Source organism: Mucilaginibacter sp. P4_D1, from assembly GCF_056401935.1.
The window spans coordinates 1-57671 of record NZ_JBFUIJ010000019.1 but is presented as its reverse complement, the minus strand read 5'-3'; the positions used below and the strand labels follow the sequence as shown (position 1 = coordinate 57671).

Annotated in this window: 56 protein-coding genes (1 of these 56 running past the window's edge); 20 read left to right on the top strand and 36 right to left on the bottom strand. The window is 43.3% G+C overall.

What is annotated here, in order from left to right:
* A protein-coding gene (locus tag AC1DV1_RS17390; protein WP_477361447.1) for a M56 family metallopeptidase crosses the window boundary here: on the top strand, positions 1–843 show its 3' portion. 1047 nt of this gene lie to the left of the window's left edge; only the last 843 of its 1890 coding nucleotides appear in the window; its start codon lies off the left edge, out of view; its stop codon occupies positions 841–843.
* 10 nt (positions 844–853) lie between these two features.
* Positions 854–2545, top strand: a complete 1692-nt coding sequence (locus AC1DV1_RS17385; RefSeq protein WP_477361445.1) for a S41 family peptidase — start codon at positions 854–856, stop codon at positions 2543–2545.
* 266 nt (positions 2546–2811) lie between these two features.
* On the opposite strand, the gene AC1DV1_RS17380 is transcribed toward AC1DV1_RS17385, so the two are convergent.
* The 3 genes from AC1DV1_RS17380 to AC1DV1_RS17370 all read right to left on the bottom strand — a co-directional run bounded on the left by AC1DV1_RS17380 (position 2812) and on the right by AC1DV1_RS17370 (position 6272).
* Positions 2812–3708, bottom strand: a complete 897-nt coding sequence (locus AC1DV1_RS17380; RefSeq protein ID WP_477361443.1) for an RpnC/YadD family protein — start codon at positions 3706–3708, stop codon at positions 2812–2814.
* Positions 3709–3785: 77 nt separating this feature from the next.
* Positions 3786–4862 (bottom strand): acyltransferase family protein, encoded by a 1077-nt coding sequence (locus AC1DV1_RS17375; RefSeq protein ID WP_477361441.1) that lies wholly within the window; start codon positions 4860–4862, stop codon positions 3786–3788.
* A 174-nt stretch (positions 4863–5036) separates the two neighbouring features.
* Positions 5037–6272: a PQQ-dependent sugar dehydrogenase gene (locus AC1DV1_RS17370; protein ID WP_477361439.1), complete on the bottom strand. Its 1236-nt coding sequence runs from the start codon at positions 6270–6272 to the stop codon at positions 5037–5039.
* A 164-nt stretch (positions 6273–6436) separates the two neighbouring features.
* Between AC1DV1_RS17370 and AC1DV1_RS17365 the strand changes: the two genes are divergently transcribed.
* Positions 6437–7522: a DNA topoisomerase IB gene (locus tag AC1DV1_RS17365; protein ID WP_477361436.1), complete on the top strand. Its 1086-nt coding sequence runs from the start codon at positions 6437–6439 to the stop codon at positions 7520–7522.
* 143 nt (positions 7523–7665) lie between these two features.
* Here AC1DV1_RS17365 and AC1DV1_RS17360 read toward each other — a convergent pair whose 3' ends face one another.
* From AC1DV1_RS17360 to pdxH, 4 genes are all read right to left on the bottom strand, one after another.
* Positions 7666–10017, bottom strand: a complete 2352-nt coding sequence (locus AC1DV1_RS17360; RefSeq protein ID WP_477361434.1) for a M56 family metallopeptidase — start codon at positions 10015–10017, stop codon at positions 7666–7668.
* An 11-nt stretch (positions 10018–10028) separates the two neighbouring features.
* Complete coding sequence (locus AC1DV1_RS17355; protein WP_477361432.1) at positions 10029–10385, bottom strand: BlaI/MecI/CopY family transcriptional regulator; 357 nt, start codon at positions 10383–10385, stop codon at positions 10029–10031.
* Positions 10386–10595: 210 nt separating this feature from the next.
* Complete coding sequence (locus tag AC1DV1_RS17350; RefSeq protein ID WP_477361430.1) at positions 10596–11093, bottom strand: NADH-quinone oxidoreductase subunit C; 498 nt, start codon at positions 11091–11093, stop codon at positions 10596–10598.
* Positions 11090–11737, bottom strand: coding sequence for a pyridoxamine 5'-phosphate oxidase (gene pdxH / locus AC1DV1_RS17345; protein WP_147058531.1), 648 nt, complete (start codon positions 11735–11737; stop codon positions 11090–11092). The genes AC1DV1_RS17350 and pdxH overlap by 4 nt, the downstream gene beginning before the upstream one ends.
* Before the next feature lie 107 nt (positions 11738–11844).
* Here pdxH and AC1DV1_RS17340 point away from each other — a divergent pair, with 107 nt between their 5' ends.
* Complete coding sequence (locus tag AC1DV1_RS17340) at positions 11845–12408, top strand: YqgE/AlgH family protein (RefSeq protein ID WP_477361428.1); 564 nt, start codon at positions 11845–11847, stop codon at positions 12406–12408.
* Between the two features lie 461 nt (positions 12409–12869).
* Here AC1DV1_RS17340 and purE read toward each other — a convergent pair whose 3' ends face one another.
* The 6 genes from purE to AC1DV1_RS17310 form a co-directional block, all read right to left on the bottom strand.
* On the bottom strand, positions 12870–13361 hold the full coding sequence (purE, locus tag AC1DV1_RS17335) for a 5-(carboxyamino)imidazole ribonucleotide mutase (RefSeq protein ID WP_147058527.1): 492 nt from the start codon (positions 13359–13361) through the stop codon (positions 12870–12872).
* 87 nt (positions 13362–13448) lie between these two features.
* Positions 13449–14108 carry a hypothetical protein gene (locus tag AC1DV1_RS17330; RefSeq protein WP_477361426.1) on the bottom strand — a complete coding sequence of 220 codons (660 nt, stop codon included), beginning with the start codon at positions 14106–14108 and terminating at the stop codon, positions 13449–13451.
* 101 nt (positions 14109–14209) lie between these two features.
* Positions 14210–14872, bottom strand: coding sequence for a hypothetical protein (locus AC1DV1_RS17325; protein WP_477361424.1), 663 nt, complete (start codon positions 14870–14872; stop codon positions 14210–14212).
* 296 nt (positions 14873–15168) lie between these two features.
* A complete protein-coding gene (locus AC1DV1_RS17320; protein WP_477361422.1) occupies positions 15169–16308 on the bottom strand; it encodes a 5-(carboxyamino)imidazole ribonucleotide synthase in 1140 nt (379 codons plus the stop codon).
* Positions 16309–16371: 63 nt separating this feature from the next.
* Entirely contained in the window at positions 16372–16752 is a 381-nt protein-coding gene (locus tag AC1DV1_RS17315; RefSeq protein WP_477361419.1) for a hypothetical protein, read from the bottom strand.
* A 116-nt stretch (positions 16753–16868) separates the two neighbouring features.
* Positions 16869–17264, bottom strand: coding sequence for a hypothetical protein (locus AC1DV1_RS17310; protein ID WP_477361417.1), 396 nt, complete (start codon positions 17262–17264; stop codon positions 16869–16871).
* Positions 17265–17694: 430 nt separating this feature from the next.
* On the opposite strand from AC1DV1_RS17310, the gene AC1DV1_RS17305 reads away from it, so the two are divergent.
* Complete coding sequence (locus AC1DV1_RS17305; RefSeq protein WP_477361415.1) at positions 17695–18273, top strand: fasciclin domain-containing protein; 579 nt, start codon at positions 17695–17697, stop codon at positions 18271–18273.
* Positions 18274–18387: 114 nt separating this feature from the next.
* Here the strand turns inward: AC1DV1_RS17305 and AC1DV1_RS17300 are convergent, their stop codons facing one another.
* Positions 18388–18921 (bottom strand): GNAT family N-acetyltransferase, encoded by a 534-nt coding sequence (locus AC1DV1_RS17300; protein WP_477361413.1) that lies wholly within the window; start codon positions 18919–18921, stop codon positions 18388–18390.
* On the bottom strand, positions 18921–19427 hold the full coding sequence (locus AC1DV1_RS17295) for a hypothetical protein (protein WP_477361411.1): 507 nt from the start codon (positions 19425–19427) through the stop codon (positions 18921–18923). The genes AC1DV1_RS17300 and AC1DV1_RS17295 overlap by 1 nt, the downstream gene beginning before the upstream one ends.
* A 93-nt stretch (positions 19428–19520) precedes the next feature.
* Here AC1DV1_RS17295 and AC1DV1_RS17290 point away from each other — a divergent pair, with 93 nt between their 5' ends.
* The gene (locus tag AC1DV1_RS17290; RefSeq protein ID WP_477361409.1) at positions 19521–20150 is read left to right on the top strand and encodes a hypothetical protein; all 630 of its coding nucleotides are present in this window, start codon (positions 19521–19523) and stop codon (positions 20148–20150) included.
* Positions 20151–20269: 119 nt separating this feature from the next.
* Here the strand turns inward: AC1DV1_RS17290 and AC1DV1_RS17285 are convergent, their stop codons facing one another.
* Positions 20270–21163 carry an alpha/beta hydrolase fold domain-containing protein gene (locus tag AC1DV1_RS17285; protein WP_477361407.1) on the bottom strand — a complete coding sequence of 298 codons (894 nt, stop codon included), beginning with the start codon at positions 21161–21163 and terminating at the stop codon, positions 20270–20272.
* Positions 21164–21416: 253 nt separating this feature from the next.
* Here AC1DV1_RS17285 and AC1DV1_RS17280 point away from each other — a divergent pair, with 253 nt between their 5' ends.
* Entirely contained in the window at positions 21417–22145 is a 729-nt protein-coding gene (locus AC1DV1_RS17280; RefSeq protein WP_477361405.1) for an SDR family oxidoreductase, read from the top strand.
* 468 nt (positions 22146–22613) lie between these two features.
* Here AC1DV1_RS17280 and AC1DV1_RS17275 read toward each other — a convergent pair whose 3' ends face one another.
* The 3 genes from AC1DV1_RS17275 to AC1DV1_RS17265 form a co-directional block, all read right to left on the bottom strand.
* Positions 22614–23276 (bottom strand): ankyrin repeat domain-containing protein, encoded by a 663-nt coding sequence (locus AC1DV1_RS17275; RefSeq protein WP_477361403.1) that lies wholly within the window; start codon positions 23274–23276, stop codon positions 22614–22616.
* Between the two features lie 556 nt (positions 23277–23832).
* Entirely contained in the window at positions 23833–24315 is a 483-nt protein-coding gene (locus tag AC1DV1_RS17270) for an NADH-quinone oxidoreductase subunit B (RefSeq protein WP_477361401.1), read from the bottom strand.
* A complete protein-coding gene (locus tag AC1DV1_RS17265; RefSeq protein ID WP_477361399.1) occupies positions 24308–24919 on the bottom strand; it encodes an NADH-quinone oxidoreductase subunit A in 612 nt (203 codons plus the stop codon). The genes AC1DV1_RS17270 and AC1DV1_RS17265 overlap by 8 nt, the downstream gene beginning before the upstream one ends.
* Between AC1DV1_RS17265 and AC1DV1_RS17260 the strand changes: the two genes are divergently transcribed.
* Positions 24918–26132 carry a BaiN/RdsA family NAD(P)/FAD-dependent oxidoreductase gene (locus AC1DV1_RS17260; protein WP_477361397.1) on the top strand — a complete coding sequence of 405 codons (1215 nt, stop codon included), beginning with the start codon at positions 24918–24920 and terminating at the stop codon, positions 26130–26132. The genes AC1DV1_RS17265 and AC1DV1_RS17260 overlap by 2 nt on opposite strands.
* 397 nt (positions 26133–26529) lie before the next feature.
* Here the strand turns inward: AC1DV1_RS17260 and AC1DV1_RS17255 are convergent, their stop codons facing one another.
* Positions 26530–27411 carry a glycosyltransferase family protein gene (locus AC1DV1_RS17255; protein WP_477361395.1) on the bottom strand — a complete coding sequence of 294 codons (882 nt, stop codon included), beginning with the start codon at positions 27409–27411 and terminating at the stop codon, positions 26530–26532.
* Between the two features lie 332 nt (positions 27412–27743).
* Between AC1DV1_RS17255 and AC1DV1_RS17250 the strand changes: the two genes are divergently transcribed.
* From AC1DV1_RS17250 to AC1DV1_RS17240, 3 genes are read left to right on the top strand one after another with little or no spacing between them, the layout of a single operon-like run.
* A complete protein-coding gene (locus tag AC1DV1_RS17250; protein ID WP_477361393.1) occupies positions 27744–28502 on the top strand; it encodes an ABC transporter ATP-binding protein in 759 nt (252 codons plus the stop codon).
* A 3-nt stretch (positions 28503–28505) separates the two neighbouring features.
* Positions 28506–31064, top strand: a complete 2559-nt coding sequence (locus AC1DV1_RS17245; protein WP_477361391.1) for an ABC transporter permease — start codon at positions 28506–28508, stop codon at positions 31062–31064.
* Between the two features lie 18 nt (positions 31065–31082).
* Complete coding sequence (locus AC1DV1_RS17240) at positions 31083–31775, top strand: arylesterase (RefSeq protein WP_477361389.1); 693 nt, start codon at positions 31083–31085, stop codon at positions 31773–31775.
* 214 nt (positions 31776–31989) lie between these two features.
* Here AC1DV1_RS17240 and AC1DV1_RS17235 read toward each other — a convergent pair whose 3' ends face one another.
* Positions 31990–33270: a serine hydrolase domain-containing protein gene (locus AC1DV1_RS17235; protein ID WP_477361387.1), complete on the bottom strand. Its 1281-nt coding sequence runs from the start codon at positions 33268–33270 to the stop codon at positions 31990–31992.
* 206 nt (positions 33271–33476) lie between these two features.
* A complete protein-coding gene (locus AC1DV1_RS17230; protein WP_477361385.1) occupies positions 33477–34334 on the bottom strand; it encodes a hypothetical protein in 858 nt (285 codons plus the stop codon).
* A 787-nt stretch (positions 34335–35121) separates the two neighbouring features.
* Between AC1DV1_RS17230 and AC1DV1_RS17225 the strand changes: the two genes are divergently transcribed.
* Positions 35122–36429 (top strand): PQQ-dependent sugar dehydrogenase, encoded by a 1308-nt coding sequence (locus AC1DV1_RS17225; RefSeq protein ID WP_477361383.1) that lies wholly within the window; start codon positions 35122–35124, stop codon positions 36427–36429.
* A 2-nt stretch (positions 36430–36431) separates the two neighbouring features.
* Positions 36432–36884 carry a c-type cytochrome gene (locus tag AC1DV1_RS17220; protein ID WP_477361381.1) on the top strand — a complete coding sequence of 151 codons (453 nt, stop codon included), beginning with the start codon at positions 36432–36434 and terminating at the stop codon, positions 36882–36884.
* 145 nt (positions 36885–37029) lie between these two features.
* Here the strand turns inward: AC1DV1_RS17220 and AC1DV1_RS17215 are convergent, their stop codons facing one another.
* The 6 genes from AC1DV1_RS17215 to AC1DV1_RS17190 form a co-directional block, all read right to left on the bottom strand.
* A complete protein-coding gene (locus AC1DV1_RS17215; RefSeq protein WP_090653004.1) occupies positions 37030–37551 on the bottom strand; it encodes a tetratricopeptide repeat protein in 522 nt (173 codons plus the stop codon).
* Positions 37552–38169: 618 nt separating this feature from the next.
* Positions 38170–38418 carry a hypothetical protein gene (locus AC1DV1_RS17210; protein ID WP_477361379.1) on the bottom strand — a complete coding sequence of 83 codons (249 nt, stop codon included), beginning with the start codon at positions 38416–38418 and terminating at the stop codon, positions 38170–38172.
* Positions 38419–38452: 34 nt separating this feature from the next.
* A complete protein-coding gene (locus AC1DV1_RS17205) occupies positions 38453–39202 on the bottom strand; it encodes an ABC transporter ATP-binding protein (protein ID WP_477361377.1) in 750 nt (249 codons plus the stop codon).
* Positions 39199–40068, bottom strand: a complete 870-nt coding sequence (locus AC1DV1_RS17200; protein ID WP_477361375.1) for an ABC transporter permease — start codon at positions 40066–40068, stop codon at positions 39199–39201. The genes AC1DV1_RS17205 and AC1DV1_RS17200 overlap by 4 nt, the downstream gene beginning before the upstream one ends.
* Before the next feature lie 56 nt (positions 40069–40124).
* On the bottom strand, positions 40125–41099 hold the full coding sequence (locus tag AC1DV1_RS17195) for an ABC transporter substrate-binding protein (RefSeq protein WP_477361373.1): 975 nt from the start codon (positions 41097–41099) through the stop codon (positions 40125–40127).
* Between the two features lie 394 nt (positions 41100–41493).
* Positions 41494–41955: an NUDIX hydrolase gene (locus AC1DV1_RS17190; protein WP_477361370.1), complete on the bottom strand. Its 462-nt coding sequence runs from the start codon at positions 41953–41955 to the stop codon at positions 41494–41496.
* 118 nt (positions 41956–42073) lie between these two features.
* Between AC1DV1_RS17190 and AC1DV1_RS17185 the strand changes: the two genes are divergently transcribed.
* Positions 42074–42571 (top strand): SRPBCC family protein, encoded by a 498-nt coding sequence (locus AC1DV1_RS17185; protein WP_477361368.1) that lies wholly within the window; start codon positions 42074–42076, stop codon positions 42569–42571.
* 535 nt (positions 42572–43106) lie between these two features.
* A complete protein-coding gene (locus tag AC1DV1_RS17180; RefSeq protein WP_477361366.1) occupies positions 43107–43691 on the top strand; it encodes a riboflavin synthase in 585 nt (194 codons plus the stop codon).
* 173 nt (positions 43692–43864) lie between these two features.
* On the opposite strand, the gene AC1DV1_RS17175 is transcribed toward AC1DV1_RS17180, so the two are convergent.
* A complete protein-coding gene (locus AC1DV1_RS17175; RefSeq protein WP_477361364.1) occupies positions 43865–45010 on the bottom strand; it encodes a tetratricopeptide repeat protein in 1146 nt (381 codons plus the stop codon).
* 118 nt (positions 45011–45128) lie between these two features.
* On the opposite strand from AC1DV1_RS17175, the gene AC1DV1_RS17170 reads away from it, so the two are divergent.
* Positions 45129–45419 (top strand): hypothetical protein, encoded by a 291-nt coding sequence (locus tag AC1DV1_RS17170; RefSeq protein ID WP_477361362.1) that lies wholly within the window; start codon positions 45129–45131, stop codon positions 45417–45419.
* Positions 45420–45507: 88 nt separating this feature from the next.
* Here AC1DV1_RS17170 and AC1DV1_RS17165 read toward each other — a convergent pair whose 3' ends face one another.
* From AC1DV1_RS17165 to AC1DV1_RS17145, 5 genes are all read right to left on the bottom strand, one after another.
* A complete protein-coding gene (locus AC1DV1_RS17165) occupies positions 45508–46218 on the bottom strand; it encodes a hypothetical protein (RefSeq protein ID WP_477361360.1) in 711 nt (236 codons plus the stop codon).
* A 443-nt stretch (positions 46219–46661) separates the two neighbouring features.
* On the bottom strand, positions 46662–47675 hold the full coding sequence (locus AC1DV1_RS17160) for a hypothetical protein (protein ID WP_477361358.1): 1014 nt from the start codon (positions 47673–47675) through the stop codon (positions 46662–46664).
* A 22-nt stretch (positions 47676–47697) separates the two neighbouring features.
* Entirely contained in the window at positions 47698–49554 is a 1857-nt protein-coding gene (gene hscA / locus AC1DV1_RS17155; protein WP_477361356.1) for a Fe-S protein assembly chaperone HscA, read from the bottom strand.
* A gap of 490 nt (positions 49555–50044) precedes the next feature.
* Positions 50045–51358, bottom strand: coding sequence for an MFS transporter (locus AC1DV1_RS17150; protein WP_477361354.1), 1314 nt, complete (start codon positions 51356–51358; stop codon positions 50045–50047).
* Positions 51359–51502: 144 nt separating this feature from the next.
* Positions 51503–52312 (bottom strand): SDR family oxidoreductase, encoded by an 810-nt coding sequence (locus tag AC1DV1_RS17145; RefSeq protein WP_477361352.1) that lies wholly within the window; start codon positions 52310–52312, stop codon positions 51503–51505.
* Positions 52313–52636: 324 nt separating this feature from the next.
* Here AC1DV1_RS17145 and AC1DV1_RS17140 point away from each other — a divergent pair, with 324 nt between their 5' ends.
* Entirely contained in the window at positions 52637–53083 is a 447-nt protein-coding gene (locus AC1DV1_RS17140) for a DUF1572 family protein (RefSeq protein ID WP_477361350.1), read from the top strand.
* Positions 53084–53315: 232 nt separating this feature from the next.
* Positions 53316–54512, top strand: coding sequence for an NADH-quinone oxidoreductase subunit D (locus AC1DV1_RS17135; protein WP_477361534.1), 1197 nt, complete (start codon positions 53316–53318; stop codon positions 54510–54512).
* A gap of 427 nt (positions 54513–54939) precedes the next feature.
* Here the strand turns inward: AC1DV1_RS17135 and AC1DV1_RS17130 are convergent, their stop codons facing one another.
* Positions 54940–56040 carry a S1C family serine protease gene (locus AC1DV1_RS17130; RefSeq protein ID WP_477361348.1) on the bottom strand — a complete coding sequence of 367 codons (1101 nt, stop codon included), beginning with the start codon at positions 56038–56040 and terminating at the stop codon, positions 54940–54942.
* A gap of 15 nt (positions 56041–56055) precedes the next feature.
* Complete coding sequence (locus AC1DV1_RS17125; RefSeq protein ID WP_477361346.1) at positions 56056–56625, bottom strand: RNA polymerase sigma factor; 570 nt, start codon at positions 56623–56625, stop codon at positions 56056–56058.
* Between the two features lie 401 nt (positions 56626–57026).
* Here AC1DV1_RS17125 and AC1DV1_RS17120 point away from each other — a divergent pair, with 401 nt between their 5' ends.
* Positions 57027–57218, top strand: coding sequence for a hypothetical protein (locus AC1DV1_RS17120; RefSeq protein ID WP_477361344.1), 192 nt, complete (start codon positions 57027–57029; stop codon positions 57216–57218).
* 182 nt (positions 57219–57400) lie between these two features.
* Entirely contained in the window at positions 57401–57619 is a 219-nt protein-coding gene (locus AC1DV1_RS17115; RefSeq protein ID WP_477361342.1) for a hypothetical protein, read from the top strand.
* Positions 57620–57671 lie beyond the last annotated feature (52 nt).

Below are 57671 nucleotides of genomic sequence, written 5' to 3'. Positions count from 1 at the left end.
CAACTATCTATGTTGGCCTTATTTAAAGTAACGCCTTCAGAAATAAAATTCTGGGGGCATTCGGGCTTCAAAAATCTAACTGCTCATGATTTGCAGCGGGCAAAATTAGCCAATATGGATAGCAGTTACGTTAGCCAAATAAAGAAAGCCGGCTATCCCGACATTACTTTTAATGAACTATGCCTGCTTAAATCGGACAGCATAACAGCCGACTACATTAAGGGCCTTACCAGGGCAAAATTAGCCGCCAGGGTACCAGGCGATACTACCGGAACGGTAATACCCGTAAGTATAATTTCAACAGCCAAATACATGCATGTTGATAGCGCCTACCTGCGGGCACTGGCCGGCTTTGGATATGATTTAACAGCATCGCAACTTCACTCATTCAAAAACTTCAACATAACGCCCGAATATATTACCGGACTGCAAAATTCAGGCTATAGCAATATACCGGCAAGCACACTGCTAAGCTTAAAAATTTCAAAAATAACACCCGAATATATCAAAGGCTTTCATGATGTGGGGTACAACAACATCCCGTTAAATGCCTTAACGCTTTTTAAATCACAGGGTATCACACCCGATTTGGTTATGGGTTATAAAACAATGGGTTACATCAATATTGAGCCCACCACATTGGTGCAGCTTAAGGTAAAAGAAATAACTCCCGGATTTATTAAAGGCTTTAGCGATCTCGGGTTTAAAAACATACCCTTAACCCAGCTTTTTGTACTTAAAAACGCTGGCGTAACCCCCGCCTATGTAACATCAATGAAGCAAAAAGGATTAAACTCAAAAGACATTCAAAAGTATATAACCTTAAAAAACTCATTCAATTAATAATAAACCTATGAAACACAACCTTATAACCTTATTTTTTTTAGCTTTTATCTGCTTTGAAGTAAAGTCGCAAACGGCTTTAACAGGTAGCCAGGCCTATAACAATGCGCAAAACCTGCGTGCAAAAGCCCGTAAATTTTACGAAAAGGATAATCCTACCAAAGCTGAGTGCGATAGCGGCCTGGCTATTTTAAATACAGCGGTAAATTTCCTGGACAAGCCCGAGGTGATAGAACTTGCCCAGGATAATTTATACTTAAAAGGTCGTAAAAGTGATGTTTATTACGATATGATATTGTGCTATACCCTAAGTAAACAGTATGAAAAGGCTTTGGACATATTTGACAAAATGGGAAACGAAGGCGATTACTACCGTATCGATTTTTATGAAACCGACTCGCTGTTCATACCCATGCGATCGAACCCCAGGTTTCAATCGGCACTAAGCAGGCTTAAACTTAGGCAGGCGCTTTGGAAAGACGAATCTTTAAAAACGCCCTACAAGGAAAACATATCGGATGCTGAAAAAACAGCGGGATTATCGCTGCTATGGTCGCAGGCAAAATACAATTTCGTCAATTTTGACCACGCTGCGATAGATTGGGACAAAACTTATCTTGATTACCTTCCGCTGGTAAAAAACACTACATCAACCGCGCAATATTATAAAGTACTGCAACAGTTTTATGCACAACTTAAAGACGGGCATACCAATGTATATGTACCAAAAGAATTATCGGCCGAATTTTACACCCGCCCGCCATTCAGAACCGAACTGATTGAAGGCAGGGTATTTGTAAGCCAGGTTTTTAGCGACAGCTTAAAAACCCTGGGCATTACCCCCGGCACCGAAGTATTGAGTATAGATGGCATCCCGGTTACAACCTACGGCAAAACGCAGGTTGCGCCTTACCAAAGCAGCTCGACCCCGCAGGACCTGGATGTACGCACCTATACCTACGCCTTATTGGCGGGCCCGGCCACTAAAGCCCTGCATTTACAACTACGCAACAGCGCCGGAAAAACCTGGCAACAGGATATTGCCCGCACCGGGTACCACGATGTAAAAAATGCTTTGCCATCGCTGGAGTATAGGCGCATAGGGCAAATTGGCTATTTAACGGTAAACAATTTTGAAGATGAAAAGATAATGAAGCAGTTTGATTCATTATTTACCCAGATAGCTGCCACAAAGGGGCTTATCATCGATATCAGGAATAATGGTGGCGGCAGTAGTGGCATTGGTTACCATATTATTTCGTCGTTAACCAACAAGCCATTTCAAAGTTCATACTCAAAAGTATTAAGGTATATGCCTACTATTAACGGCATCCAATGGCACGAAAACATGTCCGGCGAGTGGGATGCCAATGGCAAACAATATTATGATAAGCCGGTGGTAGTATTGATAAGCGCCCGCACGTTTTCGGCAGCCGAAGATTTTACCGTGGCTTTTGATTACATGAAACGCGGCCGGCTTATTGGGCAAACTACCGGTGGCAGCACAGGCCAGCCTTTTGGCTTTAGCCTGCCAGGCGGCGGATCGGCACGCGTATGCGGCAAACACGATGCCTACCCCGATGGGAAAGAGTTTGTGGGCGTAGGCATTGCACCTAATGTGGCCATAACCAAAACCATTAAAGACCTATGGAAAGGTACCGACGCCGCATTGGAAAAGGCTTTGCAATTGCTGAATAAGTAAAGACATGTTAATATATAACGGCCTCTTGCTACGGTAAACGATAGCAAGAGGCCGTTAATACAATAGTACAAAAACTATAGACTGGATATTATAATAGACGTAGTCAAGGCTCGGTTGCCCTCAACTTTAAATAACTTATAATGAGAATGATATATTATAGAGAACTAAAGTTTTTGTAAATCTTTAATAGAAAGCCCGGTGGCAAGCTAATTACGATTAACCGGCGTACAATAGGGAGTGGTATTTTTAAATGTTTATAGCGGTTTCTAAAGCTTTTCAATTTCCCCAGCCGAAAGCCCGGTGAACTTTTCGATCTGGGCAACAGCCATGCCTTCTTTTTTCATTTCACGGGCAATAGTTTGCTTTCCTTTTTTTTCGCCTTTTTTTTCGCCTTTTTTCTCAGCTCTATCCAATAAAAGTTCTTCAATGCCCATGGTGTTGCTCCTTTCTGTTAAAATTTCTACCTCTTGCTCAAATTTAGCATTTATATCCTGATTTTCAAAGCGTATGTAATACCTTAAAAAATTCATCAGTACCCTTATCTTTCCTTTCGCTATCTGCTTAGCCAGCAATAGCCTGGTGAGGTTAAGCTTTAAGTTCAGCAGCAATTCGTCACGTTCCCGGCTGCTTTTCAGGTCTTTGCCAACAAGTGCTGCCTTTGCTGTGAGCACAACCAGGGCAAAAGGGTTATCACTGGCTTTCAGCACCTTATCGCTTTGGCTGGCTATTTTGTAGGTGTTAAACGTGTAACGTAAGCTGGTGCCCATAAAGTCTATGGCAAAATGGCTTGGTCTTTCTTTTGTATTGGCTTCGGTAAATATGGCGTAGGCAACTATTGGTTTTTGATACTTATCCAGTATCCTGTAAAAATAAGTGTACATGCGGCTGGCAAAATCTTTTTGATACTGGCCCTGCACTTCCACATGCACCAAAATCCATTCTTCTTTGCCTGCTTTAGTAAATACTTTAACCAGCTTATCTATCACCTTTGGCGAGTACTCGTCGTTTTCGGGCGGAAAAACCTGTTCCAGCTCTTTATCCAGAAACTCAAATCCTTTATCAAAGTCGAAAATCTCCGTGGCTTCAGGACTAAGAAAGCATAGGAAATCGTCAAAAACATCTTCCAAAATCCCTTTCCAAAGGATGTCGTCTTTTCTTCTCATCAAACAATAATAAAGAAATATTTACCAGTAAAAAAAGAGTTGACGGCAATAAAATCGAACATTTGTTGTGATCTACCTCAACCCTGTTTCCGCTTACTACTCAAATATTTCCTTATCGGGATGTCGTAAGCCACCATGGCCAGGTAGCCCATGCCAACCAGTAATATTACACCTGCAATAACTATATAAACAATTTGGCTGGTTGGCGGCTTGTGGCTTATTACATAATTACCAAAAAACCAGATACCCACATAATGGGTCATATACAATGGGTAAGAAATATTACCCGAAAAGTTGCAGAGTTTTTTAAGGCCTCCCGAAAGCGTGGCACCTGCCCCTAAAGCAATAAGCAGCGGAAAATAAAAAAGTACCACAAGCAATTGGGCAAGCCAGTTCCATTTACTATGTGGCATCATTAATGCCGCTAACAGTAACAAGGCAAGCCCAATAAAGCCAAGCTTGTTTTTGATAATGAAGTTAAACCGGTATACAAGCAGCCCGGCTGTAAACGAATAAAAAATGCGGGCACCCCCTTCCCAAAAGTTTTCGCCGGCCCAGCCGCCCGATAATATCTTGGCATGGAACGCAACAAAACTCAGCGCTGCCGCGGCTATAACCAGCAATACAACCAAATACTTACGTGCAAGCCTGTAAAGCACAAACGCATAAACAATATTGGCTATATACTCCCAAAATAACGACCATGCCGGTGCGTTAAAACTAAACAGGTTAAAATACCGCTCCTGCATGGCCGGGAACGGGATAAGCAGCATCGAGCTTACAAATATCAACGCCAGCCGGCCAACACTGTAAGCCTCCGGGTGACCGCCAAACGGATCAACAAGAAAACCAATAAGGCCCAACACCGAACCTAAAATAACCAACGGGTGCAGCCTGATAATCCTCGATTTAAAAAACTCCAGCACGCCCATTTTACCAATCCGGTCATCATAAGCATAACCTATGACGAAGCCTGACAGGCAGAAAAAAAAGTCGACAGCGAGGAAGCCGTGGCCGATAAAGTTTACATCGTAACTTGGAAAAAGGAACTCGGTAAAATGAAATACCACTACCGCCAAAGCGGCAACGCCACGTAGGCCGTCCAGAATTTCGAAGTGTTGTTTGGTTTTTAAATTTACAGGAATAGTGCTCATGAATAATTATTGCGACGGCCATTGGTTACAGCGCTTTTTAAAAATTATATGTGATGTTCAAGAATACCGATTAATATCAAACCCGGCAAATATTCGGCGGCGTTTTTAACCATCTTATAAAAAGCAAAATCCCGGATGGTAGCCCGTCCGGGATTTTGCGATGCTTTGTATTTACTATTGTTTAGCTATCCTGTACATTTTGCCATTATCAGTTACGCCGTACAACGCGCCGTCTTTACCGGTGGCAAGCGACCGCCAGCGTTCGCGTTTATCTTTAAACAGGCGCTCCTCGCCTACTACTTTATTATCTTTAATAACCAGGCGTGCAATGTGCGATCCGCTGAGGGCGGCTACAAAAAGGTTACCCTTCCATTCCGGTATCATATCGCCGGTGTAAAAAGTTATACCGCAGGGCGATATAACAGGGTCCCAGTAATAAATGGGCTGGGTTATCCCCTCTTTTTGCTGGATGCCATCACCAACTTTTTCGCCGCTGTATTCAATACCATAGGTAACCACAGGCCAGCCGTAGTTATTGCCCGGACGGATAATATTGATCTCGTCGCCGCCGCGCGGACCAAACTCATCTTCCCATAGTTCGCCGGTTGCCGGATTCCAGGCCATCCCTTCGGGGTTACGGAAACCGTAGGCATAAATTTCGGGCAGGGCATTTGGGGTATTGGCGAAGGGGCCACCCGGCACCGCCTTACCATCTTTGGTTAAGTGCAGTACTTTACCAATAGCAGCGCTCAAGTCCTGCGCTTTCATGCGTATATCGCCACCCGAGCGTTCACCGGTGCTTACAAACAAGTTGCCTTGCTTATCAAACAAAATGCGGCTGCCGTACTGTAAAGCACCCCTGTAAGCGGGCTTTGCACGGTATATCACTTCAATATGCTCTACCTGTGTTTCATCTGCCGATAATTTACCTTTAGCTACCGCCAGTACGTTGCCTTCTGGGGTTACTTCGGCATAATCCCAAAATATCATCCGGTTAGTTTTAAAATCAGGATCGATGTTAACATCCAGCAAACCGCCCTGCCCTTGTGCCAATACAGCAGGTAAATTACTTATCGTTTTATCAGCCTGCCCATCAGCTTTTAAAATACGCATAGTACCACCCTTTTGGGTTATCAAAAAGCGACCGTCGGGCAATACACAAAGCGCCCAGGGCTGCTTTAATTCGCTATTAATAACCGTTGCGGTTACCGCCATTTTGGTTTTAACGCCTGTGATGCGCGTTTGGCCGGGGAAGGCTGATTTATAATCGCTGTTGGGCTTAATGGTTTCAACAGGTGCACCTTTGCCCGTATCGGCAACCGCCGTTTGTTGCGGGGCCGCATGGCAGGCAGCTATCCCAGCTGTTAACGACAGGCTTAAAATGAATGTTTTACAGTTTTTAGGCAGCATGAATTTGGTTAATAAATGTTTATAATACATTAATAGCTAAAACTACAAATTGGTTTTGAGGATAGCCTGCATACGCTGTAAAAATATTATGACACGCCACTGTGGCCTATTGTTTCTTAACCCTTCACCTAAAACTTAATCCCTTACCCCTTGTTGTACTTTGCATGAATCGGCTGCTACAAAAACTCGAAAAAATTGGTCGCGACCCAAAAGTTACTGCAAAGGCAGTTGGCTTACGCTATGTCTCAGATTCAACCCCGGGCTATACCCGTAAAAAAGCGGGCAAAGGCTGGAGTTATTATGATGCCGGTGGCGCGCTGGTAAAGGACAAGGAATTGATTACCCGTTTTGCCAAACTGGTTATCCCACCTGCTTACACCAAAGTATGGATCTCGCCTTATGAAAACGGGCACCTGCAGTTTACCGGCACCGATGCAGCCGGGCGTAAACAATACCGCTACCACGCCGGCTGGAACCAAATCCGCAATCAGAGTAAATACCACCGCCTGCAAACCTTTGCCGAACACCTGCCTGCCATACGTGCCCAGGTAGATAAAGACCTGGCCCGCCACAACCTGGATCATGAAAAAGTTGTGGCACTGGTGGTACGCCTGATGGAGCTGACCAGCATTCGCGTAGGAAATGAATCGTACAAAAAGCTTTACGGTTCGTTTGGGCTAACCACACTGCTTAACAAGCATGTGGCCATTGAGGGATCAAAAATTAAGTTTGAATTTAAGGGCAAAAAAGGTGTTTTCCATAAAATAGCCTTGCAAAGCAGGCGCCTGGCCAACCTGGTAAAGCAATGCCGGGATATACCGGGCAAAGAACTTTTTCAGTATTACAAACCCGATGGTGAACGGTGCAGTATCGGCTCGGGCGATATTAACGATTACCTGAAAGGCATTACCGGCGAAGATTTTACCGCCAAAGATTTTCGCACCTGGAGCGGCAGCGTAAGCGCCCTTTACGCCTTTAAAGAGGCCGGCGAGTTTCAAAACATTACCGAATGCAAAAAGAAAATTGTAAGCGTATTGGATGAGGTAGCTATTAACCTTGGCAATACCCGCACGGTTTGTAAAAAATACTACGTGCACCCAACGGTAATAAAAAGCTACGAGGAAGGCACCATATTTAAATATATTGATAAAATTGACGGGCACGAAGACGTAAAAGCGGCGGAGTTAAATATTGCAGAGCAGGCATTGCTAAAGTTATTAGAAACAGAAAAACTCGCTATCGCGAGTTGATTTGGGGTTGATTGGGTTAGATTGAGTTGATCAGGTGAATGGTTGATTGAGTTTAATTAACCATTCACCTCGTGATAAATAAAGAACTACTACTATTAACTGATCTTATAACTTAATCAACGTAATTCAACCCAATCAACCACTCACTTTTTCTTAAGCTCAATAACAATCACACCTTGTTTAGCTTTTTCGCCATATTTTTTATCGGTGGCGGCATCGTTTTTAAGCACGCTTATATTTTTGATATTACTTTGGTCTACCTTTTTAAACTCGGCCTGGGTAACCTCTTTGCCGTCTACCAAAATCAGCGGGCTTGCTTTATCGTCATTCCGGGGACGGATCCGCAAAATTTTAGTAGCGGTGGCACTTATTCCATTTCTGCTATCAACCATAGTTATCGGGTCACCGTTGGCTGTCATCATCACAATGGTATCCATTGGTGTGGTACCATTTAAGGTAATTGCATTACCTTTTACAACTATATTTTTGCGAAGTGACTTACTGCTCCAGCCGGTAACCGTTGTAGCGCCCGAAGCCGCACTGCCCGATATCCTTTTGGTGGCTCTTACACTACTTACCCCTGTGCCGGTTACCGTGATGGGTTCCGCATCGTCGATTTCATCTGCTGTGCCTACAACAACTTCATCTATCTTCAGATTAGATTTAATTGCCTTTGTGGATTTAGCAGACACGGTTACTTTGCTGAGGCCTTTTACCTTACCTACTACTATAGGATCGGCAGAGTTAACGGAGTAAGTGTAATAAACATGCTTTGTTTTGCCGTTTGCATCTTTTAAAGTATCACCGGCAATTTTCATATCCCTTATAAAAACTTTACCAACGCGGCCTTTTGTATGAGCGGGGCTAAAATCCATTACTGTAGCAAACCCGGCATCTGTCGTGCTTTTAAATTTATCCAGTTTTTCTTTAAATTTTAAGCCCTCGGCCGAGTTTTTTGTGGTAATAAATACCAGCCCTACGTTATCAGCTACTTTATCATCAACAAGCTGTACAGCATCGCTGTTTTTAAATACGTTAACGCTAAGTATATCGTCGGGGTTTACATTTTTGATGTCGCCCTTTTTACCGTTAATATAATATACAACCGAGTCGTTCCCATTGATGTGGATAGCAAAAGCCCGTTTGGTGGTATCGGCGTTTACCATATCTTTTAAAATAAAATTCACTTTGGTATTTACATGCTCAATAGCGCCCTTATTAACGCTGTTTACCTTTATTTTACCTGCGCCTGCCAATTGTGCTATTTTTTCTCTCAGGGCTTTACCGGCAACCGAATTTTTCCTTGTTGCAAAGGCCACTGCATGGTTGCCATCGCCGGCATTAAAATACTTTTTGGCATCAGTTGCTGTAAGGTAATCTATACTTTCGGTATCATCGGCAAAGCTATTGGCATTTGATACCTGTACCCCATCCAGGTAAAATACAGGGCTGGCGTTGCCATCATCAGCTTTACCCTTAGCTGTGTTTGCAGGGGTTTTATTCTCATCCTTACCTGGCAAAATCAGTTTTATGGTAGCAGCCAGCTTATTGATGCCTACAGCATTACCTACATTATTTGATAATATGGTTATAGATTTAAAGGCGGCGCTTTTTTTAACAAAATCGGCTTTTGAAATACTAAAAACCAATAACAGGCCAACAACAACCGGCACCATGAACACGTACCGGGTTAGGGTTATTTTTGAAGATCGTTTGGCGTTCATCATGATGATACGTTTTTTAATGGTTGATAAATTGAAATGGTTTACAATGCCAGGTTGGGTGTTATTAAAACTTACCGATACCAGGCTATACTGGTAAGTTTTGCTATCGATGCCTTTTTTAAGGATCTTTTGATCGGTTATAAACTCTATATTTTCGCGGATGGCTTTTTTCATCAGCCAAATGCCCGGGTTAAACCAGTAAAAAATGCTGCTTAGTTCGGCCAGCAGAATATCGGCCGTGTGCCATTGGTTTACGTGCACCTGCTCGTGCAATAAAATTGCCTTTAAATCGGCGGGCTCATGGTTGGCCGGGTTCACAAATATGCTTTGCCAGAATGAGAATGGCGCGGCATCCTTATCTATCAGCCTTACCTGGTGGTTACCAATGGTAGCGGGCTTTGAGTTTTTATACAGTCGGTACAACGAAAACAACTGCACAAACAAGCGAATACTCAACAGTGCCGCCCCTAACCAGAATACCGATTCGATGTAAAACCAGTAATGGGGCTTATCGACTGTTTTTGCCAGGGCTTGCGCGGGCGCCTGCCAGTTTATTGCAACCTGCTGAACCGGCCGCGCTAATTGCTGGTGCCGCTGTATAAAATCCGACAGATTTATTTGCGGGTATATGCTGGCAAACAATATAGCTGCAAGCAGGTAAACGCGGTTAAGGGTATAAAAAGTAAGGTGCCTTAATACCAGGTAATAACCGGCGCAAAACAATAACAGGGCAATATTTACTTTAAGCAAAAAAACAAACAGTGCTGGCATGGCTTTAGGGTTTATTGTTTTTCAATCAGTTTAATGATCTCTTGCAGGTCTTTAGCGCTTAGCTTTTTATCCTTAGCGAAAAAGGTTACCAGGTCTTTGTAGGAGTTCTGGAAGTAATCGTTCACAAAACCACTCATAAAACGCTTTTTGTATTCCTCCTCTTTTATGGCTGCGCTATAGCGCAGGGAATTGCCCATTTTTTCACTGTGTAAAAAGCCTTTTCGCTCCAGGTTTTTTATGGTTGATGCCAGCGTGGTATACGGTGGCTTGGGTTCCTCCATCTGGTCAAGAAAATCTTTTATAAAACCCACCTCGCATTGCCATACCGCCTGCATGGCTTCTTCCTCTTGTTTTGATAATTTCTCCATTGTTAATTACGATTATTTCGTAAAACTACGAATAGTTCGTAAATAACAAAATTATTTAACAAAAATTAACAGAAACTTCAAGCCTCACCCTGCCCTCTCCAAAGGAGAGGGTTCTGAAAAAGGAAAGCCCCGTGATGTTTTTAACACTACGAGGCTAACAAATGTGCAAATCAAAAGTCCTCTCCTTTGGAGAGGATTTAGGTGAGGCTCTTAATCTATCTTAATCCCCTTATAATATTCCGCCGCCTTATAATCMTTACGTAATGGGAAACCATCCCAGTCATCAGGTAATAAAATGCGGCGCAGGTCGGGATGGTTGGTAAAAAAGATGCCCAACAGGTCATAAGCTTCGCGTTCGTGCCAGTCGGCAGTGCGGTATATGGCGGTGATGCTTTTAAATTCGGGGAGTAGGTCGCTTTCCCTGTCGTGGGGCTTGCTTATCTTTAGTGTAAGCTGCGTTTTATACGGAATAGATGCGAGGTGATAAACCACACCGTAACGGTTGGCCTCATCGTTATAGTGCAGTCCGCTGATGCTCGATAAAAAATCGAAGTATGTTTTGGGGTTATTACGTAGCTCCAGGCACACCCGGTCAATATCGTCGGGGTTAATTATCAAGGCAGGCTGCAGGCCGCCGGTTTCTTCGCCGGCAATAACAGCCTCGCCAAATTTTTGGATAAGTAATAATTTAATGTCGTTAAACATCATGGGGCCAAACGTACTTTTTTCCAGGTTTTTTTATCAGTTTTCTTGTAAAGGATACGGTCATGCAGCCTGCTTGGCCTGCCCTGCCAAAACTCTACCAGTTGCGGCTTTAAAATGTATCCACCCCAATATGATGGCTTCGGAATTTCCTTACCTTCATATTCGGCTGTAAGCTGGGCTTGTTTTTCTTCCAGTACTTTCCGGTCTTCAATTTCCTGGCTTTGCGGCGATACCAATGCACCAATCTGGCTGTCTACAGGGCGCGAGTGAAAATACCGTTCAGATTCCTCTTTGCTCAGTTTCTCCAATGTACCCTCAATGCGCACCTGGCGTTCCAGCTCGCCCCAAAAAAAGGTAATGGCGCCATGCGGGTTTTTAGTTATCTCTTTACCCTTGCGGCTCAGGTAATTGGTATAAAACATAAAACCCTCTTTATTAATACCTTTCAGCAAAACAATACGGGCCGATGGCTTTCCGTTTGTGGTTGCCGTAGCCAGGGTCATGGCGTTAGGCTCGGGCAATTTTGCGGCCAGTGCTTCGTTAAACCATTGTTCAAACTGGTTCATCGGGTCGGCCTTGGTGCTGTTTTCCAATAAAGTAGCGGCAGAATATTCCTGCCTTAAATTTTGTAGTTGCTGCTCGTCCATTTGTGCAAACTTACTAATTAATTAATCCGTATATATTGATATATTTTCATTTTCATATTTGAACATATTTTTACTATGCTTGTTGTGTCATTTAAATTTAAACCTGTATGTTAAGTACCATATCGGCAGCAGCCGGACGCCTGCTTATTTCTGAACCCTTTATGATGGACCCGAACTTTAAAAGATCGGTCATTATCCTCACAGAATTTTCTGCCGATGGTGCCATGGGCTTTATTTTAAACCACCAGGGCGAATATATGCTTGGCGATGTGCTGCCCGATGTATCGTACTCCGAAATGCCAGTGTATGAAGGCGGACCGGTAGGCAAAAACACCCTGCACTTTATCCACCGGGTACCCGAAAAAATTGATGGCGGTATCGAAATTGCTTCGGGCGTATACTGGGGCGGCGATTTTGAGCAAATAAAAAAGCTGGTGAGCAACTACCAGCTTAACGAAACCGAAATAAAGTTTTTTGCAGGCTACTCCGGCTGGACAGCCCAGCAGCTCGACGAAGAAATTGCCGCCGACAGCTGGATAGTAACCGACAAGTTTGCCCCCGAAACCCTCTTTGAAGGCGAAGAGCACAACCTGTGGAAAGACGTGATCAAAGGCCTTGGCAATCGCTACGCGCATATAGCCAACTTCCCCGAAAATCCGGCGTTGAATTAGTTTTTGCAGTAGGCGGTTTGCAGTATGCAGTGGGCAGCTTGCGGTATGCAGTTTTAAGTTTGCAGGAGTTTGCCGGGCAATCCCGCTGGTAGAAGCGGGCCGGGCTGTATGCTCATACGCCTGCAGGCATTACGCACATTGGCCGGTATCCGCGCCCATCCCTATTGCGGTTGTCTGAATCAGAATTTTCAGAATTTGAGAATAGGCAGAATGTGGTCTGTGCCAGATTAATATTTTTTGTCTGAACCCGAATTTATCGAATTAAAGAATTACCAGAATTTAAAAAGCCAATTCGAGAAATTCTAAAAATTCGTTTAATTCGAGTACAGACACATCCTCAAATAATTCTTTCCTCTGCACATTCGCAGCCCTTTCAACCAAAAGCTACAAACGTAATGAATTGCCAGTCGCGTTACACCGGCATTTGCTGTTTGTCTTGGCTCTTGACTCTTGATTCTCTTCTACCCCTCCATTTCCCTTGCCGATTCTTCTACCTTTTTCTTCAGGTCTTCTTTAAAGTCGATAAGGTTTTTAACAAGGTATTCGTCGGCAGTCGATAGGATCTGGGCGGCAAGTATGCCTGCATTTTTGGCTGCATTAAGGGCTACAGTTGCAACAGGGATTCCGTTTGGCATCTGGAGTATCGAAAGTATCGAATCCCAGCCGTCAATAGAGTTGCTTGATTTTACAGGCACGCCAATAACCGGCAAATGTGTTAATGATGCCACCATGCCAGGCAAATGCGCAGCGCCACCGGCACCGGCAATAATCACCTTAATACCCCTGTCGGCAGCGGCACGGGCGTAGCTAAACATCCTATCCGGTGTGCGGTGTGCCGATACTACCGTAATTTCGTATTCAACACCTAATTCTTTTAATACATCGGCGGCATCCTGCATAATATGCAAATCAGATTTGCTGCCCATAATGATGGCTACTTTTGGTTGGCTCATGTTGTTGTTATTGTATATATATTTTTAGCACCGTCATTGCAAGGCAATTATGCAAAGTAAAAAGATTTCCCGCTTTGCAACAACGCGTTATTTATCCATTGTTTTTTCGTGAACTATTCTTCTTATCAAAAATACTATACCAAGGCCAATCAAAATTGGGATGCATAAAAACATCAGGTAATGCGTCACTTTCCCCCACTTGTAGTCCAAAGAAGACATATCTTGCCGGGCATGCCATGTATTTAAAACTTTAAACCCGTCAAAAAACACCTTGAAATTCTTATCAGTAGCCGGCAATAAATTGGAACAAGATATTGAGCATATTGCCAGGGAATCATTTAAACATACCACACGTTGATATATATAGGTATCGTACCCGTTATAATGTGCTTTATAACCAAACTCAACTGCGTCGAGTCCGCTGATTTTTATTTTATTTTTATAAAACGTTTTGCTGTTGGTTCTTTTTAATGCACCCCTTATGTAGTTGTTGTAAACTGAGTCGACATTATCATTTTTAAACAGATCCAATAGTCCTCCTTCTGCGTCTGCTATCACCCCTGTATACGTCACCCCATTATGGTTAACCATGTAAACGTTTACACCACTTACCCTTTCTAATGCAGGGCTATCCGGCAACATTACTCTCGCTATCCCTCCAAGCCTTTGCTTATAAGGGTATTGAGCAAAGGTAACCGTAGCAATACAGCCAACAAGAATAGTTAGTACAATTATTTTAATGTTCATGATAAGAGGTTTTAGCACCGTCATTGCGAAGCACGAAGCAATCTCCTGATTTGCGCCGCAATTATGCAAAGTAAAAAAATTTACCGCTTTGCGATGGGGCGCTATCTATCTTTATGTTTCTTATAAAATATTCTTCTGATCAAAAACACTATCCCAAGACCGATTAAAACCGGGATACACAAGAACATCAAAAAACCTATTACCTTCCCTGTTTTGTACGCCAGGTTAGCAGAAACATCCTGTCGGGCCCCGCTGGCATTCAGAACTCTAAACCCGTCAAAAAACACTTTCAGATTCTTGTCTGTATTTGATAACGAATCTGCGGCCAATAATCCGCATGATACCAATGAATCATTTAAACACACTAAACGGTGATACCCGTAAGTATCTTGTCCTTTCAATTTTCTTTTGTAGCCAAATTCAACCCCTTTAACTCCACTAATATCTATTTTATTTTTATAAACCAACTTAGCCTTTGAACTTTTCAGCAAACTGTTTATATAAGTTGCATAGGTGGAGTCGATAGGTTGGTTGTTAATAAGATCTCTTAGACTTCCCGCCACATCGGCGGCCTGCGCCATAAATATTACGCCCTTATAATTAATAAAATAACTATTAACGCCATTTACCGATTGAAGTTTAGGGGTATCTGGCAACATTACAGTCGCTAAGTTTCCGAGCTTTTGTTTGTAAGTGTATTGGCCGAAACCAACCGTCGCAATACATCCAATAAGGACAGTTAGTACTATTATTTTTATGTTCATGATAAGGGGTTTAACAATACAATAAGTCACAACTCTTTTCACACTATCGATAACAGCCGATATCTACCCACAACAATAGCTTATGTCATTATAAGCGTAACTCGGTAATCTCGTAGCGTGCATGGCGGATTTGCAAAGTTCGCGAACGCTTCGCTCCTTATAATGACATGCTTTTAAGCCATTGAGTGTTAATATCAAATATCCGTAATTGCAAGCGTAGCGCGGCAATCTCTTCGCATGCACAGCGGTCATGCATACGAGGAATTTGCTTCGTTCCTCGCAACGACATGTTGTGACTAACTTATCACCTTTAAAGTCTTCTGCACAAATCTTGCTTTCTCAATCGCCTTTTCTCTGTCCGCATCTACTATCGTCACATGTCCCATTTTGCGGAACGGTTTTGTCAGCGCTTTTCCGTAAAGGTGAATATATACACCCGGCACTTTCAGTACTTTCTCTATTCCCTTGTAAACGGCGGGGCCTTCGTAGCCGGCTTCGCCTAAAACGTTTACCATAATGGCGTTGTTAAGGCAGGCGGTGTCGCCTAATGGCTGGTTAAATATGGCTCTTAAATGTTGCTCAAATTGCGATACCACGTTGCCCTCAATGGTTTGGTGCCCGCTGTTATGTGGGCGGGGGGCCAGTTCATTAACCAATATTTTGCCGTTTTTATCTAAAAACATCTCAACGGCCAGCAGGCCTACAATTTTCAGGCTTTCGGCTATTTTTTTGGCTATCTGCTCTGCTTCCTGCTGCACTTCAAATGGCAGGGTTGAGGGCGAAATTAAAAACTCAACCAGGTTGGCTTCCGGGTTAAACTCCATCTCCACCAGCGGGAAGGTGCTTACCTCGCCATTTTCATTGCGGGCTACTATGACGCCTATTTCTTTTTCAAAATCAACCCATTGCTCTATCAGGCTGGGTTCTTTAAAAGCTTTATCCAGGTAACTTTCATCAACTACCTTGTACACGCCTTTACCATCGTAACCATCTCTGCGGAGTTTTTGGATATAAGGAAAAGGAATGGTGCTTTGCTGTAATTCCCGGGGCGATGATATGATCTGGAAATCGGCTGTAGGAATATCGTTTTCTTTGAAGAATTGCTTCTGCAGACCTTTATCCTGTATCAGCCTGATGATGCGCGATTGGGGGTAAACCAGTACACCTTCTTTCTCCAGCTGCTCCAGCGCATCTACATTTACCTTCTCAATTTCGATGGTAAGCAAATCAACAGTTTTACCAAAGTTGTATACGGTTTCGTAATCGCCTAACGATCCTACGGTAAACTCGTCGCAAAGTTTGCGGCAGGGAGCTTCCCTGTCGGGATCGAGGATTTTAACCGTAACATTATAATTTATAGCCTGTTGTATCAGCATGCGTCCTAACTGGCCGCCGCCTAAAATACCTAATTTTAAATCTCCGTAAAATGCTTTCATTTGATGTTGCAAGTTTACCTGAAATCTTTCAAAAACCCATAACCTGCTTTTATATCTGGGTTGTTATCCTTTTTTTACCCTCAGGTAGTAAAAAACGCTGTGCACTATTAAAAAAACGAACCCTGTTAACAGGTAAATTACCTTATACTGCGGGGGCAGCTGCATGGTAAATATGGTTACTATAAACGCTATCGACCCGCCAAAATACAGCGGCAACCTTACCGGCAGGTTATTCCAGTAAGCTGGGTTTACCAGGAATAATGATGGCAGCGACATTATAAAAACAATAATGTTGAGCAATACTATCCCCTCGCAAATTTTAGGCAAAGCGGTGGAGTAGTCGGCCCCCTTTTGGGTAACGGCGTAATAAATGCTGTTAACTGCTATTGATAAAATGACAGAAAATATAACCGTTTTAAATAGCTGCCTGGCGAGTACTTTCATAGTTGAATGTTTTTTGAGCATAGCCCGCAGGCCATGTTTTGTATGCAGCTGCAAAATAAGGCAATAGCTTGCTTAAAGCTTTAATATCAATGTCACAAAATTACATAAGCGATCTTTCAATCTTCTTCAACAATATTATCAGGTGTTAATCTCCTGAAAAACATAAAGCATAGTACAATTATCTGCGAAATTACCTGTGTGGCATAAAATTCTTTATCGCCGTATTGCATCTTCGAGCCAAACAGCACATAACCCAAAATAGCAACGGGCGTAATAAAACACGCTATAAATGCTTTACTTTTTTTGTTTTTAAAGTTTATGGACATAAAAAGGCCCGGGATCCAGAGCAAAGTTAGCGGGAGATTAAGAAAAAACGCTCCGATTAAGGTTATGGGTATCAAGTGACTATCCAAATCGCCCTTAACCGTAATTAAAAAGAATACAAAACTGAGCACGATGGATAATAGCACCGAAAAAAGGTATTGAAATAAAAGTAATTTCCAGATTTTCATAATATATATAACAAGCCCCGGAAGGCCGAACGGCAATTTTTTAAAACTACATTTTTATTGCCGAAATAGAAATACCGAATAAAGACCGCGATGCCCGCCCGTGAATAAGTACCTTTTTTAGGTAGTTTTTCTGTCCTGCCCTCCCCTTATTCAACAATCAATTGCACCTTCAGCTTGAATTTCTGTCAAAAAAAATCGCAGCATCCACACCTGTTTAACCTACTCAAATTCAAGAAATTCGCGTTCTTTTCCAATTCGTGCAATTCACCCCAATCCGTGCAATTCGTGTCTATCTAAAACCTTTTGTGTAATTATTAGTTATAACATCAGTATTAATTTACTAATTATATAACTTAAAAGAAAATACTATCAGAAAAACTGCTACTCATTTACATTTAATTTACGAACAAAATCAAAAAGAAAGATGAACATGAAAAAGTCAGTTTTAATTGCTGTGGCCGCGTTAGGCATCGGATTTTTATCGAACAACGTTATGGCGCAAACCCAGCAAACAGATACAACTAAAACAGCCCCTGCAACTACAAYCGCCGCTCCTGCTGCCGCATCGGGCGATGTAGTTGGCGTTTTAAGCAGCACTACAGATTTTGCTCCATTAGCACTGGCCGTTAAAACTGCCGACCTGGAACCTGAATTAAAAGGCCCCGGCCCATTCACCGTATTTGCACCAAATGATGTAGCATTCAGCAAAGTGCCAAAACCCACTATGGACGATTTGACTAAAGACCATGGTAAACTGGCCAAAGTGCTCAAATACCATATAGTTGCCGGTAAATATACCAAAGCCGATATTATTAAAGCTTTGAGCGCCGGCAAAGGGAAAGCAGTGTTAAAAACAATAGACGGTGATAGCCTTACCCTATCGGTAAACGATAAAAGCAATTTGCAAATTGTAGATTCCAAAGGGAATGCAGCCTTAGTTATATCGTTTGATACCATGGCATCAAACGGTGTTATCCACGGCTTAAATGGCGTGCTGATGCCGCAATAATTAGCATCGATGCGCTTAATACAAGGCATCCCGGTATAATTACGGGATTAATGATCAATTTTAAATCCAAAGGGTTTGGCCGTAAAACGCCAGGCCCTTTTTTATCGGCTGCTATTAATCAACCAAACTCGTGTTGTTCAATTTATAAACCAGTTGCCCGTCTATCGTTTCCGAATAAGTAAATCCGCTGCGCTCTAATAGTTTTACCGATGGCTCATTTTGTGGCATTGGCCAGGCGGTTATAGTTTTAAGCAGCATATTGTTAAACCCAAACGCTATAACCTTCTCAATGGCCTCGCGCATAAGGCCCTTGCCGTGGTATGCTGGCAGCAGTTCGTAGCCAATCTCGGCTGTTGCCGCCTCGTAGTCAAAATTCCAACAGCAAATGGTGCCAATAACGCCGGGAGTGTTTTCTAATTGGATAACCCAGTACACGCCTTTCCCGTCAAGCCTATCCTTTTTGCGGGCCTGGATGAATTGATTAATAGCTTCCATCGTTTGCTGGTTGCTGCGTCCTATAAAACGGTTTACCTCAGCATTGCTGCGGATGGCTAAAAGCTGCTCACTATCTGCATGTACAAGTTCCCTTAAAACCAATCTGTCGGTTTTTGATTGCGGGAAAACGGCCGATGGAAAAACGATACTCATTATTTTTTAGGCGAAAATTTACCTTTCCAGTATTTATTATCGGCAATAAGCGCAACGGGTATACCAATACAAATGATAAGGATAACCAACCCGGTTAAAGCTACATGCACTTTAATGTGATGGTAACCAATTTTACTTAAGGGCACTACAACCAGGTTCATTACCAACCAAACTATAATGCCGTATACAACGGCGATAATGTATTTATTACGGATAAGTTTATCAAAAAAAGGGTAAAGCAGGTAAAACGTAGCTGTAAACAAAAACGCTATAAGGTAATGAAAAAACACACCAGCCACTACCATTTGCGTGCCGCTGGTAAAAGCCGCTTTGCCAAATACAGCGCTTGCGATAAATTCAAAAATAACATCGGCGCCCACCTTGGGGTTGGTAATAAAACTCCAGATGATGGCTGCCATACCATCAAGCGTGCCGGTTAAAAAACCAAGCCAGAAAATAGTAGGCAAGGCATCTTTGAGCTTTGATGGTTGGTTTTGTGCTGCCATGGCGGTTTATTTTATGGTATAAAGTTATACTTTTTATAAAAACCATACGAACAGGGCCTTTTATTTTTTATCTGTAAAAAAATATTAAAACTGATGCTTATTTTTATGCGGATGAATGCTACCAACATAATTGAAATACCCGGCCTTGTTACGCAAAAAATAACCCGAAAGCTGGTATTTAACACAGATGGCATTACTATACAAAAAAATTCACCGTTTGCTTCTTCTGCTTTTTTGCCTGCCGCCAATATTGCGGCTTTCAGGTATGGGGTTAGCTGGGTAAGGGGCTATAAATTTGTTTTTGGCCGCCAGTATTTTATCGAGGTACAAAACTACGAGCGTAAAATTTCGCGCATTAAACTGGGCAGTTATTACGGCGTCCGTAAAGAAATATATGGCAGGCTTTGGAATGATATTATCCAGCAATTATGGCGAAACTACTTTGTAAACCTGTTTAACTATTACCACGACCTGTACAAAATTCACCAGACTTTTGAGCTTTGCGGTATCAGTTTCCATTTTGCCGGTATATGTTGGGACCAGCAAGACATTTTACCCTGGCACACCATAGCCGTTAGCAGTTACAGTACCTATTTTATGATTTACAACTGCCAAAACAAAAAGCAGTGCAAAAGCAAAAACTTCGCCAACGACTGGAACGCAGTGATATTACAGGTACTGCTGAAAGAGATTGTTAAAGAGCGTAATGTGATGCTATCGTAACGAAAAAAAAAACACTGTAGAGACGCATCACATGCGTCTCCCACCATGCAGACCAACTTTGAAGACGCAAACTTAAACGCGGGAGACGCATGTGATGCGTCTCTACGAAAAAAAAATCCCTACTTCAAATACCCGTCCAGCCAGGCAAACACTTTGTTCCTTACATCTTCCGCATCAAACATTACCCCATAGTGCGGGGCGTTGGGCACAATAATCAATTCATTTTTTACGGCGGCAAGCTTGAGGTGCAAACTGAGCGAAATAGATTGGCCGGGGTTTACAGATTCATCCTTTTCGCCTTGTACAATCAGGAATGGCGGGTCGTTTTTATCAACATAAGTAACCGGACTGGCTATTTTTGCCAGGTCGGGCCGGTCGAACACCCTGGCGCCAAGCAACAAGGTTAGCGGGCTGTTAGGGTCGGTTGATTCATTGCCTTTTATCGACAGAAAATCTGACGGCCCATAAAAATCAAGTACCAGCTTAATTTTAAACGAAGGCTTTTTGCCATCAGCATAAAATCCCTTAATATTTTCGTTATTAGATAAACCCATCAGCGAAGCCAGGTGCCCGCCTGCCGAAAACCCCATGAGGGCGATTTTATCCTTATCCAGTTTGTATTTAGCCGCGTGCTGGTATAAAAACTCCACTGCCTGGTTACAATCCTGAATCTGCGCCGGGAAAGGCGCGGTTGTGCTGTGGCGGTAATCTATCGAAGCTATGGCATATCCCCTATCAATAAAGCCTTTAAGGGTCTCGGTCATATAGCCCATATCGGCATATTTATCATTCAGCATCCAGGCGCCGCCATGTACCCAAACAATAAGCGGGTAGCTGCTTTTTACCACCGGCGGCAGGTAAATATCCAGCAGGTGTTTTTTTAACGTGTCGCCGGCGTAGTTAATATCGCCATACAGCACTGTCCCCTTGGGGAAAAATGGCTGTTTGGGGGTAGATGTTTGGGCAATAGCGCAATTGCTAAACAGCAGGAATAAAACGATAAGCTTTTTCATAATTTATTGGTTGCTTAAAGATAGGTTTTAGATAGATGTTTTCACCTAAAAAATCATTGTAGAGATGCAGAATTGCGTCGCACGCCAGACAAGTGAACTTTGCAAGCGTAAACCTAAACGCGGGAGACGCAATTAAGCGTCTCTACATTTTGCGGCACTTACGTTATTTGAATTTTGCAAACTATGGTTTGATATTCGTAACCTGCCGATGCCTGCCTGTACGCATCTTTGTGATATCAATTAAAACAACACCATGAATTTATCTGGCAATAAAATATTAATAACCGGCGGCGCAAGCGGCATTGGCCTTGGGCTTACCGAACGGTTTATACAGGACGGCAACACCGTTATAGTTTGCGGCAGGCGCGAGTCTGTTTTACAGGAAACAGCCGAAAAACACCCATCGGTAATTACAAAAGTAGCCGATTTATCTACAGAAGCAGGCCGCGAGGAACTTTACAACTGGGTTGCCGAAAACCACGGCGATACAAACGTACTGGTGAACAACGCCGGCATCCAAAACTGGATGAAAATTACCGACGATGATTTTTTTGTCCGCGCAAAGAACGAGATAGGCACCAACATTGAAGCCCCGCTGCACCTGATGTCGTTGTTCCTGAAGTTGAAATCATTTAACACAGTTATCAATGTAACATCGGGCCTGGCGTTTGTGCCTTTTACCAACGTACCCGTGTATTCGGCAACCAAGGCGTTTTTCCATTCGTTTACGTTATCGGCACGGCACCTGTTAAAAGCCAGTAATGTTGAGGTAATAGAAATTATTCCACCCGCGCTAAATACCGACCTGGGCGGTAAAGGCTTACACGATGCCCACCCACCGGTAAGCGCTTTTATCGAAGCTATATTTGAACAACTGAAGGATGGCAAAACCGAACTAACCTTTGGATTTAGCGAAACAATGGCCAACGGCGGCCCAGATGTGATAAAAGGGTTATTTGCAAGGTTGAACCCGGAGGGATAACCGCCCCATTTGTCATTTCGAAACGAGGTACGAGTGAGAAATCCTATACGCCCTGCATTCTGAAAAGCTTATTGGAATGCAAGGCGTATAAGATTTTTCGCTACGCTTAAGAAGTAGTTTTCTCTTCGCGCTACCATGTATGTCTTGTCTTGTTCCTCGTATGACAAGTCTGTAATTCGCTGATTTCTAACTATGAAATATTATAAATAACCCCTTTGTCATTCTGAACGTAGTGAAGAATCTATCAACCGACAGGCATCGCCGACAGAAAAGTTCGCGAATAGATCCTTCACTACGTTCGGGATGACAATTACCTTATTCAATGTCATTCTCCCTTCAGAGTTTCGCGAAACTTTACAGCTACCCCTGATATATTGGAATTTACATAGGCATTCGTTTGACCGCTTCCGTTTTAAGTTGCTTCTCAAATTGATCGGGGACTATAAGGACCTCCTTGGTTTTTAATTATCATTCTTCACCAGGCATCGGCTCGTTTAAAAACCCTTTGAACACCGACCACGACACCTTGTCAAAATTTTCATTAGTAGCTATTTTCCCTCCAAATGATGTCAATAGTTCTTCAATCCCGGTGAGCCCAAAATCCGCTGCGCTCCATTTAGGTGTGTAGCCGTCCGAACAAACAACGTTAGGGTTAGCTCCTTTGCTTAGTAGTAATTCAACAATATCCAAATCTCCCCTCATCACCGCCCAATGCAAAGGCGAATTACCCAACTCATCAAGTTCATCTAAATTAGTATCCAGGGTAAGCACAGCCTTAACATTTTCTATTTCTCCGCTCAATACCTGCTGATGAAGTAGAAATTTTATCATCGGAGCGGACTTTTCAGGATTATCGCGAACCAACTCCTGCATAAAGGAATATTTTTCAACAGGCAACTTCATCTTCTCCGCAATATCACTTATCAATGAATATACGTCCTTATCTATCTCGATATTATACTCGTGCATTTGGGTTATCAGGATATCGAAGCAAAGTTCATATTCCTGGTAATCTATGTACCAAGCAGCATTATCTAAATTGCGTTGATTAAGCCCCAATATTTCCGCAATACCAAGTAATGATAGTACCTGATCTTTTAAACTTTTCTTTTTCTTAAACCACTTTATCATCACGCCCGGTTCTAATGATTTATAATTGACTAATCAATAAGGATGAGAAACTGCAAACACCGACAGGCCCCCAAAAGATCCAATATAGATAACAAACAAGACAAAATCCAAAAAAGTGATTCGTCTATTGCTAAAAAGATCCTTCCCGTCCCTGGATGGCATTACCAAATCCTGGTTTTGAATTTTCAAGCTGGCGATCCTTAGTAATTGATATAAAATTAACAACACAATAGTGTTTAGCAAAACGCCTCTTGCACCCTTGTAAAACAAATCATCTTTTAGACAGAAGTATAGGCCGATTTGTATAACAGCAAAGCCTAACCAAATAAAATAGGACTTGAGATTCCTTAAAGACTGATAGTTTAGCAATTAATTAAATACTTGAKGAATAAGCGCGTAAAGTATTACGATATCGCTTTTATGTTTATCCTCACCCCAGCGAACATATGATAAAACAAAAATTGTGGCTAACCCATAAACGCCAATAACAATTTTATCCCAAAGGCTCAATGGTTCAAAATAAAATAAAGGTTTTGGTTTTCTTCCGGTCATTTCTTTACGCCCCTATCAACCTCTCCCCTTCAATCTTCTTCTGCAACTCCAAAATGGCGCCAATCAAAGCTTCGGGCCGGGGCGGGCAGCCTTGTACGTATACATCAACGGGGATCACCCTGTCAACTCCCTTTACCACATGGTAGCCGTGCTGCCAGTACGGGCCGCCGCAGTTGGAGCATGAGCCCATGCTGATCACGTATTTAGGTTCGGGCATTTGCTCGTACAGGCGCTTGATGCGTTCGGCCATTTTAAAGGTAACCGTACCTGCTATAATGATCACATCTGCCTGGCGGGCTGATGGGCGGGGGAATACTCCAAAACGGTCAAGATCATACGTAGAAGCCATGGAACCCATCATTTCAATAGCGCAGCAGGCTATCCCAAAACTTAGGGGCCACAGGGATGATAAACGCGCCCAGTTAAGCAGGTCGTTCATTTTGGTGATCACTACACCGCCGTCTTCGCTGGCTATATCGCTACTCATTTGTGGGCTTTTTAAAGGTGGGTTTAAACATGGGCTTGCGTACCGCGGCGGCCTCCGCAGGTGCTTCGGCAGCAACAGGCTCCGGTGCAACCGGTTCGTTGGGCATGCTAAATGGTTTTACTACAAACTTGCCCTGCTCCAGGTTCAATTGTTGGTAAAACGACAGCGGGATGTTTACATCGGTTGTGGGTACGGTTGGCTTGGCTTTTATCCATTCCAAATCGCCTTTGGCCCACACGTACACCAGGCCTAATATCAGGATGCCTAAAAAGATAAACATTTCGGCCAGCGAGAACCATCCCCAGCGATTATCGGCAGCAATCAGCTCGTGGTTGCCAAAAACGGTAGCCCAGGGGAATACAAACACCATCTCGACATCGAACAATAAAAATATTAAGGCGATAACATAAAAACGCGAATTGAAGGGCAGCCAGGCATTGCCGGTAGGCTCTTCTCCACATTCATAGGAAGTTAGCTTCTCGTAATTGGGATGATTTGGCGCCAGTAAACGGTTAATAAAAAATATCACGCACACCATTATTATCCCGGTGATAAGAAAGATGAGTATCTTTCCAAATTCTGATATTTGCGAAACCTCGGTCATGACAACAAAATTAACAAAACAAACAGATTTTGACGCAATAATTATTGGCGGCGGCGCCTGCGGCCTCATGTGCGCGGTGCAAGCCGGCTTTTTGGGCAAGCGTACCCTGGTGTTGGAAAAGGCTGACCGTGTAGGTGCCAAGATACTGATAAGTGGAGGCGGCCGCTGTAATTACACTAACCTGTACGCTACCGACCAGCAATTTATATCGCAAAATCCACATTTTTGTAAATCAGCCTTTTCGCAATGGACGGTGGACGATACCATCAGTTTTTTTGAAACCTACGGCATTACAGGCAAAGAAAAAACCTTGGGCCAGCTATTCCCCGAAAGTGATAAGGCTAAAGATATTGTAGAAGTATTCACCAATCTATGTGCCGATATGGAACAGGATATCTGGTGCAACGCCGAGGTAAAAATGGTCGAAAAAACAGGTGATGGTTTTACCGTTCGGGTTGAGGTTAATGGCAAACAGGAATTTATAAGCGCGCCAAGTGTGGTTATAGCAGCCGGCGGATTACCCATCCCCAAAATGGGCGCTACCGATTTTGGATTGCGTACTGCCCGCCAATTCGATTTAAAAATAGCCGATACCGCCCCCGCCCTGGTACCGCTTACCATTACCGGCAAAGATCAGCCCTGGTTTGAGCAACTGAGCGGCAACAGCATTTTTTGCCGCGTTTGGAACGACAGGATCAGCTTTGAAGAAAACATATTGTTTACCCACTGGGGATTGAGCGGCCCGGCCATATTGCAGATCTCATCCTACTGGAAACCTGGCGAAACCATCAACATCGACCTGCTCCCCAACCAAAACATTGCCGACCTGGTTCAGCAGGAAAAAGAAACCAACGGCAAAAAAATGCTGCTGGCCTACCTGGCCGGCCTGTACACCCGCAAATTTGCCGAGGCATTGAGCGACAGGCTGCCGGTAGAGAAAAACCTGGCATCGCTCACCAAAACCGAGATTGAAGATATTAGCCTGCTGATACACGAGTTTAAAGTAAAACCCGCCGGCGATAAAGGCTATGATAAAGCCGAAGTAATGCGCGGCGGCGTATCCACCGACGAGCTATCGTCCAAAACCCTTGAAGCTAAAAAAATCCCCGGCCTGTTCTTCGGCGGCGAATGTGTAGATGTAACCGGCTGGCTTGGCGGCTACAACTTTCAATGGGCCTGGGCCAGCGGGTTTGTGATTGCGCAGAATCTGTAGCTCTTTTTTTTATTCCCTCCCGGCGTGCTACTGTGTGTACACATCTTTAAAACAAAAGAAAATGTCATTTCGAACGAGGTACGAGGAGAAATCCTATACCACATGCATTCAACCATGCAAATTTGCAAGCATGACGTATAGGATTTCTCCTCACGCCAACGCTCAATGCCCGCCCCGGTTCGTTCGAAATGACATTTTTCTATTTATTGATAAGTTTCCAAAACTTGTGTACACACAGTAGCACCCGCGATAGGGGTGCGGTTGAATTGCGCGCAAAGGCAGGGAGGGGTTTATACAAGCGACGAGTAAAAAAGCGGCTTGAACGCCTGACGAGACCCCTACCTCCTCCTTCCCCAAGGAAGGAATCGCGCAGGCCTCCGCTCTTTAAGGGTTCCTTCTACCTTTCCACTATCTCGTAATTCCTATACTCCCCTATCCGCCAGCCGGTATACTTCTCTACAAACTGCAAAAACTTACGTCTAAAAGTCATCGCTTTGCGCAGTTCTTTGGTGCTGAAGTCGATATTCCAGTTGGTGGCGGCAATGCGTTTTTGTATGGGTGCGGGATGCGTGTTGGTAAAGCGGACAAGCTTATCGGCGTTGCTGTAATCAAACTCAAAAGTTTCGGGCAGGTTTTGCTCCATCCAGGCATCGTCGTGGTAAAACTTGTTGAAGTTGCGGATCTTGTTATTTAATCCCTGCGGGGGTTTGGCCCAGCCGTAGTGGTAAATGTACGCGTCAATCAGCTTTACTTTAATCTTCCGGTCGTTAAAGCGGAAACCCTGCGCATCGCGGTAGGCATGTATGCCTTTAATGTTTTTTACCAGGCGAATCTCGCGGCGGTACCACCTGCGCGAATCGCCGTAGTAATCATAGGAGCCGTAAAAGTGAAGGTATTTAAACAGCAGGCCCTCGATGTTGGGTTTGTTAAGCGCAGCCTCCATCTCCTTTTTGATAAGGGGATGGTACTTTTCATGCACCGCCTCATCGCCCTGGATGTAAAATGCCCAGTCGCTATCCGGCGATATGGCCGCGAAGGCCTTATCCGTCTCCACCGCGAACACCCGGCCGCCATCTTTCAGCGAATCATCCCAAACAGTATCGATGATCTTGATTTTTGGCGATCCGATGGCCTCGATCAGTTGGCGTGTGCCATCATCAGAGTTGCCGGCGGCAACGATAAACTCATCGCAAAGGGGCAAAATGGAGTTGATAGCCTCCACAATTGGATAATCGTTTTTAACCGCGTTTCTGATAAAGGTAAATCCGGATACTTTCATTAGGGGCAAAGGTATTTAAAATGTGATTGGTGTTCAAAAAAGCTTTGCAATGCCATAGGTAAAGAACCGTTGACATGCCGGGTGAAGACTCATCCGAAGATCATCACCGAGTTAGCTCACCCTCTTTATTCAACTTGCCTGACAGGATAGCTGTGCGTTATGAATCGGATTATTTTAAACAGGAAATTGTAAAATCGTTATATAAGCCGACTCTAACCGTCGAACTCAATACTCAACACTCACTACTTCACACTGACTACTCACCACTTAAGCCACAGCTATGTCATTAAATCAAAAAACACTGCAGCTTATAGCTATAAACTGGCTATTTCATGGATATTTATGCAAACCGATGCGGTAACAAATTGGTTGGTAAATCATCAAAGCATAAAAATTATCCGTTGGAAACTATCCTTAATATTCAAGATCTCAGTAAAACATACCAAAGCGCCGGGCGTACGCTCACCGTGCTTGATAATATCAACTTCGCCATCACTGAAGGCTCTACCAATGCTATTGTCGGGCCATCGGGCAGCGGCAAAACTACCCTGCTGGGGCTATGTGCCGGGCTGGATAGATCAAGCACCGGATCGGTGGAGTTAAATGGCATCAACCTGGGCAATTTAACCGAAGACCAGCGCGCGCAGGTGCGTAACCAATATGTGGGTTTTATTTTCCAAAACTTTCAATTGCTGCCAACACTTACCGCTTTAGAGAATGTGATGGTGCCGCTGGAGTTACGAAACGAAAAAAATATTAAAGCACGTGCACTGGATTTGCTGGACAAAGTTGGCCTTGCCGACCGCGGGCATCACTATCCATCGCAGCTATCAGGTGGCGAGCAGCAACGGGTATCGCTGGCCCGCGCGTTTTCAAACGCGCCCAAGATCCTTTTTGCCGACGAGCCAACCGGAAACCTTGATGCCGAAACCAGCGAAAAGGTGATTAAACTCATCTTCGACCTGAACAAAGAGGCCGGTACTACTCTGGTTGTAGTAACCCACGACCTTGACCTTGCGGCCAAAACACAACGCATCATCAGGATAAAAGGCGGCAAGCTGGTATCCGACGAAAAAACAATTAACGGGTAAGTTATGGACACCAATCCGGTTAATTATAAACGAAAAACAAACGTTGCCTGGCTATTTAACATGGCCTTGCGCGATAGCAGGAAAAACCGGTCGAGGTTGTTCCTGTTCATATCGGCCATTATATTTGGTATTGCCGCGCTGGTGGCTATCTACTCGTTCAGGTACAATGTGCAAAACGATGTAAATGGCCAGGCCGCAACTCTCATTGGTGCCGATTTGCTGATATCGGGCAATAAGCCTGCGGATGTTAAACTGAAGAAGATGCTCGACTCGCTGGGCGATAAAAGATCAACCGAGCGGAGTTTTGCATCGATGGCCTATTTTCCCAAAAGCAAAGGCACCAGGCTGGTACAGATCAGGGCTTTGCAGGGCGATTACCCTTACTACGGCGCTATAGAAACCACGCCCGAGATTGCCGGCACCTCTTTTAAGCAAGGCCAAACAGCGCTGGTTGATAAAACGCTGATGCTGCAATTTGGCGCAAAGGTTGGCGACTCGGTGCGCATAGGCACCGAACATTTCCTGATAGCAGGCGCGTTAGATAAAGCCCCCGGGCAAAGTGGTGCCATGGCGGGGATAGCCCCGGTGGTGTACATCCCGATGCGATACCTGGAGCAAACCGGCCTCATGAAAACAGGCAGCCGCGTAAATTATACCTTTTACTACAAGTACGACCATAAAGTTGATATGGAAAAGCTAACCAAAAAGCTGGACCCCATATTGGATAAAAATGGCATGAACTACGACACCATTGAAACCCGCAAGGAAAACACCGGCAGGGCATTTGGCGACCTGGGCCGTTTTTTATCGCTGGTTGGTTTTATAGCCTTGTTGTTGGGCTGCGTGGGTGTAGCCAGCGCTATTCATATTTATGTACGCGAAAAGATAGCCTCGATAGCCATTATGCGCTGTTTGGGTGTTAAAGCATCCGAGGCATTTTTAATTTACCTGATCCAGATAGTTGGCATCGGGCTGATAGGCTCCATAGCGGGCGCGGCTTTGGGTACGGCCATACAGCATTTGCTGCCCTTGGTTTTTAAAGACTTTTTGCCCTTCACTATTTCTGTCGAGATATCGTGGCTGGCTATTGGTCAGGGTATTTTATTGGGGGTAATTATATCAATATTGTTTGCTTTACTGCCGCTGATATCGGTGCGTAATATATCACCACTAAATACGCTGCGCATGTCATTTGACGAGGCAGGCCGCAAACGCGACCCTTTAAGCTGGCTGGTTTATTTACTCATCATCGTGTTTGTTTTAGGCTTTACCTATTTGCAATTAGATAGCTGGATAGGCAGTATCTTTTTCACCATCGGTATTTTAGTGGCCTTTATGATATTGGCCGCCGTGGCCTGGTTGCTGATGCGCGTGATGAAACTGCTTATCAACAGCGGCTGGAGCTATTTATGGCGACAGGGCTTTGCCAATTTATACCGGCCAAACAACCAAACTTTAATCCTGATGGTTTCCATCGGGCTAAGTACGGCCTTTATTTGTACGTTGTTTTTTATCCAGAGCATCCTCATCAGCCAGGTGAATTTATCAAGCAGCGGCAATCAATCCAATATGATTTTGTTTGATATCCAAAAAAGCCAGAAGGATGCCGTAGCCGATGTAACCCGCAAAAATGGGTTGCCGGTTTTGCAACAGGTGCCCATAGTAACCGTGAGGTTAGAGCAGATAAACGGCAAAACCGCGGCCGACGTAATTAAAGATACCACCATCAAAATCCCGCATGGCGTATTTGCCTGGGAATATAGGGTAACATTCAGGGATACATTATCCTCATCAGAAAAACTGCTGGATGGCAAATGGATAGGCAAGGCCGAAGCCGGGAAAGACATCCCGGTATCGGTAGAAGAAAACCTGCAAAAACGCGCGCACCTTAAAATTGGCGATAAGCTGGTATTTAACGTTCAGGGGGTACCAATGCCTGCGTATGTAGCCAGTGTGCGTAAAGTTAACTGGGGCAAAGTGCAAACCAATTTCCAGGTGGTATTCCCTACCGGGGTACTGGAAGATGCTCCGCAATTCCAGGTGCTGATGACGCATGTGCCCTCAAGCAAGGTATCGGCGGCATTTCAGCAGGCTGTGGTAAGGCAATTCCCCAACATATCCATTATCGATTTGGGTTTGGTATTAAGTATTTTGGATGAATTGTTAAGCAAAATCAGTTATGTGATCCGTTTTATGAGCGCGTTCAGCATCATTACGGGTATAGTGGTACTCATTGCCTCGGTACGCATCAGCAAGTACCAGCGCATACAGGAAAGCGTTTTATTACGCACATTGGGGGCCAGCCGCAAACAGATATTAGCTATAACAGCGTTGGAATACCTGTTTTTAGGCAGTTTATCGGCATTAACAGGGATTTTAATAGCCGTGGCAGGTACATGGTTTTTAGCAAAATATAGTTTCGAGATCCCTTATTCGGTTAGCTTTGTGCCTGCGTTGATTTTATTTTTCATCATCGCTTTGCTAACCGTAATTATTGGCTTGTTAAACAGCCGGGGCGTGTTGAACAAACCGCCTTTAGAGATATTAAGAACAAACGCTTAACCGCGTTGTATTAGTTTTATGAACAAAGTAAAGATCTTTTTTATGCTTGCGGCCACATTTGCTTTGGCAAGTTGCGGCGGTGGCGATAAATCAAACTCCAATACATCAGCACCGGCAGATACTGCCGCGAAGTCTGCTGCATCGGCACAAGTGCAAACTATTTTATTTTTTGGCGATAGCTTAACTGCGGGCTATGGGTTGGATGACCCGGCAGATGCCTTCCCCGGTGTTATCGCAAAAAAAATAGATTCGTTAAAACTGCCGTATAAAGTGATTAACGCCGGGGTAAGCGGCGAAACATCTGCAGGTGGTAACGGGCGGATAGATTGGACCTTGAAACAAAAGGTTGATATATTTATACTTGAATTAGGAGCAAATGACGGCCTGCGCGGCATATCGCCTACCGAAACTACCAAAAATCTGCAATCTATTATTGATAAGGTAAGGGCAAAATACCCGGCGGCCAAACTGGTAATGCTGGGCATGCAGGTACCGCCAAATATGGGCGCCGATTATGTAAACAAGTTTAAGGCGGTGTTCCCCACATTGGCCACTAAAAATAAAATGGCGCTGGTGCCATTCCTGTTACAAGGCGTAGGCGGCCACCCCGACCTTAACCAGGGCGATGGCATCCATCCAACCGAAAAAGGCGCTAAAATTGTTGCCGGGAATGTTTGGGAGGTTTTGAAAGGTGAGTTGGATAACGACTAAGGCGACATATTAGTAACAGTACCATTTCGAAAACGACAGAGGGTTGTGCGATTCCTTCCTTGGGGAAGGAGGAGGTAGGGGTTTATGAACCGTTTACGTATAAGTTTCATAATCGCGCGGCGAAACCCCTCCCTGCCTTTGCGCACGACGTCGGCCGCACCCCTCCCGTTGGGAGGGAATAAAAATCTTCCAACAACAATATTTTCAAAAGTGCTCAATCCGTAAGCGCCTGGTAAACCATCGCTCTGAATTTATCCTGGAAGGCGTTGTGTGGCAATGGCCAGTTCTGAACAAATAACAGGCATACCAGATGTTCTTTAGGGTCAACCCAATACAGGGTGCCAAAAAAGCCGCCCCAGGCAAATGAGCCTTCGCTTATGCCCAGCTTTTTTGAACTTATGTCGGTTGTAAGGCCAAAACCCAGGCCAAATTTCTCTTTACCGGGGTTAATGTACAGGTCGCCAATCTGGTTGGTGGTCATTAGTTCAACGGTGTGCCGTGCTAATAAGCGCTGACCGTTATAAACGCCGCCATTCAGCATCATTTGCAAAAAAGTGGCATAATCCTTAATTGTAGATGTTAAACCGGCACCGCCCGCATAATAGGTACCATTAACAGTGGGGTAATCGGCGCTAAGGCCCTCAAAAGTAGATGCATTCCACTTAATAAGATGGTCTTTTTTATCGGGAGTATACACGGCCACCAGCCTGTTTTGCTTGGCTGTGGGGATATAAAAATAGGTATCCTTCATCCCAAGGGGATCAAAAATGCGTTCTTTCATAAACTGGTCTAAGCTTTTGCCCGATAGTTTTTCAACCAGGTAGCCTAAAACATCTATGTTAAGGCCGTAAGTCCAGCGTTCGCCCGGCTGGTGCTCCAACGGTAATGGGCCCAGTTTTTTCATGGCATCGGCCAGTAGTATTTTATCGGTAACAAAGCCGGCCGGAATATGGGCTTTGGCATAAACGGCATTCATCGTAGGCGAGCCGATCTGAGCATAGGCTATGCCCGAAGTATGGGTAAGTAAATCGCGAATGGTAATTTCACGCCTGGCAGGGACAGTGGTATAAGTTGTATCTTTAGGATTGAAGGTATCTATCACCTTTGGATGAGCAAACGCTGGCAGGTATTTGGAGATAGGATCATCCAGCAAAAACTTACCTTCTTCAAAAAGCATCATTACAGCTACACTGGTAATTGCCTTTGTTTGCGACGCGATGCGAAAGATAGCATCGTTATTCATCAACTTTTTTTGTTCAACATCGGCCATGCCGAATGATTTATAATAAATCATTTTGCCGTTACGGGCTATCAACCCTACTGCCCCATTGATATAACCCGAATCGATGGTTTGCTCAATCATGTTATCAATGCGCTGCAAACGTTCGGCAGAAAACTTTTCACTGGCTGGTGTACCAGCCTGTAAACTATTACCCTGCGCAAGGGCATCAGCAGCAAACGCAACAAACAGCAGTAAAGCAACAATCTTTTTCATATCCCGGGGAGAGGTTTATAATTTGGATACAAAGTAGGATTTTTTGCTTAATAAAACGAAATGTGTAGCTAAACAGACTACTACTTTTTATTGGGGCATCGGCTTCATCCGCCGAAACATTGCATAAAAAAAGCCGCCCGCAAAGGCAGCTTTTTCATTTATATATATGGGGAGATGAATTGTATTATCTGGTATCAGCAGAAAGCTTATTGCCTTACACCAAACCCACCGCGGTTTCCGGCAAATTCGCGTCCGCCGCCACGGTTGCCATGGTCCTGGCCACCGCCGTTGCTTCCGCGGTCATGACCGCCACCCTGGTTTTGGTTTCCGTGATTCTGGCCACCGCCATTAGGCTGTCCGCCCCAGTTGCCATGGTTTTGGTTGCCGTGGTCCTGGCCACCATTGTTAGGCTGCCCGCCCCAGTTACCACGATTTTGGTTGCCGCCACCGTGGTTATCATTGTTGTTTGGCCTGCCACCCCAGTTGCCACGGTCGCGGTTGTTATCCGGCCTGCCACCCCAGTTACCACGGTCGCGGTTATTGTCTCTTGCGTTATCCCATCCACGGTTATTGTTTCTGTTATCATGGCCCTGATAAGCATATCCTCCATCATTCCTTCTTTCAAAACGATGGCCCCAGTTACCGCGATCTCCGCGATATCCGCCCCACCTTTGCCTGTACACATCATGGTGCATGTAAGCGCGGTTTCCACGTACCTCGTACCTTACAGCGGTACGCCAGTCATAGTTGCGGTATGCGCCTGGCAAGTAAGCACAAGTTACCCAGTTGCTGCCATTATTATAATAGTAACTGTGGTTTGATATGCTGTAATAAGCTTCTACTTCAGGCAAATAGTAGTAATCATCGCTATCATCGTTATAGTTTACCTGGGCGTAATCGTCATTATAAACCGGTTGCTCTTCAACCACAACAGGCGGAGGGCTTGGTACATAAACACGGTGAGCAGGAACATTAAAACCTACATGTATTGATAATTGAGCGTTTGCTTTATTAGCTATTAACCCACTCATTGCTATTGCTGATACTATGATTAACTTTTTCATTTTGTTAAATTTTATATAGCTATGACCCCCAGCAATGGCAATGGTTTAATCCATTGTTGCTATATATGTTACAACTGGTATAAATCAGTACTTAATTTGTTACCGGTATCGATTGTGAGAAATTTAATTTGGCGGGGATGTGCACGGTAGGTGAAAGTTAATTGGCTACATAACTTTTATACACAATAGGGGAACGCTTAGAGGGGCTAAGCCTATTAGGAGTACATTGTATGGAAGTTACAACCTTTAACAATTACTATTAAGGTAAGAAAGATAATCATTTGCCTCGTCACGATCAATAGCAGTAAATGAAGATCAGCAGTTTAAGAGGCTGTTTAAAACTAAAAAAGGTCCGTTACTACTGCATACCTACCCATGACGTATTGACATTCACATAAACGTTCGCTTGAACGCAGGCTAAGACTCACCCGGCTACGCTACGCCCGACCACCCTCTCTTCACCTGCGGTGGAAAGAGGGTTTTTGTTTTTAATTGTTTGACAATCAAATATTTACTCAACATGTTTCCAAAACCCTCTTTGCGGCGGAGCCGGAGAGGTCGGCCAGCGTAGCGTAGCCGGGTGAGTCGTAGCCGCCATGCGATATACGTCATTCTCCCTTTTTACCCCTCGCTTGGATATGTGCTTCATTCGAGGTATAAACACCAATAAACCATTTTATACAGCAGTTTAAGATTCTCCCAAAAATCCTAATTGTCATACAATTACTACAAATCATATTTCGGGATTCCCTGTATATTTATTTATTTTGATAATCAATCAGAAGCCATGAAAAAAAGAAACATCGTATGGACAATGCTGCCTGTTGCAGCTATTGCCGGCGCTATACTGCTTAACAGTTGCAAAAGCGGCAACCCCGATAATAAAAAAGGTAGCGATACTACCGGCACAACTACAACTGCGACAAATGCCGGGCTTAAGCTTCCGGCTGGTTTCAGCGCAGCCGCAATTGCCGAGAAATTGGGCGGTACCAGGGAAATAGCCATTACGCCACAAAACAACATTTATGTAAAGCTTAACACCATAAAAGATGGCAAAACCATTTTGTATTTAACACAGGATGGTGATAAAGCCACTTTGAAAACAAGCTTTGGCGATTATAAAGGCACCGGCGCCTTTGTAAAAAACGGCTACCTGTATGCATCGTCCGACCTGGAAGTTTTCCGTTATAAATTGAATGACCAGAGTGAAGTAATAAACCCCGATCAGCCAGAAAAAATTGTGACCGGCCTGTTAAGCCGCAATGAGCACGAAGCCAAAGCCATAACGCTTGATAACGATGGCAACCTGTATGTTAACATTGGCGCGTACTCCAACGCCTGCCAGGTAGCCGATAGAAAAAAAGGCTCGCCGGGGCAAAAAGGCTGCCCTATTTTAGATTCGGCAGGTGGCATCTGGCAGTTTAAAGCCGATAAGCTTAACCAGCACTATGGCGATGGCATCCGTTACGCCACCGGTTTACGCAATGTGGTTGGGATGGACTGGAACCAGCAAAATAACCAGCTTTTTGTGATGCAACATGGCCGCGACCAACTTCATGACCTGTTCCCGGAATATTTTACCACCAAGCAATCGGCAGATTTGCCTGCCGAGTGTATGTACGCCATTAAAAAAGGCGATAACGCCGGCTGGCCATATATGTATTACGACTGGCAGCAAAACAAAAAAATATTAATGCCCGAGTACGGAGGTGATGGCAAAAAGGAAGGCGGCGAAACGGCCATAAATCCGGCGGCCGCATTTCCCGGCCACCTGGCGCCCAACGGCTTATTGTTTTACACCGGAAGCCAATTTCCCGAAAAGTATAAAAACGGCGCTTTCATCGCTTTTCATGGTTCGTGGAACCGTGCGCCAGAACCGCAGGCCGGTTATTTTGTAGTTTTTCAGCCGTTTAAAGATGGCAAGCCAAGCGGCGCATACGAGGTATTTGCAGATAATTTTGCAGGAAGTGCCGAAAAAGCTGCCAAAGGTAGTGCCGAGCATCGCCCATGCGGACTGGCGCAGGGACCAGATGGCGCACTTTATGTAACCGACGATAACCAGGGAACCATTTACAAAATCACGTATAAAAAATAATAATGGACTTAAAAAAAGCCCCTTTACTATTACTGCTATCTATTTTTATAACTACAGGCTTGCAGGCACAAGCCAGGAAACACAAAGCCGCGGGCAAACAACCATCGGCTGCACTAAAGGCATCCATGGCAGCCGGGGCCCCAATATTTGCCGAAAACTGTGCCGCATGCCACCAGGCAGATGGTATGGGGATACCCAGCATGAACCCGCCCCTGGCCAAAACCACTTTTGTTTTGGGCGATAAAGCCAGGCTGATTAAAATAATATTGAACGGTTTTAGCGACGATGTAGATATCAATGGCCAGCGCTACTCTAACACCATGGCAGCTCATGACTTTTTAAAAGACCAGGAAATTGCCGATTTGCTCACCTACATCAGAAATAGCTTTGGCAACAAAGCATCGGCAGTAAGCGCGGCGCAGGTTAAGGCAATAAGGGCAGCCAATATGAAATAGAAAGCCTCACCCCAGCCCTCTCCAAAGGAGAGGGAGCAGAAGTTTATAAACATAAAAACCGGCTTTTGGCCGGTTTTTATGTTTACGTGATTTCCATACTGCAAATCAAAAGCCCTCTCCTTTGGAGAGGGTTGGGTGAGGCCTCTTACTCCGTTATCTGGTAAGTATAAGCCAGCGTATGCTTCATTTTTGAGCGGATGCGTTTGATGCTTTGCTCAATATCAATTTTGTCGTTATGGTCGGTTACTTCCATAAAGGCTTTTTGATAGTTAATTAAAGCTTTTGTCCAGTCTTTGCTTTTTTCGTGGAACAAGCCAAGCAGGCTGTAAACTTCGGCGGTATCAACTCCGGGCGTATTCAGGGCTTTAACAGATACGTTGTTTACCAGTTTTTCCATATTCAAAAACACAAGCAAATCAAGATAATGTGTATAGTTATCCGGAAATGAAGGTTCCAGTTCCATACAGGTTTTAAAATGGTAACCCGCCGTTTGGTAATCTTTAACTTCGTAATAGTATAACATACCCAGTTGGTGGTGGGCACGCGCGTATAAAGGATCGTTGCTGATAATTTCGTTCAGTAATTTAAGCCCTTTGGTAGTTTTACCATAAGAGAGTTTATCCACGGCCTGCAAATACTTTTCTTCTATAGTATAATAAGTGTCCATAAATTTTGTATTGTATAAAATTGTGCTAAAAATCAGCACTTTTTGTAATTAATAATGATGCGTAATAAAAATGTTTCGGTATTAAAAGTATGGTTACTATACCGGGGTGGAGAAGCGTATGATTGATGCATAACCCTTCTGCTGCAGCGCCATGGGCCACATTATAGTTTTACAGAATGAATTTTTAAACAGCATCATTTATTTTTTTACAAATTTACAATTAATGTAGCAATTTGCAAAATGGGGGATTGGGAGGACAATTTAGGCTAAATCTCTAATAATAACTACTACAACCGTCCGTCGAAAGGCGAACGTGTATACAAATCTTTTGGATCTCATCAATTAATAAAACCAGTTGTCATTTCGAACGAACCAGCGGCGGATTGTGCGAAAGGGGGTGAGGAGAAATCTTGAACGTCCTGCATTCCGATAGCCTGGTTTGGATGCAGGACGTTCAAGATTTCTCTTTCGCGCCCCCTCTATTCCCCCACAAGCTCTATCGAAATGACAATTTTCTTTTATTAAAAAATATGGATAAACGATAGCCTTTTAAGGCACTGCAATGAGCCATTCAAAGCCACGTTTAACTACCCGGCATGACAAATACACTACAGGCAACTACGCAGCAATAGCCGTATTCACTCTGCCGGCTTCAATCATAAAATTGTTTTTCAGTTCCCTTTCAGATACCAGCACGCTAAAATCGTCGTATCTAACGCCGTGATCAAGCGGGTAAAGGGTGTAGCCACGTTTAAGGGCATCATAGGTTCCAAGCTCGAAAATTTCGTCTTGTTGTTTTCCTTTTATTTTTGCGCCGGCTACCAACTGGTAGGCGTCGAATATATTTTCAAAATTATTGTTTTTCATGGTACTAATACCATTACAATTACTTTGCCAGTTTTTAAGCAAACCAATCAAAAAGATCATTTTGTTTTAAGGCGGCCTTTTCATTTTGACTTAAATCATTGATTACCAGCCCCTCCCCCATTTGTATTATTCGTGTGCCATAGTTGTAGGCGTCTTTTAAGTTATGGGTAATCAATATAGCGGTTAGTTTAAAATCGCTAATCAACTTATCTGCAGTACGCATCACTACATCGGCCGAGCGGGGGTCGAGCGCTGCCGTAGGTTCATCAAGCAGCAAAACCTTGCAGCTATCCATCACACTCATTAAAAGCGTAAGGGCCTGCCTTTGCCCACCCGAGAGCGTGCCCATGGATTGCTCAATTTTATTTTCGAGCCCCATGCCCAGGGTGGCAATCTTATCTTTTACTTCGCGCTTAAATTTATCATTAATGCCGATAGATAATCCTTTAGGCCTGGTACGAATAGCTGCCAGGCGGAAATTATCGAGGATGCTGAGGTCTGATGCCGTGCCACTCATGGGGTTTTGAAAAACACGGGCTATCCACTGGCTGCGTTTATAATCGGCTAGTTTGGTTACATCGTTATCATCAATAGTAATGGTGCCGCTATCCGGCATAACGCTGCCAGCAACCAGATTGAGCAGCGTGGTTTTACCCGATCCGTTGGAGCCTACTATCACCAAAAACTCCTGGCTTTTAATTTGGAGCGTGATACCATTAACCGCGTTTACCTGGTTGGCCTTTCCCTTATTAAAAACCTTATGTACATTGTTTATAGCTATCATGAGGCTTTATTGAATGATAAACGGGGAAGACTAACAATTAACAATACGAAAGCGGCGGTAACCAGCTTAAGCAAATTGGCATCAACACCAATGGCCAATACAAAAGCCAATACCAGCTGAAATATCACGGCGCCCGCCAAAACCAGGGCCAAACTAGCCCATACTTTGGTAATACGAAACCAGTTGATGAGCGTTTCGGCAATAATCACCGAACCTAAACCTACAATAACTATCCCGATACCCATACTGATATCCGCGAAACCCTGGAACTGTACGATGAGGTACCCGCTGAGTGCCGTAAGCGCGTTGGCCAGTGCCAGGCCTGTAATTTTCATCCTGTCGGTATTAACACCCAATGCACGGATCATCGATTCGCTGTTGCCGGTAGCCCGCATGGCTATGCCGAAATCTGTTTTGAGCAGGTAGCCAATAAGTAAGGTTATTATTACCACAAAAACCGAGAGCAGTATAAATGTATTCTGGTTAGGATCGGCCACGATGTTTAAAAGCGAGAACAACGAAGCCGTACCTATAAGCGGCACATTGGAGCGGCCCATGATAGTAAGGTTAACGGAGTACAAGGCAGTCATGACCAGGATGCCGGCCAGCAAAGCATTTATTTTTAGCTTGGTATGAATAAGCCCCGTTAAAGCTCCGGCAAGCCCGCCAGCTATAATCACAGTTGGTAAAATAAGGTAGGGTGATAAATGGCGACTTAGCATTACAGCCGTAACAGCACCGCCTAAAGTGTAACTGCCATCGGTGGTGATATCAGGAATATTGAAAATCTTCATAGAGATATAAATTCCCAGCGCAATGGCCGAAAAGCACAATCCCTGCAATAAAGCGGTAAGGTAAAAATCCATATTTTGGAGCTGAAAGCTTAATGCGTAAAGCTGAAAGCTAATTTACAGTAAAGTGATTATTTAACAGCTTCGAAGCTTGATGGTACGGTAATGTTATATTTTTTTGCCGCAGCGGGATTGTATACCCGCTTCCTCACTTTTACCATTTCCCATTTCAGGCCGTCGGTTTTATGTGTTTTTAAGTACTGGGCAGCCTGGGTGCCTGCCTGGTATCCCCATTGGTAAATATCGGCACCAAAAGCGGCTACAGCACCGCGTTGTACCAAACCGGCTTCGCTGGTAAAAATGGGAACATTTTTTTCGTTACAGCTTTTCAGGATGGTTTCAAAAGATGCAAAAACTGTGTTATCGGGGTTGGCAAAAAAGGCATCAATATTTTTACTTAACAGCGACTGCGTAACCAGCTGCGCATCTGCCGAAGTGTTTACCGGCAAGGCTACAATGGTTACGTTCTGCTTTTCGGCCAATGATTTGATCCGGTTAAGCGCATCTGCCGATTGTGGTTCAGCTTGATTATAAATCATCCCGATAACCAATTTAGCCCCTTTAGGCTTCAGCAGTTTGGGGATGATAGAGAACGACGTGTCGATATAATTAAGATCCTCCAAAGCACCAAACAGGTTTACAGGGGCCTCGCCTTTATCATTCAATAGTTTCATCCTTTCGGGTACGGGCGATACCATCGCAAAATCGGGAATGGTTTTGGTGTTTTGCAGGGCTGTTACCGTGGCCAAAGTGGTGCAGGTAGCCAGCAGGTCAACCTTTTCGGAGACAAAGTAATTGGTGATCTGGGTAAGGGTGGGGATATTTCCCTGGGCATTGCGGTACTCTATCTGTACCGTTTTCTTGTCTTCGCTAAAGCCCTCTTTTTTTAAGGCATCGGTAAAGCCGGTGCGGGCCTGGGATATGGTTGCATCTTCAAAAGCATCAACAAAACCAACAACCGGGATATTTACTGCCTTTGGTTTGGGCTTACATGATGTTATGGTAATCAATAATAAAACGGCGGGAATGTATTTGAAAAACTTCATTGTACTAAGTTAAATATTTGAGGCGAAAGGTAAAAGGATAAGGGCAAAAGGTGAAAATTGTTTGACGAAGGGTGAAAACATTGGGTTTGAACGCTGGCTAAGACTCACCCGGCGAGGCTTCGCCCGCCACCCTCTCTTCGGCTTCGCCGGAAAGAGGGACCTTAAAATTTAAGTATAAATAAATTAGACTGTTATAGCCTTTATGACAAATTCAAAAAGGAGGTTGAACAGTTGAATATCTATCTGTAATGCCTGAAAACCACTTTCAAGCCCCTCTTTACACCGCAGGTGAAGAGAGGGTGGCGGGCGCAGCCTCGCCGGGTGAGTCTTAGCCTCCATGCGATAGACGCCATTTAATCCTTCGGAATCCGCCGGTTTTAACGGGCGTGGCGATTTATTTATTCACTACCTGCGCCAACTCCTCCACCAACCCCACCTGCCCCGCATTCATCTTTACCTTCGCCTCGTCAACTGTAAACCACCCTGCCCTATCCACCTCGGGAAACGGCTGCATTTTGCCCGATTTTGGTGGCCATTCTAATTCAAATAAATTGCTCCTAATGTTGGCGGCATCTATATCTCCTTCAATCAACCATGCCAGCACTATTTTGCCGCTCTTTTGTTTGATGGGTTTCAGGGCTATAAATTCTCCATCGATATATTGGCCGGTTTCCTCGTAAAACTCGCGCTTGGCGGCTGCAAGCGGATCTTCATCGCTCTCATATTCGCCTTTCGGGATTGACCACGCGCCATCGTCCTTATTTTTCCAGAACGGGCCGCCCGGATGGACCAGGAAAACCTGTAACACATTGTTCAGTTTACGGTAAAGCAGCACTCCGGCACTTTGCTTGGGCATATTTTTTAAGGGTTTGTAGCTTTCGGCTTTCCGCCTTAAGCTTTCAGTTTTTTATTATACAAGCGTAAAGTAATATTGTTATTTTTATATCCAACTACAACCTAAAATAATTAAACCCATGGCAGACGAAAGATGGAGTAAATTTAAAATTACTGCGGATTTTGACATCGATGTACGCAGCATTTATGAGGCATGGTCCACTTCGGCCGGTCTTGAAAAATGGTTTTTACGCAAGGCCGATTTTTATGCCATTGCAGGCCGCCTGCGCGAACCCGACGAGTTTATCAAAAAAGAAGATACCTATTCCTGGTACTGGCATGGCTATGATGATACCGCCGTAGAGAACGGACAGGTACTTGAAAACAACGGCTCCGATTTGCTAAAGTTCACTTTCTCGGGTGGTAGTATTGTTACCGTTGATATTCAAAGCAAGTATGGATTAACTGTTGTTGAATTAACCCAGGAAAACATTCCCCAGGAAGATGATCCGTCAAAAAACCTTTTTGTACAATGCCAGATAGGCTGGACATTTTACCTGGYCAACCTGAAATCGGTTATCGAAGGCGGCAACGACCTCCGCAATAAGCGGCTGGATGTAGCCAGCAATTTTAAATAAATAGTTGACGACGGATTTTATGATTAACCATTTACAATGATTTGTGGCCTGGTTTAATTTACCCCATAACCACAAGGACGGATCAGCGGCGAACCTGGCAGTTTTAAAGTTTAAAACACCCGATTTTTAAGGCAGCTTTTTCTGAATTTTTTCGAAAAAAATTCCACTTTATTTTTGTGCTAATAAATGTACATTTTGTGTCAGTAAATTGCGCATTTATTGCTGAAAAATGTAAATTAATTGCCTTATTTTTAACTATTTATGCATGAATAAAGGGCTATTTTGATATATAAAAGGAAGCGTGTAAATTTGTATTGTTTACCCGTAAATAAAAGCGGTTTCTATATCGTTTTGCAAACATTACATTGGTGAAATCCTCCTTAATTTTTGCGAATTAGTGGCTGTTAGCTATGGCCCCTGCACTAAACATCATACATCCAAATAAATTCATTTTACACTGACAAACAAACCGCCGTATAATTATAGCTTTGTCAATCAAAAAATTCCCCCTTCAGGGGGTTAGGGGGCTTCGCTTATGTTTACAGGCATTATAGAAACTTTAGGAAAAATAACCGATCTGAAACAGGATCAGGGTAATTTGCATATCACGGTTGCATCGGCCATTGCGCATGAGTTAAAAATCGATCAGTCGGTAGCGCATAACGGCGTTTGCCTAACGGTAGTGGCCGTAGCCGACGGACTGCATGTGGTTACCGCCATTGAAGAAACGCTGAATAAAACCAGCCTGTCGCAACTTAAAATTGGCGAACCGGTAAACCTGGAACGCTGCATGCAAATGAATGCCCGCCTGGATGGCCACATTGTACAGGGCCATGTTGACCAAACCGCCGTTTGTACTGCATTTAAAGAACTTGACGGCAGTTGGGAATATACCTTTGAATATAATGCCGCCACCGGCAATGTAACTGTCGAGAAGGGCTCGATCTGTGTAAATGGCATCAGCCTTACCGTTGTCAATTCGCAGGTCAATAGCTTCTCGGTAGCCATTATCCCCTACACGTTTGAACACACCAACCTGCACAACGTACGCGAAGGCTCAGTAGTGAACCTGGAGTTTGATATTATAGGTAAGTACGTGGCACGGTTGATGAATAGGTAAGTATTAAGTAAAGAAAATGTCATTTCGAAACGAGGTACGAGTGAGAAATCTTATACACCCTGCATCACTATAGCGTGGTTTGATGCACATCGTACAAGATTTCTCCTCCCCCCTGCGCTCAATCCCCTTCCGGTTCGTCGAAATGACATTCGGTTATTTTAATAATGTGACCCCTACCGTGATAACTCTGTAACCCTCGCCATGGCATAACTTACATACTTTTGCTGTTTACCGGTTGGTTTACTGGTCATGAATTTTTTGTAGTACTTAATGGCCATTTTTTTGTTTTTGAGCGATCCATCGTACATCGTAGCCATCAGGTAATAAATTATAGGCTTCTCATCAAATTGAAGGGCTTTTTCATAGGCCGCTATCGCTGCTTTGTATTTTTTCCGTACATCGTAGCTATCGGCCATTTCGGTGTAATAATCACTTATATTGGGCGATATGCCTGCTTCAATAGCCTTGCCCAGGTTTTCAATCGCCATAGGCTGATCTTTGAGTTCTTTATAAGCCAGCGCGGCAATATAATAGCTGGTTTCTGATTGGCTTACTTCCGGGATCCGTTTAAAAGCATCTATACTGCATTCATATTGCTTCAGGTTGTAATAGGCCGATTCCAGTTTAGTCAATACCAAACCATTATCGGCCCCGGCCGCTATCAGTTTCAGACAGGTGTTTTTTACTACATCATATTTCTTTTCGGCGTATGAAAGTTTCAGCAGGCTTTGCAACAGCACAATGTTTTCAGGGTCCTGGCTTATTGCTCCATCCAAAACTTTTTCGGCCTGTGTGTTAAGCTTTAGGGTTACATACATATCGCTTAAGTCCGATGCCACATCGGCATCGGCAGGGTTTAACTTATTGGCTTTTTGCAGGTACATGGTCATCTTATCCAGTTCGTTTTTATCCTGGCTAATTTTTGCCAACTGTTTAAAAACATAAAAATTGGTCGAATCTTTTTGAGCTAATACCTGGTAGTACATTAACGCTTTAACATTATTACCCCGCCTTAAGTTGATAGAACCCAGGCTATAAAGCACCGCCTTACTGGTAGAATCTATAGCATACATGCGTTGGTAATACCCCTCGGCGTCGGGCAGTTTGCCGGCCATTTGCGATGTGTAGGCCAGTTTGCCCAGTATTTTTATATCGGTTACGGGCTCGGGATAGGTTTGCTTTAACAGGTCGGCAGCCTCGGCAAACCGCTGGCTTTGGTAGTAATCTAATAGTAAAGCATCACTTGCAGCGGTGGCCTGCTGGGCAATGGCAGGTTTAATTAAGCACGTCAACAACAGGCAAATTATAATATTCTTCATAGCAACTAACACATTAGTTATTTTAAACTAAATTATTAGTTATATATCAAATATCCAAATGGTAAACAATTTTTGTTATTTGAGGTTGAGTAGATATAACAATTAAAAAACACAACTTATGGATAAGCTAAAGAAATTCGGACTGATGGAGAAAATTGTCCATGAACTGGAAGACTTAAAAAACAGCCAGCAGGCAATCATCACCAAACTGGCTAAAATAGAAGTAGATAACATTGACCTTGGCGATAAACGCCTGGAAAAAGATTTGCCCGACATGCACCAGCGTGTTGCCGATAACCTGGACACCATTGCCAGCATCCTGCAAGATTTTGCCAGCCAAACCGAAAGCTACAGCGATAAAAATAACATTACCGCGCTAAGAGAGCAGGAAGCCATCGACAAATTGTAAAAGTTTGTTATTACATAAAAAGGGCGCCTTGAACTGAGGCGCTTTTTTTAGCGATTTTACTCTTTGGGCTCAAACGGTTGCCTATTAGCTATTTCGCCGCTGCCTTCTCAGCTTCCTTCCTCCTGTTACGGTTATATTTCTTTATTGCCTTAAAGTAATTTTTACGCTGAATATTTTCCAGGGCATCAATATCATTCCCTACCATCTGTTTTAAGTTCTCCTCTGTGCATTTTACTATGGGGCCGTCATCATGTAACTGAATACCAACAATTGTGCCCTCATAAAAATACTGCCCCGTTTCTTCGCTCAGGAACGAATATACATTGATATCGCCCGATACCACCTTAAACATCCAGCAGCTATCTTTAGCAATACCTTTAAAAAACTTCTCGGGCTCGGTATTTTGAAAAGCTGACCTTGGATTGGAAATCACGCCAAGGCCACGTTCGATACTGACAGTTTGATCAGGGTAAATCTTTTGGTTCCTGTTCGAATCACTCTTTGGCAGGCTCTTATCTACATAAAGCAGGTAAGTTTTATGCGTGGTTTCGTCGGTTAATATCCGTGAATTTATCTCCTTACGGCTGCCATCTTTCATAGTTGCAAAAAACGTGTGTTTGAAGTTAAAATCAGCCCGGTTCAGCATCATCATGTTCATCATATTCATTTGCATTTGCATGTTCATCTGCATACTTTGCCTGCTCAGCATAGTATTTACCGCTGCCATATTCTGGGCCGAAGATATTTTCCCGGCCAAAACAATAAAAAGGATCAAAAGATATTTACAAAACGGTTTCATTATGATTATTTAGGTAGGCTAATATATAATTTTGAAAAGCATATAACGCATACGCTTAATATAAACATCAATAAAAGAATGAAGCTTTAGTGGTAAGGACGATGCCTTCGGCCCGGGCTAACCGCTCATACTGCACAGGCCTTATTCACAGGCCGGTATCCGCTTTTATCCCTATCGCAACTGTCTGAATCAGAATTTTTCACCTTTTGTTTGCTTTTAAGAGGTGTTCAAGAAGGCTGCGCCGTTTACCGAATTAAAGAATAAGCAGAATGACAAAACATCTCCCCGGGGCAGGATGATGTATAACTTTAGCAGTATCGATTTTGGCATTTTAGTTACTTCAATTGAAAGCTGAACCATGGTTCACCACGAGGTGAAACCTCGCGACAGCTAATCAAAAAAATCCTGTCTTGATTCTTGACTCTTAATTCTTGATTCTATTTTTACTGATACTGTATATAAACAGGGCTCGGCTTTAACGCCAAAACCTCTTTAGGAGTAAGCATGCGTTTAGGTCCGTTTTTGATATCGTTTTTATAAAATAGCTTGAAGCCGGTAAATTGTACAGGCTCGGCAGCAATAAAGTATTTATAGGTTCCTTTTTTAAGGTCGGGGCCGCCCCAGCCGTCCATATCCATCACCAACTGAACTTCACTGCTTAGCTTGATGTCTTTATAATTGGTTACCATGCGTTTGGTAAAGCGGTGTATGATAAAAATTTTAGGCGGCAGGTTATTTTTCCTCACCAGGCCAGCCAGGTATTTGGATACATAGTTAATATCGTCGGCATCAAATGTACCAATGCGTTTACCTGGCACACTCCCCTCCTTCATGCTAAATTCCGGGTCGATACCTAAATGTACATTGGGCATCAGCAAATATTTTTCGAGTTTGGGAATCTCGGTTTGTACGGTGCTGAAACCAACCTGCAGATCAAGGAATACCAGCGCATTCATGGTTTTTGCCATGGCTATTACTTTATCTATCTGGCTAAAAGGCATCCTTAGGTTATGCAAGCCATTGCGGCCGGCATCGGCCTGGGCAGTTACACAAATGTAATGCAGGGCGGGTATTACTGGCGTAAGGGTATCGGCCTTTTCCCAAGCCTCGCATTCGGCTTTTAGTTTGTCCATCATTACTTTAGGCTCGTACTCGCCTAAAACCCCCATATTTTTGGAGTACATATTACCGTAATAAGCTACTACACGGTTAAAAGGCAAAATAGCCCCGGGTAATGGCAATGGTGCGTTTTTTACCGGCCAACGCCCGGTTTTATCGCCATTGGCCATCCGCTTCATTAATGAATCGTAACGAGCGGTATCAAGGGCAGCAATATTTTTTGTAGTGTCTTTTGCATTTCGGCTTACAACACCGGCTGCATAAACTTTATTAAATGAACCTGGTAAAAAAACAGCCGCAAGGGCCAAAAATGTAAGTACTGCTGTAATTCTTCTCATCTATAAAGTTTCGTTCTGTATGTTATTCAATACTTTTGCCACGCATTGCAGTGCTAATTGCCTGATCCATTAAACGTTCGGCAAAGGGCCTGGTAAATTCGTTTACTTCGTCTATATTTTTCAAAATGAGGTCTTTATCCCCCGTAGCAATAGCATTTTTTAAAGCGGCTATATAACTGATTGTTTGTTCAGTTTCCGCTGCCGATACATAGCTGCCATTCTTTTGCAAAAACCGCTCCACGGTATAAACCATCTGCTCGCCTTCAGTACGTGCTTCTATGAGCATACGTTCAGTTACATCGTCTTTAGCGTGGGTAATGCTATCCAATAGCATTTGCTCTACCTGTTCGTCGGTAATGCCGTAGGTGGGTTTTACCTCAACCTCCTGCTTAACGCCGCTGCGCAATTCAATAGCCTGTATGGTCAGGATGCCATCTGCATTCAGCAAAAAGTTGATATCTACTTTCGGGAAACCAGCTGGCATACTCGGGATGCCTTTCAGGTTAAACTCGGCCAGCTTGCGGTTTTCTTTGATCAGGTCGCGCTCTCCCTGGTAAACGGCAATTTTCATGTTTACCTGCCCGTCTATTGATGTGGTGTATTGCCTGCCGCCTTTGGTAGGCACCTTGCTGTTACGTGGAATAATGACATCCATCAGGCCACCCATGGTTTCGATACCGAGGGATAATGGGGTAACATCAAGCAATAAGATGTCTTTACGGTTACCGGCCAGTATATCGGCCTGTATAGCCGCCCCTAATGCAACCACTTCATCGGGGTTAACATCATCATGTACCGGGCGGTTAAAAAATTCGGCCACCATTTTCTTAACCAGTCCTGTACGGGTTGATCCACCTACCATGATCACTTCATCAATCTCTGCTACGCCGAGTTTAGCATCTTTAAGCGCGTTTTGGCAACTGGTGATGGTTTGCTGCACCTTGGGCATAATCAGTTCTTCAAACGTGTTCCTGTCCAGCGTACACCATATCTCGCCTATCTTTTCATTAAATAAGCTTTGGTGGGCAAATGCCTTCTTGGCTTCCTCTGCCTTAAGGCGCAATTGCTGGGCAAGCTCGTTATTGGCTATTATTCCGGCTTTATCCAGGTTATTTTTTTCAATCCAGTAATCAACAATAATGCGGTCAAAATCATCGCCGCCTAAAAAAGTATCGCCATTGGTTGCCAATACCTCAAAAATCCCGTTCTGAATTTGCAGTATCGATACATCAAAAGTACCGCCGCCAAGGTCATACACGGCAATGGTTTTTACTTCTTCGGGATCAAGCCCAATGCCATAGGCTAAACTTGCTGCCGTTGGCTCGTTAACAATACGTAAAACATCCAGCCCGGCCAGTTTACCGGCATCGCGGGTAGCCTGGCGCTGCGAATCATTAAAATAAGCGGGAACGGTTATTACCGCACGGTTGACCGGCGTTTTAAGCGCATGCTCGGCACGGGCTTTCAACTCTTTTAGTATCAGGGCCGATAGTTCAATAGGCGTATAAAATTTATCGCCTACTTTAATTTTTACCAGGCTCTCGGTATCATCGTCAATAACCTTGTACGAGAAAAAATCTTTATAATTTTCGATATCATGATAGCTGCGCCCCAATAAGCGTTTTACCGAAAAAACGGTATTCTGCGGATCGGTTATCAAATATTCTTTAGCCTCGTTACCTACCAAAATATCGCCTGCAGGCCCAAAATGGACTACCGAAGGTACCAAAACACCTTTACCTGTATCGTTGATAACATGGGGTTGCTTATCGGGATTAATAAAAGCCACCAGCGAATTGGTAGTACCCAGATCGATACCTACTATGATATCTTCTTTTTGCAGCGAGCCTGTTGCCAGGTTGATAGAAACTTTAGCCATTACTTTTACTTAACAAACCGCAAATGTACTCAGTTTTGGCAGATGCTGTGTCTTTTCAATCTCTAATTATCAAAATCAGTGCAACAGAACTGCCGAACCTTAATTAGCCGGTATTATTTCTCATAAATACCTACTTCGGGGTATTTCATAAACCTTATATATAAGCTATGTTTGTTTAAACAAACCCATCATAAACTATAAACACTGAGTAATTAGAAAATATACGACCTTATCACATCATTTTCTGAGGGGGAAATAGTTATAGTGAGGAGCCCGCTGAAGCAATTCAACGGGCTTATTTATTGAACAGGATTTAAGGATTTTGCAGGATTAACAGGATTTTTTTTCTGAATCAAAATTTTCAGAATTTAAGAATGTGCAGAATTTGCCATAGCAGCTTTCATCCTGTTAACTCTTAAATTCTGTAAACAGCGTAGCCTTCTTGAACACCTCTTAAAAACAAACAAAAGGTGAAAAATTCTGATTATGATTATGCCAGCGCTTCCGCAGCTTTCACTTTGCGTTCAAATAGCAACAGCGTGATCAGTAAAACAAACCCGATAGCAAAAAAGCCGTCCAGTACCAGCGCCGAATCACGCATTTCGCCTGTCAAGCCTTCTACAAAGCCGAAGGTGAACAAACCTACCACAATTGATAATTTTTCGGTAACATCATAAAAGCTGAAATACGATGCGGTATCGGGAATGTTTGGCGGTATGTATTTAGAATAGGTTGAACGCGATAACGACTGTACCGCCCCCATAACCAGGCCAACAAAAACGGCGGCAACATAAAACTGGTTTGCGTTTGCAATAAAGTACACGCAAGCGCATATTACGCACCACAGTCCTACTATAACCGATAGGGCTTTAACGTTGCCGTATTTTTCTGATGCTTTAGCGGTTATTGCAGCGCCAATGATGGCCACCACCTGGATAACCAGTATTATGCCTATCAATGCATCATCGGGCATTTTAAGCTCTTTGGCAGCAAAATTGGCGGCCACCAGCAAAATGGTTTGCACCCCTACCGAATAGAAGAAGAATGCCGGCAAAAACCGTTTTAGCAAGGGCAGCTGTTTAACTTTTTTGAAAACCTTAGCCAACTCCTTAAAGCCACCGGTAACCACATTATACTCATGCGATCCTGCATTTGGCGTCCCCTTGGGTAAAATGTAAAATGGAATAAGCGAGAAGCCTATCCACCATAGGGCAACTATCAGAAAAGAAAGCTGCGCCGATTTATCCTCTGTCATCCCAAACCAGGCATGCCATTGCACAAACACCAAACAAAGTACCTGCACCACAATGCTGCCTGCAAAGCCATAAATAAAGCCTTTGGCGCTTACAGCATCCTGCTTATCAATGGTGGCTATTTGCGGCAGGTAGGAGTTATAAAATACAAAGCCACCACAATACCCCACAGAGGCCAGCCCAAAACATATCATCCCAAACTCAAAGGTCTTCATGTCAAAAAAGTACAAGCCAAAGCAGGCAAGTACCCCAAGCCAGGTAAACAGTTGCATGTACAGTTTTTTGTGGCCCTTGTAATCGGCGATGGAAGTTAAAATTGGCAATAGCGCTACAATGATGAGGTACGATAGCCCGAGGATATAGTTTGACAACACCGTATTTACATACCTGTGGCCAAAAAAGGTAACCATGCCTCCAGGGTTTTCATACTGCGTAATCCCCACGTAATAAGCCGGGAATATGGTAGAGGTGATCACCATATTATATGATTGGTTGGCCCAATCGAACATAGCCCATCCCCAGATGGTTTTTTTGTTGTTTTTTTCTTGCATTGTTTTGGTAAGGCGTCGATGGAGAGTGGCTAATATTCCGAATCAGAATTTTCAGAATTAAAGAATAAACAGAATTGAAAAAAAGCATTTTCAAATTCTCAAATCTTCAAATTCTCAAATTCTCAAAATTAAATCAGCCACTCCCTATTTTATCCCGTAATGGTCGTTCATTAATTTTACAAAGATGGGGCCGGGTAAAATGGCCTTCAGGGTAGGTACAATGGTTTGGCCAATTGCGCCCACCAAATAGCTGTGGGCAGGTTTTGATTTGCCTACTATTTTAACAATTTGTGCTGCCAGTTTTGAAGRTGCGGCACCAATGCTTTCATCTTTTTCCATGGCGGCAACGGCTGCGTCAAACTCAGCTTTCAGTTTATCATTTTTAAGTGTGAACGGTAATTTTTCGCGGTTGCCGGTAAAGTCGGTTTTAAAATCACCGGGATTTACTACCGATACCTTAACACCTGTATTTTGCAATTCCATACGCAGGCTTTCGGAGTAGCCTTCTATCGCGAATTTTGATGCGCTGTATAAGCCCTGGTAAGGCAGGCCAAACAGCCCGGCCAATGAACCTATATTAATAACCAGGCCCTGCCCTTTTTCAATCATACCCGGTAAAACGGCACTGCTTACACGCACTACGCCAAAAAAGTTAACTTCAAACTGCTTTTTAGCGGCATCAACCGGCATGGCATAAAGCGGGCCTGTAATGCCGTTACCTGCATTATTAACCAAAACATCAATCTTGCCATCGGCTTTAATAATGGTTGCAATAGCCCCGTTTACAGATGCGTCATCGGTAACATCCATTTGTAAAGGCATAAATGATACGCCGCTTATGCGTTTAATATCGCGCGTGGTACCATAAACAGTGTGGCCCTGGGCAGCAAGTGCTGTTGCGGTAGCCAAACCTAAACCGGATGATGCCCCTGTTACAAGAATTACTTTTTTCATTTTTTGATTAGTGATTAAATACTTTAAGTTTTGAATTATTTATGCAGGGTAATAATTCGCCATAAAACTATAAAATTATAATTACAGGGTGACAGCCTGAGGTAAAAAAGCCTAAACTATTTTTAAACCCGGCTACTTTAGTTCAAGAATTCAGAATTCTAATTTAAAACACCAGAAATTCAATGTATTCAACGGAGCTAAACCGAAAAAAAAAATAGAAAAACTTTGAATTGATAATTTCGGCAGGCAGCTGCAAATAAATATCTTGCATTATTAAACCTAAAGATTTCTTTAGTAAAAACTTCACCACGCCATACCAGGTATATGCTAAAAGATACGCTGAAAAAACTGATAATCCGTGACCTTGAAAAGTTAAAGCACGAGATAGAAGCTTACCAAAACGAGGAAAAGTTATGGCTTATTGAAAAGAATATTCTGAATTCTGCGGGTAACCTCTGTTTACATTTGGTGGGCAACCTGAATACATACATCGGCGCAGAATTTGGTAAAACCGGTTATGAGCGAAACCGGGAAGATGAATTTGCGCTGAAAAATGTGCCACGCGCAGAACTGGTAGATAAAATAGAAAAAACGATCATCACGATTGAAAAAACCTTCAATATGATGTCAGACCATCAGTTGACTGAAAAATACCCAGCCGAGATATTCTTAAAAGATGCATCTACCGAATACTTTTTTGTGCACCTGGCCATGCACTTAGGCTACCATTTGGGGCAGATAAACTATCATCGCCGACTGCTGGACAATTGATGTATTTTGCGTATTATCTTTGCGTAAAAAGCAAACCGGCTGCTTTTCGCACAAAGATATCACTGTACAAAGCACTTCATTTTTTCCTGTTTGCGCCTTAGCCTCTTTGTGCGACTTTATTCGTCATTTTAAATTTTCAAATGGCGTTTTACTTAATTTTACATCATTTTAGCCCGATAAACGAAAAAAATACTGATTTTTGACGACAACAAAACAGCACGCAACATTGGTTATCACTAATTCAAAATACGAAGAAGCGCTTCTTAATTACAATAAAAAAATAGCCGATACCAGTGTAGAGGATATGGTGCTCAATATGGGCCCACAGCATCCATCTACCCATGGCGTTTTGCGTTTGGAACTGATAACCGATGGCGAAATTGTAAAGGAAGTAATACCGCATATTGGTTACCTGCACCGCTGTTTTGAAAAACATGCCGAATCATTAACCTATCAGCAAACCATCCCGTTTACCGACAGGCTTGATTACCTGGCATCTATGAACAACAGCCACGCTTTTGTGATGGGGGTTGAACGGATGATGGGCATCGATAAAGACATACCTAAACGCATCGAATACATCCGCGTACTGGTTTGCGAGCTTAACCGCATTGCATCGCACCTGATAGCTATTGGCACCTACGGTATAGATATTGGCGCTTTTACCCCTTTTTTATGGTGCTTTAGGGATAGGGAGCATATTATGGGCATGCTGGAGTGGGCTTCGGGCTCGCGCATGCTATATAATTACATCTGGGTTGGTGGCCTTTTTTATGACCTGCCGGTTGGCTTTGAAGAACGTTGCCGCGATTTTGTGGAGTATTTTAAACCCAAAATGGTGGAGCTTAACCAACTGCTGACCGATAACCAGGTATTTATATCGCGCACGGCAAATGTTGGCGTACTGCCTTTAGATGTAGCCATCAACTACGGTTGCAGCGGCCCTATGCTACGGGCATCGGGCCTTAAATGGGATTTGCGCCGCATTGATAATTATTCGGCATATCCCGAGCTTGATTTCGAGATCCCCATAGGTACCGGGCTGATGGGCAAAGTAGGCGATTGCTGGGACCGTTACAAAGTGCGTGTTGATGAGATTGAACAATCTGTAAGAATTGTAGAGCAATGCCTCGACCGCCTGCAAAAAGAATTGAAACGCACACCCGATTTTGACCCGCGCGCCAAAATGCCCCGCAAAACCATCCCCAAAGCGCAGGATTATTACGTACGTTGCGAAGGTGCCAAAGGCGAACTGGGTTTTTACTTTGTAGCCGACGGCAAATCCGAAATCCCCACCCGTGTAAAAGCCCGCGGGCCAAGCTTTAACAACCTCTCCGTACTGCCCGAAATTTCAAAAGGCGTACTGATTGCCGATTTGATTGCCATTGTAGGATCGATAGATTTTGTGTTAGGTGAGGTGGATAGGTAGCAGACGCAACTGTCTTGATACCTGCTACTAACTACTTGATACTAATACGGGCGTTGCCTGCGGCCGGGCTTTTTGCTCATACTGCACAGGCCTTAGCCGCAGCCTGCCCTCTTTCCTTTCGCCCGGCCGGTATCCGCGCCAATCCCTAACGCAAATTGTCTGAACCTGAATTTTTCACCTTTTGTTTGTTTTTAACAGGTGTTCAAGAAGGCTAAGCCATTTACAGAAATAAAGAATTAACCGAGTTTAAAAAGCCAATTCGAGAAATTCTAAAAATTCGTTTAATTCAAGTTCAGACATGCAAATCAAAATCCAAAAAAATCCGACAAATCCGACGAATCCCGGTTCAGAAAAGGTCTTTAATCAAAAAAGAGACACCTTACGGTATCTCCTTTTAATTATTAATTTTTATTGGAATTGGGCGTTATTAATAAGCTTTAACCATGAACACATAGTTTTTTAGCTTTTTGACTTGTTGCGGCCGACTTAACCCTGCCAGTGTATTTTTAGTACTTAACGTTAAATCTTTACTCAATGAATCGGACGGTATATTTTGGATAGCTTTTAACAAATAAGCCGATTTTTTTGCAAAACCTGCACCAGCCATCTCGGGCTGCCTGCCGCTTATAATACCAACAACGTTGCCTTTACCATCTAACAATGGGCCACCGCTATTACCCGGATTAACGGGAATAGATACCTGATATTCTGTTGTATCGCCGGAGTGGCCATTTCTCGCTGTTAACGAACCTGGGCCATAATTCTCTTCGCCGCTTGGATAACCGAATGTATAAACATCTTCGCCCAAATCACTTAATGATTTCTTAAAATTGTAAGGCACATTTCCAAGGTCTTTAAATGCAGGGTCGTTTATCTGCAATACAGCTATATCATATTGTGGTTCTGTATAAATCACTTTAGCATGGAATGATTCCCCAGCCGCATTTTGAACATATACCGAATCGGCACCATCAATCACGTGAAAATCTGTTGCAATATAGCCGTTGGATGAAAGTGCAAAACCAGTACCCCTGTATTTACCGGGACTTGTATTTGTTTTACGGCCTTTCATATCTTTTAACAAACCACTGGTTTTACCCTCCAGTGTCGCCTGTGATTTTTTTATTTTGCCTATTTCCTCGCTTAACTTTTCATAGTTAGATTGATGACTGTTAAGCTTACCTGTAAAAAACAAAGTGCTCAATATTGCAAAAATGGCTATCGACGCAGCTACCGATATTTTTGAATGGTGGTGCCTCCACATATTTACTATCCAGTTGGGCTTAATTAAAAGCTCTTCTTTCAGTGTATGTACATCAATTTCGCTGTGAATAGCATCCAGTCGCTTTTCCAGTTCAACGCGTTCGCCGTATTGTTTAATCAGCCCTACAAATAGTTTATGCTCTATTACCTTGCTGTCAACATTCGCGTCGTTTTTACGCAATGTCTCAAATTCGGCACGCTCACCGGCGGTCATATCGCCGTTTAGGTACCTGTCAATCAATTCCAGAATAAGGTTCTCGCTCATCTCTTTACACTCCTTTTACTTCTGCTGAAAAAATAACTTTTTCAGCCTTTGCAGGCATTTATACTTTTGCGTTTTGGCATTATCGGCATTGGTGTACCCAAAACGTTCACAAATCTCCTGCATCGATCTGTTATGTATATAAAAATCTTCCATAATAGTTTTACAGGGTTCGCCTAACAACTGAAGGGCCGCCTCCATTTTATTAAACTGTATATCCCGGTCATTATGTTTTTCAACCTCGTCATCAACAGGCAGGTACTCTTCAAAATCCCTGATATCGCCCCCGTACCTGTTCATCTGGCTTAACCTTTTAAGCCAAAGCCTGCGGCAAACCGAGTAAATGTATGTTTTAAGCTTACTGCTTAACTCAAACTCGCCCGATTTTATCTTGTTATAAAGAACAATGATAGCTTCCTGGTATATGTCCTTGGCATCATCCTCGTTTCCGTTATTGTTGATAATTAACTGTAATATCATCGGGAAATAGGTTGTATATAGTCTTTTTAGTACTATTTCCGAATTGTTAAGTATCCCAAGAACTATTTCGCTATCTGTTGGTGCCGAAGCTTTTAAGTCTTTACTCACTATTAATACTGTTTATGCCAAAATGTAACCCAACGTTGTAAAAAAAAGAATCAAGAGTTAAGAGTCAAGAATCAAGACTAAATGAAAAGCGTTGAATCTGATAAAAAAGGGAACGTTTAATTACCGCCCGGATACTTGACTCTCAATTCTTGATTTTCTTCAAGTGATTCTCTTCAAATGTTAATACTATAAAAGCAAATAAGGTAACCCCCTAAGGTAAATTATAGCATAGGGGCAAATCTGCAAAAAAAAAGTGGCAACCAAACTTGCTATTACCACTTTGAAAATAACCAAAAAAGTAAAAATTTTATTTTTAATTAATTTAATGGGTTACCTTTTTCATAAAAGTGTATTAACAACAGTAAACGATTAAAAATACTAACATTTTAAAACACACAACGATGAAAAACTTATTAAAAACCAGCTTTGTTGCTTTAGTTCTTGCTGCTTCTTTCGCTGCTTGTAATGGTAATGCTAAAAAAGAAGGTGGTGATACTACCGTTAAAGTTGACTCTACAGTTAAAATTGATTCTACAGWTAAAACTGATTCAACCAAAGTTGATACAGTAAAAAAAGACACAGTTAAAAAATAACTGACTGCTGTCGCGCTATAAAAAGAGCCAAGGTACTACTTGTTGCTCTTTTAATGGTTTAATAGTTTTTTTGATAAAAGGTAACCAATATTTTTTTTTAAAAATCATGGGTTACCTTTTATCATTAATTGTATTAACTACCGAACGATCAAAAAATTATTAATACTCATAAAACTCAAAACATGAAAAATTCATTCAAATTAGGTTTAGTTGCCTTAGCTATCGCTACTTCATTTGCAGCTTGTAAAGGTGCTGGTTCATCTACCCCTGTTGATTCAGCAAAAGCAGATTCAGCAAAAGTTGATTCAGTGAAAAAAGATTCAACTGTAGCAACTGATTCAACTGCTAAAGCTGGTGCAGCTAAAGTTGACTCTGTAAAAAAAGATACAGCTAAAAAATAATTATTAAGCCTTTAAACTGGCTGAAGTATAAATCTTCATGCCTTTTTATAGA

Coding starts and splice junctions, on each gene's coding strand:
- AC1DV1_RS17295 (WP_477361411.1), bottom strand. CDS start 19,427: ATGGCAGCACAAAACCAACCATCAAAGCTCAAAGATGCCTTGCCTACT.
- AC1DV1_RS17240 (WP_477361389.1), top strand. CDS start 31,083: ATGAACAAAGTAAAGATCTTTTTTATGCTTGCGGCCACATTTGCTTTG.
- AC1DV1_RS17300 (WP_477361413.1), bottom strand. CDS start 18,921: ATGAGTATCGTTTTTCCATCGGCCGTTTTCCCGCAATCAAAAACCGAC.
- AC1DV1_RS17380 (WP_477361443.1), bottom strand. CDS start 3,708: ATGAGAAGAAAAGACGACATCCTTTGGAAAGGGATTTTGGAAGATGTT.
- AC1DV1_RS17320 (WP_477361422.1), bottom strand. CDS start 16,308: ATGAAAGCATTTTACGGAGATTTAAAATTAGGTATTTTAGGCGGCGGC.
- AC1DV1_RS17280 (WP_477361405.1), top strand. CDS start 21,417: ATGAATTTATCTGGCAATAAAATATTAATAACCGGCGGCGCAAGCGGC.
- AC1DV1_RS17175 (WP_477361364.1), bottom strand. CDS start 45,010: ATGAAGAATATTATAATTTGCCTGTTGTTGACGTGCTTAATTAAACCT.
- AC1DV1_RS17250 (WP_477361393.1), top strand. CDS start 27,744: ATGGATATTTATGCAAACCGATGCGGTAACAAATTGGTTGGTAAATCA.
- purE (WP_147058527.1), bottom strand. CDS start 13,361: ATGAGCCAACCAAAAGTAGCCATCATTATGGGCAGCAAATCTGATTTG.
- AC1DV1_RS17130 (WP_477361348.1), bottom strand. CDS start 56,040: ATGAGCGAGAACCTTATTCTGGAATTGATTGACAGGTACCTAAACGGC.
- AC1DV1_RS17360 (WP_477361434.1), bottom strand. CDS start 10,017: ATGCCAGCACTGTTTGTTTTTTTGCTTAAAGTAAATATTGCCCTGTTA.
- AC1DV1_RS17355 (WP_477361432.1), bottom strand. CDS start 10,385: ATGGAGAAATTATCAAAACAAGAGGAAGAAGCCATGCAGGCGGTATGG.
- AC1DV1_RS17260 (WP_477361397.1), top strand. CDS start 24,918: ATGACAACAAAATTAACAAAACAAACAGATTTTGACGCAATAATTATT.
- AC1DV1_RS17220 (WP_477361381.1), top strand. CDS start 36,432: ATGGACTTAAAAAAAGCCCCTTTACTATTACTGCTATCTATTTTTATA.
- AC1DV1_RS17330 (WP_477361426.1), bottom strand. CDS start 14,108: ATGAACATTAAAATAATTGTACTAACTATTCTTGTTGGCTGTATTGCT.
- AC1DV1_RS17385 (WP_477361445.1), top strand. CDS start 854: ATGAAACACAACCTTATAACCTTATTTTTTTTAGCTTTTATCTGCTTT.
- AC1DV1_RS17245 (WP_477361391.1), top strand. CDS start 28,506: ATGGACACCAATCCGGTTAATTATAAACGAAAAACAAACGTTGCCTGG.
- AC1DV1_RS17285 (WP_477361407.1), bottom strand. CDS start 21,163: ATGAAAAAGCTTATCGTTTTATTCCTGCTGTTTAGCAATTGCGCTATT.
- AC1DV1_RS17325 (WP_477361424.1), bottom strand. CDS start 14,872: ATGAACATAAAAATAATAGTACTAACTGTCCTTATTGGATGTATTGCG.
- AC1DV1_RS17315 (WP_477361419.1), bottom strand. CDS start 16,752: ATGAAAGTACTCGCCAGGCAGCTATTTAAAACGGTTATATTTTCTGTC.
- AC1DV1_RS17225 (WP_477361383.1), top strand. CDS start 35,122: ATGAAAAAAAGAAACATCGTATGGACAATGCTGCCTGTTGCAGCTATT.
- AC1DV1_RS17180 (WP_477361366.1), top strand. CDS start 43,107: ATGTTTACAGGCATTATAGAAACTTTAGGAAAAATAACCGATCTGAAA.
- AC1DV1_RS17215 (WP_090653004.1), bottom strand. CDS start 37,551: ATGGACACTTATTATACTATAGAAGAAAAGTATTTGCAGGCCGTGGAT.
- pdxH (WP_147058531.1), bottom strand. CDS start 11,737: ATGGACGAGCAGCAACTACAAAATTTAAGGCAGGAATATTCTGCCGCT.
- AC1DV1_RS17210 (WP_477361379.1), bottom strand. CDS start 38,418: ATGAAAAACAATAATTTTGAAAATATATTCGACGCCTACCAGTTGGTA.
- AC1DV1_RS17340 (WP_477361428.1), top strand. CDS start 11,845: ATGTTAAGTACCATATCGGCAGCAGCCGGACGCCTGCTTATTTCTGAA.
- AC1DV1_RS17255 (WP_477361395.1), bottom strand. CDS start 27,411: ATGAAAGTATCCGGATTTACCTTTATCAGAAACGCGGTTAAAAACGAT.
- AC1DV1_RS17365 (WP_477361436.1), top strand. CDS start 6,437: ATGAATCGGCTGCTACAAAAACTCGAAAAAATTGGTCGCGACCCAAAA.
- AC1DV1_RS17270 (WP_477361401.1), bottom strand. CDS start 24,315: ATGAGTAGCGATATAGCCAGCGAAGACGGCGGTGTAGTGATCACCAAA.
- AC1DV1_RS17195 (WP_477361373.1), bottom strand. CDS start 41,099: ATGAAGTTTTTCAAATACATTCCCGCCGTTTTATTATTGATTACCATA.
- AC1DV1_RS17235 (WP_477361387.1), bottom strand. CDS start 33,270: ATGAAAAAGATTGTTGCTTTACTGCTGTTTGTTGCGTTTGCTGCTGAT.
- AC1DV1_RS17170 (WP_477361362.1), top strand. CDS start 45,129: ATGGATAAGCTAAAGAAATTCGGACTGATGGAGAAAATTGTCCATGAA.
- AC1DV1_RS17275 (WP_477361403.1), bottom strand. CDS start 23,276: ATGATAAAGTGGTTTAAGAAAAAGAAAAGTTTAAAAGATCAGGTACTA.
- AC1DV1_RS17370 (WP_477361439.1), bottom strand. CDS start 6,272: ATGCTGCCTAAAAACTGTAAAACATTCATTTTAAGCCTGTCGTTAACA.
- AC1DV1_RS17230 (WP_477361385.1), bottom strand. CDS start 34,334: ATGAAAAAGTTAATCATAGTATCAGCAATAGCAATGAGTGGGTTAATA.
- AC1DV1_RS17190 (WP_477361370.1), bottom strand. CDS start 41,955: ATGCCCAAGCAAAGTGCCGGAGTGCTGCTTTACCGTAAACTGAACAAT.
- AC1DV1_RS17205 (WP_477361377.1), bottom strand. CDS start 39,202: ATGATAGCTATAAACAATGTACATAAGGTTTTTAATAAGGGAAAGGCC.
- AC1DV1_RS17310 (WP_477361417.1), bottom strand. CDS start 17,264: ATGAAAATCTGGAAATTACTTTTATTTCAATACCTTTTTTCGGTGCTA.
- AC1DV1_RS17375 (WP_477361441.1), bottom strand. CDS start 4,862: ATGAGCACTATTCCTGTAAATTTAAAAACCAAACAACACTTCGAAATT.
- AC1DV1_RS17115 (WP_477361342.1), top strand. CDS start 57,401: ATGAAAAATTCATTCAAATTAGGTTTAGTTGCCTTAGCTATCGCTACT.
- hscA (WP_477361356.1), bottom strand. CDS start 49,554: ATGGCTAAAGTTTCTATCAACCTGGCAACAGGCTCGCTGCAAAAAGAA.
- AC1DV1_RS17150 (WP_477361354.1), bottom strand. CDS start 51,358: ATGCAAGAAAAAAACAACAAAAAAACCATCTGGGGATGGGCTATGTTC.
- AC1DV1_RS17290 (WP_477361409.1), top strand. CDS start 19,521: ATGCTTATTTTTATGCGGATGAATGCTACCAACATAATTGAAATACCC.
- AC1DV1_RS17200 (WP_477361375.1), bottom strand. CDS start 40,068: ATGGATTTTTACCTTACCGCTTTATTGCAGGGATTGTGCTTTTCGGCC.
- AC1DV1_RS17140 (WP_477361350.1), top strand. CDS start 52,637: ATGCTAAAAGATACGCTGAAAAAACTGATAATCCGTGACCTTGAAAAG.
- AC1DV1_RS17265 (WP_477361399.1), bottom strand. CDS start 24,919: ATGACCGAGGTTTCGCAAATATCAGAATTTGGAAAGATACTCATCTTT.
- AC1DV1_RS17165 (WP_477361360.1), bottom strand. CDS start 46,218: ATGAAACCGTTTTGTAAATATCTTTTGATCCTTTTTATTGTTTTGGCC.
- AC1DV1_RS17160 (WP_477361358.1), bottom strand. CDS start 47,675: ATGAGAAGAATTACAGCAGTACTTACATTTTTGGCCCTTGCGGCTGTT.